54 protein-coding genes and 2 pseudogenes (1 of these 56 only partly in view) are annotated in these 56,219 nt (G+C 71.2%); 16 read left to right on the forward strand and 40 right to left on the reverse strand.

Annotated features, from left to right (window positions below; all coding sequences use genetic code 11):
• Positions 1-322, forward strand: the 3' portion of a protein-coding gene (bldD, locus tag ACGFYQ_RS14170; RefSeq protein ID WP_393743503.1) for a transcriptional regulator BldD. The gene continues 179 nt to the left of window position 1, outside the view; 322 of the gene's 501 nt are visible here — the last part of the coding sequence; its start codon lies beyond the left edge, outside the window; its stop codon occupies positions 320-322.
• Positions 323-511: 189 nt separating this feature from the next.
• On the opposite strand, the gene nusB is transcribed toward bldD, so the two are convergent.
• The 15 genes from nusB to ACGFYQ_RS14245 form a co-directional block, all read right to left on the reverse strand.
• Complete coding sequence (nusB, locus tag ACGFYQ_RS14175) at positions 512-940, reverse strand: transcription antitermination factor NusB (protein WP_393743505.1); 429 nt, start codon at positions 938-940, stop codon at positions 512-514.
• A gap of 3 nt (positions 941-943) precedes the next feature.
• Positions 944-1,510, reverse strand: a complete 567-nt coding sequence (efp, locus tag ACGFYQ_RS14180) for an elongation factor P (protein WP_393743507.1) — start codon at positions 1,508-1,510, stop codon at positions 944-946.
• A 59-nt stretch (positions 1,511-1,569) separates the two neighbouring features.
• Positions 1,570-2,676: a M24 family metallopeptidase gene (locus ACGFYQ_RS14185; protein ID WP_393743509.1), complete on the reverse strand. Its 1,107-nt coding sequence runs from the start codon at positions 2,674-2,676 to the stop codon at positions 1,570-1,572.
• Between the two features lie 171 nt (positions 2,677-2,847).
• Positions 2,848-3,615, reverse strand: coding sequence for an AAA family ATPase (locus ACGFYQ_RS14190; protein ID WP_393743511.1), 768 nt, complete (start codon positions 3,613-3,615; stop codon positions 2,848-2,850).
• Between the two features lie 98 nt (positions 3,616-3,713).
• Positions 3,714-4,154, reverse strand: a complete 441-nt coding sequence (gene aroQ, locus ACGFYQ_RS14195) for a type II 3-dehydroquinate dehydratase (RefSeq protein WP_393743513.1) — start codon at positions 4,152-4,154, stop codon at positions 3,714-3,716.
• Positions 4,151-5,242, reverse strand: coding sequence for a 3-dehydroquinate synthase (gene aroB, locus ACGFYQ_RS14200; protein WP_393743515.1), 1,092 nt, complete (start codon positions 5,240-5,242; stop codon positions 4,151-4,153). Before aroB ends, aroQ begins: the two co-directional genes overlap by 4 nt.
• The gene (locus ACGFYQ_RS14205; protein WP_393743517.1) at positions 5,239-5,721 is read right to left on the reverse strand and encodes a shikimate kinase; all 483 of its coding nucleotides are present in this window, start codon (positions 5,719-5,721) and stop codon (positions 5,239-5,241) included. The genes aroB and ACGFYQ_RS14205 overlap by 4 nt, the downstream gene beginning before the upstream one ends.
• A gap of 41 nt (positions 5,722-5,762) precedes the next feature.
• Entirely contained in the window at positions 5,763-6,947 is a 1,185-nt protein-coding gene (gene aroC, locus ACGFYQ_RS14210; protein WP_393743519.1) for a chorismate synthase, read from the reverse strand.
• Between the two features lie 160 nt (positions 6,948-7,107).
• Complete coding sequence (locus tag ACGFYQ_RS14215; RefSeq protein WP_393743521.1) at positions 7,108-7,299, reverse strand: hypothetical protein; 192 nt, start codon at positions 7,297-7,299, stop codon at positions 7,108-7,110.
• Between the two features lie 35 nt (positions 7,300-7,334).
• Positions 7,335-8,159: a shikimate dehydrogenase gene (locus ACGFYQ_RS14220; RefSeq protein WP_393743523.1), complete on the reverse strand. Its 825-nt coding sequence runs from the start codon at positions 8,157-8,159 to the stop codon at positions 7,335-7,337.
• Between the two features lie 6 nt (positions 8,160-8,165).
• Positions 8,166-9,890 (reverse strand): endolytic transglycosylase MltG, encoded by a 1,725-nt coding sequence (gene mltG / locus ACGFYQ_RS14225; RefSeq protein ID WP_393743525.1) that lies wholly within the window; start codon positions 9,888-9,890, stop codon positions 8,166-8,168.
• Positions 9,891-9,968: 78 nt separating this feature from the next.
• Complete coding sequence (gene ruvX / locus ACGFYQ_RS14230; protein ID WP_362397068.1) at positions 9,969-10,439, reverse strand: Holliday junction resolvase RuvX; 471 nt, start codon at positions 10,437-10,439, stop codon at positions 9,969-9,971.
• Positions 10,440-10,441: 2 nt separating this feature from the next.
• Positions 10,442-13,111 carry an alanine--tRNA ligase gene (gene alaS / locus ACGFYQ_RS14235; protein ID WP_393743528.1) on the reverse strand — a complete coding sequence of 890 codons (2,670 nt, stop codon included), beginning with the start codon at positions 13,109-13,111 and terminating at the stop codon, positions 10,442-10,444.
• The gene (locus ACGFYQ_RS14240; RefSeq protein ID WP_393743530.1) at positions 13,111-13,464 is read right to left on the reverse strand and encodes a DUF6167 family protein; all 354 of its coding nucleotides are present in this window, start codon (positions 13,462-13,464) and stop codon (positions 13,111-13,113) included. The genes alaS and ACGFYQ_RS14240 overlap by 1 nt, the downstream gene beginning before the upstream one ends.
• 6 nt (positions 13,465-13,470) lie before the next feature.
• The gene (locus tag ACGFYQ_RS14245) at positions 13,471-13,899 is read right to left on the reverse strand and encodes a DUF948 domain-containing protein (protein ID WP_362397076.1); all 429 of its coding nucleotides are present in this window, start codon (positions 13,897-13,899) and stop codon (positions 13,471-13,473) included.
• 159 nt (positions 13,900-14,058) lie between these two features.
• Here ACGFYQ_RS14245 and ACGFYQ_RS14250 point away from each other — a divergent pair.
• Positions 14,059-15,542 (forward strand): annotated as a pseudogene (locus ACGFYQ_RS14250) (hypothetical protein).
• Positions 15,543-15,556: 14 nt separating this feature from the next.
• Here ACGFYQ_RS14250 and rpsD read toward each other — a convergent pair.
• Positions 15,557-16,168: a 30S ribosomal protein S4 gene (gene rpsD, locus ACGFYQ_RS14255; RefSeq protein ID WP_030294564.1), complete on the reverse strand. Its 612-nt coding sequence runs from the start codon at positions 16,166-16,168 to the stop codon at positions 15,557-15,559.
• Between the two features lie 277 nt (positions 16,169-16,445).
• On the opposite strand from rpsD, the gene ACGFYQ_RS14260 reads away from it, so the two are divergent.
• A complete protein-coding gene (locus tag ACGFYQ_RS14260) occupies positions 16,446-17,096 on the forward strand; it encodes a DUF2470 domain-containing protein (protein ID WP_393743533.1) in 651 nt (216 codons plus the stop codon).
• 41 nt (positions 17,097-17,137) lie between these two features.
• On the opposite strand, the gene ACGFYQ_RS14265 is transcribed toward ACGFYQ_RS14260, so the two are convergent.
• Both ACGFYQ_RS14265 and ACGFYQ_RS14270 read right to left on the reverse strand, forming a co-directional pair.
• Positions 17,138-18,487, reverse strand: a complete 1,350-nt coding sequence (locus tag ACGFYQ_RS14265; protein ID WP_393743535.1) for a replication-associated recombination protein A — start codon at positions 18,485-18,487, stop codon at positions 17,138-17,140.
• 43 nt (positions 18,488-18,530) lie between these two features.
• A complete protein-coding gene (locus ACGFYQ_RS14270; RefSeq protein ID WP_393743537.1) occupies positions 18,531-19,148 on the reverse strand; it encodes a vitamin K epoxide reductase family protein in 618 nt (205 codons plus the stop codon).
• 137 nt (positions 19,149-19,285) lie between these two features.
• On the opposite strand from ACGFYQ_RS14270, the gene ACGFYQ_RS14275 reads away from it, so the two are divergent.
• From ACGFYQ_RS14275 to ACGFYQ_RS14290, 4 genes are read left to right on the forward strand one after another with little or no spacing between them, the layout of a single operon-like run.
• Entirely contained in the window at positions 19,286-20,164 is an 879-nt protein-coding gene (locus ACGFYQ_RS14275; protein ID WP_393743539.1) for an ABC transporter ATP-binding protein, read from the forward strand.
• Complete coding sequence (locus ACGFYQ_RS14280) at positions 20,161-20,997, forward strand: ABC transporter permease (protein WP_393743541.1); 837 nt, start codon at positions 20,161-20,163, stop codon at positions 20,995-20,997. Before ACGFYQ_RS14275 ends, ACGFYQ_RS14280 begins: the two co-directional genes overlap by 4 nt.
• The gene (locus ACGFYQ_RS14285) at positions 20,994-22,193 is read left to right on the forward strand and encodes a sensor histidine kinase (RefSeq protein ID WP_393743543.1); all 1,200 of its coding nucleotides are present in this window, start codon (positions 20,994-20,996) and stop codon (positions 22,191-22,193) included. The genes ACGFYQ_RS14280 and ACGFYQ_RS14285 overlap by 4 nt, the downstream gene beginning before the upstream one ends.
• Positions 22,194-22,206: 13 nt before the next feature.
• The gene (locus tag ACGFYQ_RS14290; protein ID WP_393743545.1) at positions 22,207-22,833 is read left to right on the forward strand and encodes a response regulator; all 627 of its coding nucleotides are present in this window, start codon (positions 22,207-22,209) and stop codon (positions 22,831-22,833) included.
• A gap of 154 nt (positions 22,834-22,987) precedes the next feature.
• Here the strand turns inward: ACGFYQ_RS14290 and hisS are convergent, their stop codons facing one another.
• Positions 22,988-24,250: a histidine--tRNA ligase gene (gene hisS, locus ACGFYQ_RS14295; protein ID WP_393743547.1), complete on the reverse strand. Its 1,263-nt coding sequence runs from the start codon at positions 24,248-24,250 to the stop codon at positions 22,988-22,990.
• A gap of 10 nt (positions 24,251-24,260) precedes the next feature.
• A complete protein-coding gene (locus ACGFYQ_RS14300; protein WP_393743549.1) occupies positions 24,261-24,971 on the reverse strand; it encodes an MBL fold metallo-hydrolase in 711 nt (236 codons plus the stop codon).
• A gap of 153 nt (positions 24,972-25,124) precedes the next feature.
• Between ACGFYQ_RS14300 and ACGFYQ_RS14305 the strand changes: the two genes are divergently transcribed.
• Positions 25,125-25,907, forward strand: coding sequence for a peptidylprolyl isomerase (locus tag ACGFYQ_RS14305; protein WP_393743551.1), 783 nt, complete (start codon positions 25,125-25,127; stop codon positions 25,905-25,907).
• 195 nt (positions 25,908-26,102) lie between these two features.
• Positions 26,103-27,332 carry a DUF349 domain-containing protein gene (locus ACGFYQ_RS14310; RefSeq protein WP_393743553.1) on the forward strand — a complete coding sequence of 410 codons (1,230 nt, stop codon included), beginning with the start codon at positions 26,103-26,105 and terminating at the stop codon, positions 27,330-27,332.
• Positions 27,333-27,480: 148 nt separating this feature from the next.
• Here the strand turns inward: ACGFYQ_RS14310 and ACGFYQ_RS14315 are convergent, their stop codons facing one another.
• The 15 genes from ACGFYQ_RS14315 to pgsA form a co-directional block, all read right to left on the reverse strand.
• Positions 27,481-29,901, reverse strand: a complete 2,421-nt coding sequence (locus tag ACGFYQ_RS14315) for a RelA/SpoT family protein (RefSeq protein ID WP_393743555.1) — start codon at positions 29,899-29,901, stop codon at positions 27,481-27,483.
• 356 nt (positions 29,902-30,257) lie between these two features.
• Positions 30,258-30,812 carry an adenine phosphoribosyltransferase gene (locus ACGFYQ_RS14320; protein WP_393743557.1) on the reverse strand — a complete coding sequence of 185 codons (555 nt, stop codon included), beginning with the start codon at positions 30,810-30,812 and terminating at the stop codon, positions 30,258-30,260.
• Positions 30,809-31,864, reverse strand: coding sequence for a protein translocase subunit SecF (gene secF / locus ACGFYQ_RS14325; protein ID WP_393743559.1), 1,056 nt, complete (start codon positions 31,862-31,864; stop codon positions 30,809-30,811). Before secF ends, ACGFYQ_RS14320 begins: the two co-directional genes overlap by 4 nt.
• Before the next feature lie 3 nt (positions 31,865-31,867).
• Entirely contained in the window at positions 31,868-33,661 is a 1,794-nt protein-coding gene (gene secD, locus ACGFYQ_RS14330; protein WP_393743561.1) for a protein translocase subunit SecD, read from the reverse strand.
• 156 nt (positions 33,662-33,817) lie between these two features.
• Positions 33,818-34,294 (reverse strand): preprotein translocase subunit YajC, encoded by a 477-nt coding sequence (gene yajC / locus ACGFYQ_RS14335; protein WP_393743563.1) that lies wholly within the window; start codon positions 34,292-34,294, stop codon positions 33,818-33,820.
• A gap of 165 nt (positions 34,295-34,459) precedes the next feature.
• Positions 34,460-35,533, reverse strand: a complete 1,074-nt coding sequence (ruvB, locus tag ACGFYQ_RS14340) for a Holliday junction branch migration DNA helicase RuvB (protein WP_393743565.1) — start codon at positions 35,531-35,533, stop codon at positions 34,460-34,462.
• A gap of 226 nt (positions 35,534-35,759) precedes the next feature.
• Positions 35,760-36,392 (reverse strand): Holliday junction branch migration protein RuvA, encoded by a 633-nt coding sequence (gene ruvA, locus ACGFYQ_RS14345; protein ID WP_393743567.1) that lies wholly within the window; start codon positions 36,390-36,392, stop codon positions 35,760-35,762.
• Entirely contained in the window at positions 36,389-36,919 is a 531-nt protein-coding gene (gene ruvC / locus ACGFYQ_RS14350; protein ID WP_393743569.1) for a crossover junction endodeoxyribonuclease RuvC, read from the reverse strand. The genes ruvA and ruvC overlap by 4 nt, the downstream gene beginning before the upstream one ends.
• A gap of 133 nt (positions 36,920-37,052) precedes the next feature.
• Positions 37,053-37,805 (reverse strand): YebC/PmpR family DNA-binding transcriptional regulator, encoded by a 753-nt coding sequence (locus ACGFYQ_RS14355; RefSeq protein ID WP_393743571.1) that lies wholly within the window; start codon positions 37,803-37,805, stop codon positions 37,053-37,055.
• A gap of 57 nt (positions 37,806-37,862) precedes the next feature.
• Complete coding sequence (gene pdxT, locus ACGFYQ_RS14360) at positions 37,863-38,456, reverse strand: pyridoxal 5'-phosphate synthase glutaminase subunit PdxT (RefSeq protein ID WP_362397119.1); 594 nt, start codon at positions 38,454-38,456, stop codon at positions 37,863-37,865.
• A 7-nt stretch (positions 38,457-38,463) separates the two neighbouring features.
• Entirely contained in the window at positions 38,464-39,381 is a 918-nt protein-coding gene (gene pdxS / locus ACGFYQ_RS14365; protein WP_266937873.1) for a pyridoxal 5'-phosphate synthase lyase subunit PdxS, read from the reverse strand.
• A 146-nt stretch (positions 39,382-39,527) separates the two neighbouring features.
• Positions 39,528-40,070 (reverse strand): hypothetical protein, encoded by a 543-nt coding sequence (locus ACGFYQ_RS14370; protein ID WP_393743574.1) that lies wholly within the window; start codon positions 40,068-40,070, stop codon positions 39,528-39,530.
• A 22-nt stretch (positions 40,071-40,092) separates the two neighbouring features.
• Positions 40,093-41,262 (reverse strand): glycosyltransferase family 4 protein, encoded by a 1,170-nt coding sequence (locus tag ACGFYQ_RS14375; protein ID WP_393743576.1) that lies wholly within the window; start codon positions 41,260-41,262, stop codon positions 40,093-40,095.
• Entirely contained in the window at positions 41,262-42,164 is a 903-nt protein-coding gene (locus ACGFYQ_RS14380) for a phosphatidylinositol mannoside acyltransferase (protein WP_393743578.1), read from the reverse strand. The genes ACGFYQ_RS14375 and ACGFYQ_RS14380 overlap by 1 nt, the downstream gene beginning before the upstream one ends.
• Positions 42,164-42,835, reverse strand: coding sequence for a phosphatidylinositol phosphate synthase (gene pgsA, locus ACGFYQ_RS14385; RefSeq protein WP_393743580.1), 672 nt, complete (start codon positions 42,833-42,835; stop codon positions 42,164-42,166). Before pgsA ends, ACGFYQ_RS14380 begins: the two co-directional genes overlap by 1 nt.
• 239 nt (positions 42,836-43,074) lie before the next feature.
• Between pgsA and ACGFYQ_RS14390 the strand changes: the two genes are divergently transcribed.
• From ACGFYQ_RS14390 to ACGFYQ_RS14400, 3 genes are all read left to right on the forward strand, one after another.
• Entirely contained in the window at positions 43,075-45,270 is a 2,196-nt protein-coding gene (locus tag ACGFYQ_RS14390; RefSeq protein ID WP_393743582.1) for an elongation factor G-like protein EF-G2, read from the forward strand.
• Positions 45,271-45,410: 140 nt separating this feature from the next.
• Positions 45,411-47,078 carry a hypothetical protein gene (locus tag ACGFYQ_RS14395; RefSeq protein WP_393743584.1) on the forward strand — a complete coding sequence of 556 codons (1,668 nt, stop codon included), beginning with the start codon at positions 45,411-45,413 and terminating at the stop codon, positions 47,076-47,078.
• Between the two features lie 45 nt (positions 47,079-47,123).
• Complete coding sequence (locus tag ACGFYQ_RS14400) at positions 47,124-47,525, forward strand: DUF1992 domain-containing protein (RefSeq protein ID WP_393743586.1); 402 nt, start codon at positions 47,124-47,126, stop codon at positions 47,523-47,525.
• Positions 47,526-47,546: 21 nt separating this feature from the next.
• Here the strand turns inward: ACGFYQ_RS14400 and ACGFYQ_RS14405 are convergent, their stop codons facing one another.
• Together ACGFYQ_RS14405 and thrS are read right to left on the reverse strand one after the other, a co-directional pair.
• Positions 47,547-48,107, reverse strand: coding sequence for an HIT family protein (locus tag ACGFYQ_RS14405; protein ID WP_393743588.1), 561 nt, complete (start codon positions 48,105-48,107; stop codon positions 47,547-47,549).
• 80 nt (positions 48,108-48,187) lie between these two features.
• Positions 48,188-50,164: a threonine--tRNA ligase gene (gene thrS / locus ACGFYQ_RS14410; protein WP_393743590.1), complete on the reverse strand. Its 1,977-nt coding sequence runs from the start codon at positions 50,162-50,164 to the stop codon at positions 48,188-48,190.
• 239 nt (positions 50,165-50,403) lie between these two features.
• Here thrS and ACGFYQ_RS14415 point away from each other — a divergent pair, with 239 nt between their 5' ends.
• The 4 genes and pseudogenes from ACGFYQ_RS14415 to ACGFYQ_RS14430 form a co-directional block, all read left to right on the forward strand.
• Positions 50,404-50,904, forward strand: coding sequence for a GNAT family N-acetyltransferase (locus tag ACGFYQ_RS14415; RefSeq protein ID WP_393743592.1), 501 nt, complete (start codon positions 50,404-50,406; stop codon positions 50,902-50,904).
• A gap of 106 nt (positions 50,905-51,010) precedes the next feature.
• Positions 51,011-51,664: a hypothetical protein gene (locus ACGFYQ_RS14420; protein WP_393743594.1), complete on the forward strand. Its 654-nt coding sequence runs from the start codon at positions 51,011-51,013 to the stop codon at positions 51,662-51,664.
• Between the two features lie 89 nt (positions 51,665-51,753).
• A complete protein-coding gene (locus ACGFYQ_RS14425) occupies positions 51,754-52,104 on the forward strand; it encodes a hypothetical protein (RefSeq protein ID WP_393743596.1) in 351 nt (116 codons plus the stop codon).
• Positions 52,105-52,142: 38 nt separating this feature from the next.
• Positions 52,143-52,706, forward strand: a pseudogene (locus ACGFYQ_RS14430) (caspase family protein); the annotation flags it as partial.
• 543 nt (positions 52,707-53,249) lie between these two features.
• On the opposite strand, the gene ACGFYQ_RS14435 reads toward ACGFYQ_RS14430, so the two are convergent.
• The 3 genes from ACGFYQ_RS14435 to ACGFYQ_RS14445 all read right to left on the reverse strand — a co-directional run bounded on the left by ACGFYQ_RS14435 (position 53,250) and on the right by ACGFYQ_RS14445 (position 56,099).
• Positions 53,250-53,993: a class I SAM-dependent methyltransferase gene (locus ACGFYQ_RS14435; protein WP_393743598.1), complete on the reverse strand. Its 744-nt coding sequence runs from the start codon at positions 53,991-53,993 to the stop codon at positions 53,250-53,252.
• Between the two features lie 283 nt (positions 53,994-54,276).
• Positions 54,277-55,497 (reverse strand): hypothetical protein, encoded by a 1,221-nt coding sequence (locus ACGFYQ_RS14440; RefSeq protein WP_393743600.1) that lies wholly within the window; start codon positions 55,495-55,497, stop codon positions 54,277-54,279.
• Positions 55,497-56,099: a DUF4365 domain-containing protein gene (locus ACGFYQ_RS14445; protein ID WP_393743602.1), complete on the reverse strand. Its 603-nt coding sequence runs from the start codon at positions 56,097-56,099 to the stop codon at positions 55,497-55,499. Before ACGFYQ_RS14445 ends, ACGFYQ_RS14440 begins: the two co-directional genes overlap by 1 nt.
• Positions 56,100-56,219: the final 120 nt, after the last annotated feature.

A 56,219-nucleotide genomic window follows, 5' to 3' on the forward strand; every position in this document is an offset into this window, starting at 1 on the left:
CTTCTACGGGGTTCCGGTGCAGGAGCTGCTGCCGGGGACGACGCCCGGCGGAGCGGCCGAGCCGCCGCCGAAGCTGCGCCTCGACCTGGAGCGCCTGGCGGGCGTGCCCGCCGAGAAGGCCGGCCCGCTCCAGCGCTACGCGGCGACGATCCAGAGCCAGCGTGGCGACTACAACGGCAAGGTGCTGTCGATCCGCCAGGACGACCTGCGCACCCTGGCCGTCATCTACGACCAGTCCCCCTCGGTCCTGACCGAGCAGCTGATCAGCTGGGGCGTGCTGGACGCGGATGCCCGTCGCGCCGTGGCGCACGAGGAGATGTAGTCCCCGGTCCCAGGACCAGCAGAAACGTTACCGGTGGGTGCCGGGAGTCCGAGAGGACTCCCGGCACCCACCTTTTTGCGTCCGGCCACGGCGGCCACAGAGGCCACAGAGGCCTCAGCGGCCGCGCAAAAGCGGAGGGGCCGCAGCGCGTGCGCTGCGGCCCCTCCGCTCGATCCGAACCGCCGGACGCTAGTCGCGGCGGAGGTTCGGCTTCAGCTCCTTGAAGCGGGCCAGCAGCCCGTTGACGAACGAGGGGGACTCGTCCGTCGAGAACTCCTTGGCCAGCTGGACGGCCTCGTCGATGGCCACGGCGTCCGGGGTGTCGTCCACCCAGATCAGCTCGTAGGCACCGAGCCGCAGGATGTTCCGGTCCACGACCGGCATGCGGTCGAGCTCCCAGTCCACGGCGTAGGTGACGATCAGGTCGTCGATGCGGTTCACCTTGTCGGCGTAACCCTCGACGAGATCCATCGTGAAGGCGCTGACCGGCGGCTGCCGGTCGTCCGACCGCGCGTGGCGAATCCAGTCCGCGAGGACCTCGCGCACGGGCACGCCGCGCTGGTCGGCCTCGAAGAGGATCTGGAAGGCGCGCTTTCGCGCATTGCTCCGAGCAGCCACGGGTTAGTTGCTCTTCCGGCCGAGGTAGTCGCTGGTGCGGGTGTCGACCTTGACCGTCTCGCCGGTGGTGACGAAGAGCGGGACCTGGATCTCGTAGCCGGTCTCCAGCGTGGCGGGCTTGGTGCCACCGGTGGAGCGGTCGCCCTGGACGCCCGGGTCGGTGTGCTCGATCTTCAGCTCGACCGCGGCGGGGAGCTCGACGTAGAGCACCTCGCCCTCGTGCTGGGCGACGGAGGCGGTGAAGCCCTCGATCAGGAAGTTCGCGGCGGCGCCGACGGCCTTCTTGTCGACCATCAGCTGCTCGAAGGTGGTCATGTCCATGAAGACGAAGTACTCGCCGTCCATGTACGAGAACTGCATGTCGCGCCGGTCGATCGTGGCCGTCTCGACCTTCGTGCCGGCGTTGAAGGTCTTGTCGACGACCTTTCCGGAGAGCACGTGCTTGAGCTTGGTGCGCACGAAGGCCGGGCCCTTGCCGGGCTTGACGTGCTGGAACTCGACGACGGACCAGAGCTGGTCACCGTCGAGCTTGAGCACCATGCCGTTCTTGAGGTCGTTCGTGGAAGCCACGGTTGCGGAATCTCCTGCACTGGAAGACCACGGGTGCGCGCACAGCCCGGCACAGCGGGCTAGAGCGCGAGCAGCTCCTTGGTCGTAATGGTGAGTAGCTCGGGACCGCCGTCCGCCTCGGGGCGCACGACGAGCGTGTCATCGATCCGGACACCTCCCCGGCCCGGGAGGTGAACCCCCGGTTCGACGGTGACCGGCACGCAAGCGTCCAGTTTACCCATTGCCGTAGGTGCAAGCTGCGGGTCCTCGTCGATTTCGAGACCCACGCCGTGTCCGGTCGACGGAGCGAGTGCTTCCCCATGGCCCGCGGAGTCCAGTACCGACCGCGCGGCATGATCCACATCACGGTACGCGGCCCCCGGCAGCAGGGCCTCGCGCCCGGCCCGCTGCGCGGCGAAGACCAGGTCGTACAGCTCGATCTGCCAGTCCGCCGGGGTCGTGCCGATCACGAACGTACGGCCGATCTCGCACCGGTAGCCGCGGTAGTTGGCGCCGAGGCAGACGGTGAGGAAGTCCCCCTCCTCCACCCGGCGGTCGGACGGCCGGTGCCGGGAGCGGCCGGAGTGCGGGCCGGTCCCGACGGAGGTCGGGAAGGCGGGCCCGTCCGCCCCGTGGTCGACGAGGCGCCGCTCCAGCTCCAGGGCGAGGTGGCGTTCGGTCCGCCCGACGAGGATGGACTCCAGCAGTTCACCGAGGGCCTGGTCGGCGATCTCGGCGGCGATCCGCAGGCAGGCGATCTCCTCCTCGTCCTTGACGAGGCGCTGCTGCTCCACGGCGGTGCCCAGGTCGGCGAGCCTCAGCCGGGGCGCGACGGAGTGCAGGGCCCGGTGCCGGGCGACCGTGAGGTGGTGCTCCTCCACCGCGAGCGAGTCGGCGCGTACGGCGGCGGCCATGTCGCCGGCCGCGACGGCCGGGTCCCCGCCGGTACCCGACAGCACGGAGACCCGGAGCCGTTCGTCGAGCCGGCCCTCGTCGGCCTCACCGGTGGGCGGGCGGCCGCAGAACAGCACGTCCTCGGTGGGTCCGACGAGCAGTACGGCGCCCAGCGGGGAGGCCCCGGAGAGGTAGCGGACGTTCGCCGGACATGTGATCAGTGCGGCGGCGTTGCCCGCGGCGGCGCAGCGGTCGCGAAGCGTGCCCCGGCGGGCGGCGTACACGTCTGACATGTCTTCGAGCGTACGAGCGCCTCGCGCATCCGGCCTGACGAGCGCGTCCGGACGTGCGGCCGGGGCTCCGCCCGGACCCGCGCCTCAAACGCCGGCGAGGCTGAAATTGCCCTGCGGGCAGTCCAGCCCGCACGGCCAGGCCGCGCCCGCCAGACGGCATCAGCCGAGTCGCTAGGTCAGCGCGCGCGCCAGGGTTTCGTCCAGGGCGCGCGCCGTGCCCTCGACGTCGAGGTGGGAGTTGTCGATGATCGGGAGGCCGGAGCCGTACCAGCCCGCCATCCGGCCATGGATCCGCGCGACCTCCTCGTCGGAGAGCCGGCGGTTGCCGGAGCGGGCCGCGTTGCGCTCCAGGACGATCTCCAGGCCGGGCAGCAGCACCACGGGCAGCAGCGCGGGGCCCACGTGGCGCTTCCAGCCGCCCAGGCCGACCACCGGCCGGTCCGGGAAGACGGCGTCGTCCAGGATGCAGGAGATCCCGTTCGCCAGGTAGTTGCGGGCGGCGAACCCGCACGTGCGGCGGGCCAGGCGGTACTGGGCCTCGGAGTGCTCGTTCCAGCCCGCCTGCGGGTCCGCGAAGCCCGAGCACACCCACTCCCGGACGTCGTCCAGGCTGACGTGCGCGGTCGGTACGGGCCGGGTGCTCGCCCAGTGCCGGGCCACGGTGGTCTTCCCCGCGCCGGCCGGGCCGATCAGCAGCACCGCGAGCGTGGCCCCGCCGGTACCCGCCACCGCGGGCGGCAGCGGGATGTGCCCGGTGGCCTCCGGGACGGGCGCCACCGGGGGCGGCGGTACCGAAGGTGGCGCTGCCGGGGGCCGGGAGTGGGCGGGGGGCGAACCCGGCCAGCCCTGCGCCGGGGGTATCGGCGGTTGCGGGGGCGCCGCCGGGTGCGGTCCCGGCTGCCCCCAGCCCGCGCCCCCGCCTCCCACTCCTTGCTGCATCCGCTGCCACTCCGTCTCGTTCCGGCGACTGATGCGAGAACGTTATATGACCCCGGGGGCCGAACCGTCCACCAGCCCGGCCCCGGGCTGCCGAAGCGTCAGGCGGTGATCTCGTCCGCGAGCGCGCGCAGCGCCAGCCGGTACGACCCGATGCCGAAGCCCGCCACCGTCCCGGTCGCCACGGACGCGATGACCGAGGTGTGCCGGAACTCCTCGCGCGCGTACGGGTTCGAGATGTGCACCTCGATCAGCGGCGCGGTGCGCTGCGCGGCCGCGTCCCGCATGGCGTACGAGTAGTGCGTGAAGGCCCCCGGGTTGATGACCACGGGGATCTTCCCGTCGGCCGCCTCGTGCAGCCAGCGCACCATCTGCCCCTCGTCGTTGGTCTCGCGGACCTCGACGTCGAAGCCGAGCTCCTCCCCCAGCGAGCGGCAGCTCTCCACCAGCCCCGCGTACGAGGTGGCCCCGTACACGTCGGGCTCGCGCGAACCGAGCCGACCCAGGTTCGGGCCGTTCAGCACGAGGACTCGGCGGCTCACGCGGCGACCTCTCCGTACGCGGCCACCAGCACGGCCGGGTCGGGGCCTTCCAGGACGGTCGGCTTCGCCAGCCCGTCGAGGACGATGAAGCGCAGCAGGTCGCCGCGGGACTTCTTGTCGACCTTCATGGTCTCCAGCAGCTTGGGCCACTGGTCGCCGCGGTAGGTCAGCGGCAGGCCCACCGAGGCGAGGACCGCCCTGTGCCGGTCGGCCGTCGCGTCGTCGAGGCGGCCCGCGAGCCGGCCGAGCTCGGCGGCGAAGACCATGCCGACGGACACGGCGGCACCGTGCCGCCACTTGTAGCGCTCGTTCTTCTCGATGGCGTGCGCGAGGGTGTGGCCGTAGTTGAGGATCTCGCGGAGTCCCGACTCCTTGAGGTCGCTGGAGACCACGTCGGCCTTGACCTGGATGGAACGCACGATGAGCTCGGCCGTGTGCGGGCCGGCCGGCGTACGGGCCGCCTGCGGGTCCTCCTCGATCAGTTCGAGGATCTTCGGGTCGGAGATGAATCCGGCCTTGATGATCTCGGCGAGGCCGCTGACGTAGTCGTTGACGGGCAGCGAGTCCAGGGCGGCCAGGTCGCACAGCACACCGGCCGGCGGGTGGAAGGCGCCGACGAGGTTCTTGCCCTCGGCGGTGTTGATGCCGGTCTTGCCGCCGACGGCCGCGTCGACCATCGCGAGGACGGTGGTCGGTACGGCGACCCAGCGCACCCCGCGCAGCCAGGAGGCCGCGACGAAGCCCGCGAGGTCGGTGGTGGCGCCGCCGCCGACACCGACGATCACGTCGGTGCGGGTGAAGCCGGACTGGCCGAGGGCCTTCCAGCAGTACGCCGCCACCTCGACGGTCTTGGCCTCCTCGGCGTTCGGCACCTGGATGGCGACCGCCTCGTAGCCCTGCTCCGCCAGGTCGTCGCGCAGTGCCTCACCGGTCGAGGCCAGCGCCTCGGGGTGGATCACGGCGACCCGCTTGGCCTTCGTACCGATCAGCGTGCCCAGCTCGCCGAGCAGCTGCCGGCCGACCAGCACGTCGTACGCGTCGTGTCCGGCGCTCGCGCCGACGTGGATCCGCGTCACCTGGTCTGTCATACGTCCTTCAACTCCAGAGCGTCGAGGACCGCCTGGGCGACCTCTTCGGGGGTGCGGTCGTCGGTGGCCACCACGACGCGCGCGACTTCGGTGTACAGAGGGCGCCGGGCGTCCATCAGTTCGCGCCACTGGCGGCGCGGGTTGACGGCGAGCAGCGGGCGCGCGGCGCCGAGGCCCACGCGCCGTACGGCTTCCTCGACGTCCATCGACAGGTAGGCGACGGGCAGGCCGGTCAGCAGCTTGCGGGTGCCCTCGTCGAGGACGGCGCCGCCGCCCAGGGCGAGGACTCCGGTGTGCTCGGCGACGGCGGCCGCGACCGCCCGGCGCTCCAGCTCACGGAAGTACGGCTCGCCCTCGTCGACGAACAGGTCGGAGATCTCCCGGCCCTGGGCCGCGACGATGTCCGCGTCGGTGTCCCGGTAGGGGACGCCGAGCCGCTCGGCGAGGAGCGCGCCCACCGTGGACTTGCCGGACCCCATGGGTCCGACAAGTACGACGACCGGTCCGCTCGGTCCGGCCGTCACCGGATCTGCAGGTGGTCGAGGTACGACCGGACGTTGCGCCGGGTCTCGGGGACGGAGTCCCCGCCGAACTTCTCGACCACGGCGTCGGCCAGCACGAGGGCGACCATGGCCTCGGCCACGATGCCCGCGGCCGGCACGGCGCAGACGTCGGAGCGCTGGTGGTGGGCCACCGTCGCCTCACCGGTCGCCACGTCCACGGTCGCCAGCGCACGGGGCACGGTGGCGATGGGCTTCATGGCGGCCCGTACGCGCAGCAGCTCGCCGGTGGTCAGACCGCCCTCGGTGCCGCCGGAGCGGCCGGAGGTGCGCTTGAGGCCCTCGGGGGTGGAGACGATCTCGTCGTGCGCCTTCGAGCCGGGCACGCGGGCGAGTTCGAAGCCGTCGCCGACCTCGACGCCCTTGATGGCCTGGATGCCCATGAGGGCGGCGGCGAGGCGGGCGTCGAGACGGCGGTCCCAGTGGACGTGCGAGCCGAGGCCGACGGGGACCCCGTAGGCGAGGACCTCGACGACGCCGCCGAGGGTGTCGCCGTCCTTGTGGGCCTGGTCGATCTCGGCGACCATCGCCTTGCTCGCGTCGGCGTCGAGGCAGCGCACCGGGTCGGCGTCGAGCTTGTCGACGTCGGCGGGGGTCGGGTAGACGCCGTACGGGGCCTTGGCCGCGGCCAGCTCCACCACGTGCGAGACGATCTCGATGCCCGCGACCTCCTTGATGAAGGAGCGGGCGATCGCGCCGAGGGCGACGCGGGCGGCGGTCTCACGGGCGCTGGCGCGCTCCAGGATCGGCCGGGCCTCGTCGAAGCCGTACTTCTGCATGCCCGCCAGGTCGGCGTGGCCGGGCCGCGGACGCGTCAGCGGCGCGTTGCGGCCGGTGTCCTTGAGCAGCGACGGGTCGACCGGGTCGGCCGACATGACCGTCTCCCACTTGGGCCACTCGCTGTTGCCGACCATGACCGCCACCGGGGAACCGAGCGACAGCCCGTGCCGGACGCCGCCCAGGAAGGTGATCTCGTCCTGCTCGAACTTCATCCGGGCACCGCGGCCATAGCCGAGCCGGCGCCGGGCCAGGTGGTCGGCCACCAGCTCGGTGGTGACGGGGACGCCGGCGGGAAGGCCCTCCAGCGTCGCTACCAGCGCCGGTCCGTGCGACTCCCCGGCGGTCAGCCAACGCAACCTGCTCAACGATGCTCCTCATGCTCGCGCCTGCTAAAGCCATGGCGCGATCTGGGGGCCCCTCCCAGCGGTAGCTGGGGGAGTGCGCGGCCCGGACCCGCCGTACCCGATCCTCCCATGTCCGGCGGGGTTTACCGGGCCCAGGTCCAGCTATCGGACGCCTTGTCCGTCAGGTGACCCGTCCGCGGCGCTCCCGGCGCCAGGTGATCGCCGTCCACACGCCGATGGAACCCATGATTCCGATGATGGTCACCTTGGCCCAGAGGGGCAGACCGCCGAACAGCACTCTGGCCATGGTGAAGAGCGCGAAGGGGATGTCCCACTTCGACGCGAGTATCTGGTCGGTGCCTGTCTGGTCCATGCCGCCCCCCATGATCAAATACGCAGGAGGGAAGCCTAACGGGCGGCCAGCGCCCGTTCTCCCGCCGCCCTCATGGCGGCGAGCGGCGCCTGGGTGCGGCCGGTCATCTGCTCGACCTGGAGCACGGCCTGGTGCACGAGGAGGTCCAGTCCGCCGACGACCTTGCCGCCGCGCCGGTCCCACGCCGCCGCGAGGGCGGTCGGCCACGGGTCGTAGAGGACGTCGAAGAGGGTGCCCGCCGTGTCCGGTACGGACGCGGCCAGGGCGTCCGTCGTACCGGCCGGGGTCGTCGCGATCACCAGCGGCGCGGACAGCGCCTCGGCCGCCTCGGACCAGTTGGCCGTGCGGACGGCGACGCCGAGCCGCTCGCCCCACTCCCGCATCTCGTCGGCGCGGGCGTGCGAGCGGACGTACGCCGTGACCTCGCCCGTGCAGATCCGCGACAGCGCGGCAAGCGCCGAGGAGGCGGTGGCGCCGGCGCCGAGGATGGCGGCGGACGGCACCTTCTCGATGCCGCGCTCGTGGAGCGCGGCGACGATGCCCGGGATGTCGGTGTTGTCACCGAGGCGCCGGCCGTCCTCGGTGAAGACGACCGTGTTGACCGCCTCGACCGAGGCGGCCGTGTCGCTGATCCCGTCGAGCAGCGGGATGACCGCCCGCTTGAGCGGCATGGTCAGCGACAGTCCGGCCCACTCGGGGCCGAGGCCGGCGACGAACTCCGGGAGCGCGGCCTCGTCGATCTCGAACCGGTCGTACGACCAGTCGTCGAGGCCGAGCTCCTGGTAGGCGGCACGGTGCAGCACCGGCGAGAGGGAGTGCTCGATGGGCGAACCCAGCACCGCGGCCCGTATCCGTGACATGTCCTGCTACCCGCCGTTCTTCTGCTTCTGCCGTGCCTGGAACTCGTCGACGAGCTTCAGGTGCTCCTCGTAGGTCTGGGTGAAGGTCGTCTTGTCGCCGTCCACCGACACGAAGAACATCCAGCCGCCGTGGTCGGGGTTGAGCGTAGCGCTCAGGGCGTCCGCGCCCGGGTTCCCGATCGGGCCGGGAGGCAGTCCCTTGACGAAGTGCGTGTTGTAGGGGTGGTCGAGCGCCCTCGCCTCCTTGATGGAGAAGTTGATGTCGCTCTTGCCCTTGATGTAGTTGTACGTCGAGTCGAATTCGAGCTTCTGGTTCGTGACGTCGTTGGTCTTCTTGAGGCGGTTGTAGACGACCTCGGACATCTTCCGGAAGTCGTCGTGGTTCTTGCCCTCGGCGTTGACGAGGCTGGCGACCGTGACCACCTGGAGCGGGTTCTCCAGACCCAGCTCCTTGGCCTTGCCCTCGACGCCCAGCTCCGAGTACCTGTCGGACGCGTTCTTGACCATCTGCTTGAGCAGGGACTCGGGGGTGCTGTCCTTGCTGAGGTCGTACCGCGCCGGGTACAGGAAGCCCTCGAGCGGGTCCATGAGCTTCGGGCTGTTGCCCGCCCAGGCCGGCAGTCCGAGGTTCTTGGCGTCGCGCAGGGCGATGTCCTTGGTGGTGCCGTCCGGCTTGCCCAGCTTCTTGTCGATCGCCTCGTACACCTTGGAGTTGCGCATTCCTTCGGTGATGGTGATGACGTTCAGCTTGCTGGGGTCGATCATCAGCGCGACGGCGGCCGCACCCGACATCTTCTTCTTCATCGAGTAGACGCCCGGCTGGATGGACTTGCCCTTGGGGTTGATGCCGGCCGCGGTGGTGAACGCCTCCACGCTCGCCACGACGCCGTGCTTCTTGAGGATGTTGCCCATCTGGGCCAGGGAGGAGCCCTTGGGGATCTCGACGTCGATCGTCTCGCCGCTGCCCTCGCCCACGTAGTCCTCGGCCGTGGCGAACCTGTCCTTGAGGTAGGTGTAGCCGTAGTAGCCGCCACCGCCGAGCACGCCCACGATCACCAGCGTGGCGATCAGACAGGCGGCGCCGCTGCGCTTCTTGGGCTTGCCGCCCTTCGAGCGGCCGCCACGGCGGCCGCCGCCGGGCTCGTCGCCGTCGTCGTCGCCGTCACGGCCTCCGCCGCCGGCGAAGAGGCCGCTCTCGGGCTCCTCCTCCTCCTGCTGCTCCGCCGGGTCCGGATCCGGCCGGCGCCGGCCCGGGGGCTGCGGCGGCGGGAAGGCTTCCGGCGTGGCGTACAGGTCAGGGGCCTCGCCGGGGTAGCCGGCTGCGGGCTGCTGGGCGTACGGGTCCACGCCCGCGTACGCATCGACCTGCGCGGCGGCCAGGTACTGGCCCTGGCCGGTGTCCCAGCCCTGGGAGTCGTACACCGGCTGCTGGGGGGCCTGGGGAGCGTAGGCCTGCTGCTGCTCCTGGTACTGCGGGTACTGCCCCTGCTGCGGGTACTGCTGCTGCGGCTGCGGCTGCTGCATGTACTGCTGCTGGCTCTGTGCGTGCTGCGGGTACTGCTCGGGGTACGGCTGCTGGTACTGCGGCTCCTGCTGGTACCGCTGCTGCGGATCGCCGCCGTACGGCGCCTGGCCCTGCTGGGTCTGGGGCCCGGTCCACCCCTGGTCCCCGTACAGGGGATCCTCAGGGTGCCACGGTTCGGAGCCACGGCCCCGGCCATACTCAGTCATCGGTCCCCTAGAGCCACGAGACGAAGGCGACGGCTGTTCGAATGCCGTCTCATCGCGCGGAACGTTACCGTATCGCGATCAGACAACCACTTCGACGCACTCACCGGGCGGATTACCCGATACCCGTTCGGTCTCAAGAGCGTTCTGAAGGATCACCACTGCGGCTGCCTGGTCGATCACCGACCGGCCCTTCTTCGCGTTCCTTCCCGAGGCCCGCAGACCCTGCGCCGCGGTGACCGTCGTCATCCGCTCGTCCACCAGACGGACCGTCACCGGCTTGATGCCCTTGGCCAGTTCGTTCGCGAAGGCGCGTACCTTGGCCGCGGCCGGCCCCTCCCGCCCGCTGAGCGAGCGGGGCAGGCCGACCACGACTTCGAGGGGCTCGTACTCCTCGACGAGCTGCCGCAGCCGCCGGTGGGCGAAGGGGACGTCCCGGCCCGGAACGGTTTCCACCGGTGTGGCCAGGACCCCGTCGGGGTCGCACGAGGCGACCCCGATCCGGGCGTCCCCGACGTCGATCGCGAGGCGGCGGCCGCGGCGCAGAGTCATCGTCAGGCCGTCTCTACGACGAGACGCTCGACGGCGCTGATCGCCTCCGGGATGGCGGCCGGGTTCTGGCCACCGCCCTGGGCGACGTCCGGCTTGCCGCCACCGCCGCCACCGAGGGTCTTGGCGGCCGTACGGACCAGGTCGCCGGCCTTGAGACCGCGCTGGCGGGCGGCCTCGTTGGTGGCGATGACGGTCAGCGGGCGGCCGCCCGCGGTGGTGAACAGGGCCACGACGGCCGGCCGGTCGCCCTGGATGCGGCCGCGGACGTCGAGGACCAGCTTGCGCAGGTCGTCGGCGCCGGTGCCGTCCGGCACCGTGCCCACGACGAGGGCGACGCCGCGGATGTCCTGGGCGTTCTCGGCGAGCCCGGCGGCGGCCTGGAGGACCTTCTCCGCGCGGAACTTCTCGATCTCCTTCTCGGCGTCCTTCAGCTTGCCGAGCATGGAGGCGATCTTCTCCGGCAGCTCCTCCGGACGGCCCTTGACCAGCTCCTGGAGCTGGGCGACGACCGTGTGCTCCTTGGCGAGGAAGTTGTACGCGTCCACGCCGACGAGGGCCTCGACGCGGCGCACGCCGGAGCCGATGGAGGACTCGCCGAGCAGCTTCACCAGACCCAGCTGGGCGGTGTTGCCGACGTGCGTGCCGCCGCACAGCTCCTTGGAGAAGTCGCCGATGGTGACGACGCGCACGCGCTCGCCGTACTTCTCGCCGAACTCGGCGATGGCGCCCTGCTTCTTCGCCTCGTCGATGCTCATGATCTCGGCGGTGACGTCGAGCTCGCGGGAGAGCACGTCGTTGATCTTCTGCTCGACGTCGGTGAGGACCGTGCCGGGGACGGCGTTCGGCGAGCCGAAGTCGAAGCGGAAGCGGCCGGGCGAGTTCTCGGAACCGGCCTGGGCGGCCGTCGGGCCGAGGGCGTCGCGCAGCGCCTGGTGGGTCAGGTGCGTGGCCGAGTGGGCGCGGGCGATGGCCCGGCGGCGGCTGACGTCGATGGCGGCGTACGCGGAGGCGCCCACCGTCACCTCGCCGACCTGGACGGAGCCCTTGTGCACGGAGACACCGGGGACCGGCTGCTGCACGTCGCGGACGACGATGACGGCGCCGGAGTCGAGCTTGATGCGGCCCTGGTCGGCGAGCTGGCCGCCGCCCTCGGCGTAGAACGGGGTGCGGTCGAGGACGACCTCGACCTCGTCGCCCTCGGAGGCGGCGGGCGCGGAGACGCCGTTGACCAGGAGGCCGACGATGGTGGACTCGCCCTGGTTGGTGGCGTAGCCGGTGAACTCGGTGGCGCCGGCCCGGTCGGCGATCTCACGGTACGAGGAGACGTCGGCGTGGCCGGTCTTCTTGGCCTTGGCGTCGGCCTTGGCCCGGTCGCGCTGCTCCTGCATCAGGCGGCGGAAGCCCTGCTCGTCCACAGAGAGGCCCTGTTCGGCGGCCATCTCCAGGGTCAGGTCGATCGGGAAGCCCCAGGTGTCGTGGAGCAGGAACGCCTTGTCGCCGGAGAGGACCGAGCCGCCGGCGGCCTTGGTCTCGGTCACGGCGGTGTCGAGGATGTTCGTGCCGCCCTTGACGGCCTTGAGGAAGGCGGCCTCTTCGGCGAGCGCGACGGTCTCGATGCGCTTGCGGTCGGTGATCAGCTCGGGGTACTGCTGCCCCATCGTGTTGATCACGACGTCGACCAGGTCCTGGACGACCGGGCCGGTGGCGCCCATGAGGCGCATGTTGCGGATGGCGCGGCGCATGATGCGGCGCAGCACGTAGCCGCGGCCCTCGTTGCCGGGGGTGACGCCGTCGCCGATGAGCATGACGGAGGTGCGGATGTGGTCGGCGACCACGCGCATGGACACGTCTGTGTCCTTCGCGGCGCCGTACTGGACACCGGTCAGCTCGGTGGCCTTGTCCATGACCACGCGCAGGGTGTCGGTCTCGTACATGTTCTGCACGCCCTGCAGGATCATGGCGAGACGCTCGAGACCGAGACCGGTGTCGATGTTCTTCGACGGCAGGTCGCCGAGGATCGGGAAGTCTTCCTTCCCGTCGCCGGCGCCGCGCTCGTACTGCATGAAGACCAGGTTCCAGATCTCCACGTAGCGCTCGTCGTTGACGGCCGGGCCGCCCTCGACGCCGAACTCCGGGCCGCGGTCGTAGTTGATCTCCGAGCACGGGCCGCAGGGGCCGGGGACGCCCATGGACCAGAAGTTGTCCTTCTTGCCCAGGCGCTGGATGCGCTCGGCGGGGACGCCGATCTTCTCGCGCCAGATCTGCTCGGCCTCGTCGTCGTCGAGGTAGACGGTGATCCAGAGCTTCTCGGGCTCAAGGCCGTAGCCGCCGTCCGCCACGGAGCTGGTCAGCAGCTCCCAGGCGTACTTGATGGCGCCTTCCTTGAAGTAGTCGCCGAAGGAGAAGTTGCCGCACATCTGGAAGAACGTGCCGTGGCGGGTGGTCTTGCCGACCTCTTCGATGTCCGGCGTACGGACGCACTTCTGCACGCTGGTGGCGCGGGGGGCCGGGGGCTTGGTCTCGCCGAGGAAGTACGGCTTGAAGGGGACCATGCCCGCGTTGACCAGCAGCAGAGTCGGGTCGTCCGCGATGAGCGACGCCGAAGGGACAACGGCGTGACCGCGCTCCTCGAAGAAGCTCAGCCAGCGGCGGCGGATTTCAGCCGACTCCATCAGTGGTCCTCATTCCGGTTGTACGTAACCGCCGAGCGGTTCGATCGGTGGGTGGTCTTGTCGTTGTCGATGGCCCTCAGCCGCCGCGGCCCCGGGAGGGCGGTGACGTTGTCGGGCCGATCGGGATCCTGGGTCAGCCCCAGTGCATCGTTCAGCTCGTCCTCGCGCTGCGTCATTCCCGCTTTGACGTCGAGGGCGAAGTCCTTGAGGCGGTGGCCCGCCTCCAGCGCCTTGTCGGCGGCCTGGGCGGCAAGGCTCTCCGGCGTCAGCTTCTTCAGCTGGCGGTTGACCTTGGTGGTGGCCCACACGCCGGCGGCGGCGCCTGCGGTGAACCAGAAGGCTCGGCGGAACATCGGCTGTCAGCCCTTCTGCTTCCGGCGCCGGGCCGCCGGCACCGTACGGCCGACGATCACGGTACGCCGGGTGGTCTTCTGCGGCGCCTCGTCCGTCCGGCCGAGCGCCTTGCGGACGCCGTAGCCGAAGGCCGCGACCTTGACCAGCGGTCCGCCGAAGGTGGAGGCCACGGTGGAGGACAGCGCGGAGGCGTTGGAGGTGACCTCCTGGACGTCGCTCGCGATCGCGTCGACCCGGTCGAGCTGGGTGCGCGCGGAACGGACGGTGGTGGAGGCGTCGGCCAGCAGCGGAACGGCCTGGTCGGTCACGTCGGCCACCAGCTTGGTGGTCGCCTTGAGCACCTGCGCCAGCCTCACCAGCACCACGGCGAGGAAGGAGACCAGGATGGCCCAGAAGACGGCCACGAGGATCCCGGCCACCTCTCCACCGGACACGTCACACCGCTCTCTGTCTGTACTGGGAGTCTGCACTTGAACTGCTGAAGGATTCGCCTCCGACCCTATCGCGCCGGAGATCCCCGGCCGTACCGGAATTCCGGGACCGACGGGTTCGCTTTGTACGCAGCGCTTCCGGACCAGTACTCTCCGTGTCCCATGCGCCAGAGACCGCTTCCCCACACCGCCTGCGGCAATCTTCCCTCGGAGCCGGGCGGGTTCGCCGGGCGGGGTGCCGAACTGGCCGGGCTGGGGCGGCTCCTGGACTCCTCGCGGCTGGTCACGGTGACCGCCGTGGGCGGGGTGGGCAAGTCGCGGCTGGTGCTCGCGGCGGCCGGGGAGGCGGCGGAGCGGGCGCAGGAACGCTACTGCGATGGCGTGTGGCTGGTCGAACTGGCGAACGTACGGGATCCGGCACTGCTGGAGCTGGCCCTCTCCGAGGCGCTCGGGGCTGACCGACCACACCACCCGGCCGCTCCGGACCGTCCTGGCCGAGCACCTGGCCGAGCGGCGGCTGCTGCTGGTCCTGGACGGGTTCGAGTAGCTGGTCGACGAGGCCGCCGGGCTGGTACGGGAACTGCTGCGCCGCTCCCCCGGCCTGCGGGTGCTCGCGGCGGGCCGGCGCCCGCTGGACCTGGAGGGGGAGCTGGTCTTCCCACTGGCCCCGCCCGCCCCGGAGGAGGCCCTGGCCCTGCTGGCGGCCCGGGCCACCGCCGCCGATCCTCTGGGCGGGCTGCGGCCGGCTCGCAGAGGGCCGGCACTGGCTGGACCGGTCCCTGGAAGCCGCGGAGCAGCCGCTGGAGTACGAGAGCTCCCGACTGAAGGCGCTGTGGGTGGTGGGCTACGTCGCGGCGCTTCAGGGGGACCCGGTGGCCTCGATGAGCGCCCTGTACGAGTGCCGGGACGCGGCGGCGCGCAGCGGGAACGCGGTGGCGGCCGCGTACGCGGTGCACCGGCTGGGCTGTCTGGCGCTGGTCTCGGACGACATGGCGCGGGCCCGTGAGCTGCTGGGCTCGGCGCTGGAGCGGTACCGGGAGGCCCGGGAGCTGAACAGCAACGTGCTGATGTGCCAGGTGGAGCTGGCGATGGCGATGGCCTTCCAGGGAGAGGCGGCGGGCGCGCTCGCGCTCTGCGAGGAGGTCCGGGAGATCTGCGAGGAGCGCGGGGAGCGCTGGACGAAGGCGTACGCGCTGTACGTCCTCGCGTACACGGCCCTGGACTCCGGGGACGCGGCGGAGGCGCGCCGGCTGCTGACGGAGTGCGTGACGGTCAACCACGTCTTCCACGATCTGGTCGGACTGGTGCTCGCGCTGGAGCTGCTCGCGCTGGTCGCGGTCGCCGAGGGCGACCCGGCCGAGGCGGCGGTGCTCCAGGGCGCGGCGGAGCCGATGTGGGGCGGGGTGGGGCTGCAGCTGTTCGGCTCGGGGTACTTCAACGCGCCGCGGCTGATGTGCCAGGAGCGGGCGGGCGGGCTGCTGGGCGCCGAGCGGTACGCGGCGTACGCGGCCGAGGGGCGGGAGCTGAGCCGGGAGGCGGTGGTGGTGCGCGCGCAGCGCGGTCCCGCGGAGCGGAGCGCGGATGCTCCGGAACGCGGAAAACCCGCCGCCCCCCGGAGGGGACGACGGGCTTCCACCAGCCTGTGAGGCCTACACCTGCATCAGCGGGCGTAGTACTCGACGACGAGCTGCTCGTCGCAGATGACCGGGATTTCCTTGCGGTTCGGGTCGCGGTCCAGGCGGAAGGCCAGAGCCTTCAGGTTGACCTGCAGGTAGCGCGGGGTCTCGCCCTCGCCTGCGTAGCCACCCTCACGGGCAACCTGGAACGGAACCTTCTCGCGGCTGCGCTCGCGCACCGTGATGACGTCGTCCGGGCGGACACGGAACGACGGCTTGTCGACCTTGCCACCGTTGACCTCGATGTGGCCGTGAACGACCATCTGGCGGGCCTGGTAGATGGTGCGGGCGATGCCCGAACGCAGAACCAGGGCGTCGAGGCGACGCTCGAGCTCGACGACAAGCGCCTCGCCCGTCTTGCCTTCGGCCTTCTTGGCGCGGTCGTACGCGCGGGCCATCTGACGCTCAGAGATGTCGTACTGAGCGCGCAGACGCTGCTTCTCCAGCAGACGAACCTTGTAGTCCGAGTTCTGCTTGCGGCCACGGCCGTGCTCGCCCGGCGGGTAGGGGCGGGCCTCGAAGTACTTGACGGCCTTCGGGGTCAGCGCAATGCCGAGGGCACGCGACTTCTTGACCTTGGGTCGCTTCTGGTTCACGTGGAACCTACCTCCATGTAAGTTAGGTGAGGCTTACCTTAGCGAGGAGGACGTAATGTCTCGACCACATGGGATCCCCCTGCCCAGTGCGCGTCGAAGTTCAGATCCAAACGAAACAGGATCTGCTTTCGACGACGATAAGCAAGGTCAGCCGCGTCCCAGGGAAGGCGTTCGGCAGCTCACCGGAGCCGAACGCGTACGAACCCTCGTAGAGTCCAACGCCTCAGTATCCCTCACGATCCCGGGTGCTTACGACCAGGACGAGCTCGGGACAGGGGTGCCGGCCGCACGGACCGTCACCCCGGACGGGGACGTGATTCTCCTTGTTTCCGGGGAATCCGCGGCTGCCAGGGCAGCCGCTCACGCCCAGGACGACGACCTCACCGCCGTGATCGAGATCACGGATGTGGCGCCGGTGTCCGTGGCCCATCGTATCCGAGGCCGCGCGTGGCTCGCCGGGTGGCTGACGCCGGTGCGCGGCGACGACCGCGCGGCCTGCGCGGCGCTGCTCGCGGAGCGCCATCCGGTGGGTGAGCTGCTGGGGCTGGCCGAGTCCCGCTGGAGGCTGCTCCGTCTGGAGGTCGGCGAGATCTCGGTCGACGACCTCTGGGGCGCCGAGCACGTGGATCCGGAGGACATGGCCGCGGCGGAGCCGGACCCGATGGTCGCCCACGAGGCGGAGCTCCTGCAGCACCTGCACTCCGCCCACGGCGACCGGATCGGCGAACTGTGCGGGCTGCTGGGCCCGCGGGAAGCCGGGGACCTGACGGCCGTGCCGCTCGCGCTGGACCGCCTGGGCCTGCGCGTCCGCTTCACGGGCGGCGCGGCCGGCTCCTTCGACGCCCGCTTCGACTTCCCGGAGCCGGTGGCGGACATCTGCGGCCTGCGCCGGGCGATGCGCACCTTGTTCTCGGCGGCGGGCCACTAGGAGGTGTCTCGCCGCACGGGGCGAGCGACGGCGCCCCGTCCTCACTCCCCGCGCAGCCGCTCCCGGACCTTCTCCACCACATCCGCGTACCGCGCCTCCGCCCCGTACCGCGTCGGCTCGTAATACCGCTTCCCGTGCACGGAATCAGGCGCGTACTGCTGGGCCGCGATACCCCCCGGCACATCGTGCGGGTACACATACCCCTGCGCGTGCCCCAGCTTGGCCGCGCCCTTGTAGTGCCCGTCCCGCAGGTGCGGCGGGACCGAGCCCGCCAGCCCGCCCCGTACGTCGGCCAGCGCCGCCCCGATCGCGGTCGTGGCGGTGTTCGACTTCGGGGCAAGCGCCAGCGCGATCGTGGCGTGCGAGAGGGTCAGCGCGGCCTCCGGGAAGCCGATCATCGCCACCGCCTGGGCCGCGGCCACCGCGAGCGGCAGGGCCGTCGGGTCCGCCAGGCCGATGTCCTCGCTCGCCGAGATCATCAGGCGGCGCGCGATGAACCGGGGGTCCTCCCCCGCGTCGATCATGCGGGCCAGATAGTGCAGCGCCGCGTCCACGTCCGAGCCGCGGATGGACTTGATCAGCGCGCTCGCCACGTCGTAGTGCTGGTCGCCGTCCCGGTCGTACCGGACGGCGGCCCGGTCGACCGCCTCCTCCACCGTCTGGAGGCTGATCTCGTCCTCGCCCTTGGCGATGGCCGACCCGGCCCCCGCCTCCAGCGCCGTCAGCGCCCGCCGGGCGTCGCCCCCGGCGATCCGCAGCAGGTGCGCCTCGGCGTCCGCGGGCAGGGTCACCGCCCCGCCGAGCCCCCGGTCCTCCTGCAGCGCCCGCCGCATCAGCGCGCTCAGGTCCTGGTCCGTCAGCGGCTCCAGCGTCAGCAGCAGCGAGCGCGAGAGCAGCGGGGAGATGATCGAGAAGTACGGGTTCTCCGTGGTCGCGGCGATCAGCGTCACCCAGCGGTTCTCGACGGCCGGGAGCAGCGAGTCCTGCTGCGCCTTGCTGAAGCGGTGGATCTCGTCGAGGAAGAGGACGGTGTCCTTGCCGTAGCCGCCGGCGGCTCGCTTCGCGCCCTCGATGACCGCCCGTACCTCTTTGACGCCCGCCGTGATGGCGGACAGCTCCACGAACCGCTTCTGCGTGGCCTGGCTCACCACATACGCGAGGGTGGTCTTCCCGATGCCCGGCGGGCCCCAGAGGATCACCGAGGAGGCACCGGCCGGACCGCCCGCGCCCTCCCCGACCAGCCGCCGCAGCGGTGATCCGGGCTTCAGCAGGTGCTGCTGGCCGACGACCTCGTCCAGGGTGCGCGGGCGCATCCGGACGGCGAGCGGAGAGCTCGCGGGATCCTTCTCCTGGCGGTCTTCGGCAGCTGCGGTGAACAGGTCTGGTTCCACACCGAAAGCCTATGCGAGGCCACTGACACTCCTTTGACACTCCTTACGAGGTCCAGAAGTCCCACCAGCGCGTCAGGATCAGCATCCCGATGATCCCGATGTGCAGCACCGGCAGCACCCAGGTGAACTCGTCGAAGAAGCCCTTCAGCCAGCCCGGTGCGGGCAGCAGCCCCTGGCGCACGTTGTGCGAGGTGACGTACCAGAACATCAGGATCGTGGCGACCCAGGCCAGGCAGCACCACAGGCAGAGCGCGTTGATGTTGTACAGCGACTGGTACATCAGCCAGGCGCAGAAGACGACCCCGAAGAGGGTGCCCGCGTTCAGCGTCAGCCAGTACCAGCGGCTGAACCGGGCCCCGGCGAGCATGCTCATGCCGACGCAGATCACGATGCCGTAGGCGACCAGTCCCAGCATGGGGTTCGGGAAGCCGAAGGCGGCCGCCTGGTCGCTCTTCATGATGCTGCCGCAGGAGACGATCGGGTTCAGGCTGCAGCCCGGGGTGAAGTTCGGGTCCTCCAGCAGCTTGAACTTGTCGATCGTGATCACCCAGGAGGCGAGCAGACCCGCGGCCCCCGTGATCACCAGCAGCCAGGCCAGCGCCCGGCTGCCCCCGACGGTGGTCCTCGGGGCGGTGTCCGCGTCCGTAGGTCGTGTCGTCATACCGCCCACTCCACATCTGCAAGGTCGACAAGCACCGATCATTCTGCCGTACGAGGCTGTGTGTCCACCGTTCGACGGACATAAGGACGTACGCACGGGGGGACCGGCGCAGCGGGTTCCGGCAGAGCATTCGAGTCATGACACGGAACGCGGTGGAAGTGCGGGGGCTTCGCAAGCAGTACGGCGAGGTCACCGCGGTCGACGGACTGGACCTGACGATCCGCCGGGGGGAGGTCTTCGGCCTCCTCGGGCCCAACGGAGCGGGCAAGAGCACGACGGTGGAGATACTCCAGGGCCACCGGGAGCGGGACGGCGGTGAGGTCCGCGTCCTGGGCGCGGACCCGGCGACCGCCGGGCGGACCTGGCGGTCGCGCGTCGGCATCGTCTGGCAGGACGAGTCGGCGCCCGCCGAACTGACGGTACGGGAGACGGTCGAGCACTTCGCCCGCTACTACCCGGCCCCGCGCGACCCGGCGGAGGTGATCGCCCTGGTCGGCCTGGAACAGAAGCGTGACCAGCGGGTGAAGGGCCTCTCCGGCGGCCAGCGCCGCCGGCTCGACGTGGCCCTCGGGGTCATCGGCGATCCGGAGCTGCTGCTGCTCGACGAGCCGACCACCGGTTTCGACCCGGCGGCCCGCCGCCAGTTCTGGGACCTGATCCGGCTGCTGGCCGACGGGGGCACCACCATCGTGCTCACCACGCACTACCTGGAGGAGGCCGAGGCCCTCGCCGACCGCCTCGCGGTCGTCGCACGCGGCAAGGTGGTCGCCGAGGGCGAACCGGCCGGTCTGCGCGCCCGCTTCGGCACCGGCGCCACCGTCGAGTGGACCGACCCCGACGGCACTCCGCGCGAGATCCGGACCGAGACCCCCACCCGTACCGCCCGGGAGCTGATGGCCCACTTCGACGGGGAGATCCCGGGCCTGAAGATCACCCGCCCCACCCTGGAGGACGTGTACCTGCGCCTCACGGGCCAGCTCACCCCGCAGGAACCGCAGCCGGAGGAAGCACGATGACCACCAACGCCACCGTCACACGGGCAGCCGGGGCCCTGCCCGGAGCCTGGGCCCTGGGACTGAGCCGCGGCGCGCTGGAGATCAGGCAGTTCGTCCGCCAGCGCGACGCCCTGATCTTCACGTTCGCCTTCCCCGTCGTCTTCCTCGCCCTCTTCGCCTCGATCTTCGGGGACGCCGTCGAGGGCACCGGGATCACCGCCTCCCAGCTCTACGCGGCGGGCATGGTCGCCGCGGGCATCATGTCCACCAGCTTCCAGTCGCTCGGCATCTCCATCGCCGTCGAACGCGACGAGAAGGTGCTGCGCCGCCTGCGCGGCACCCCGATGCCCCCGGCCGCGTACTTCCTCGGCAAGGTCTGGATGGTGCTCGTCACCGGGCTCGCCGAGACCGCGGTCCTGCTGCTCGTCGGCTCCACCCTCTTCGGCCTGGACCTGCCGTCCTCCGCGTCCAAGTGGCTCACCTTCGCGTGGATCTTCGCCCTCGGCCTGACGGGCTGCGCCCTGCTCGGCATCGCCATCAGCAGCCTGCCCAAGTCCAGCAAGAGCGCCAGTTCCGTGGTCGTCCTGCCCTTCCTGATCCTCCAGTTCATCTCCGGCGTGTTCATCCCCGTCCACCAGATCCCCGACTGGCTGCTGAACATCGGCGCGCTGTTCCCGCTCAAGTGGATGTGCCAGGGTCTGCGCGGGGTGTTCCTGCCCGAGTCCGCCGCCGTCCTCGAGCAGGCCGGCGGCTGGGAGTACGGGAAGACGGCCCTCGTGCTGGGAGCCTGGGTCGTCGGAGGATTGGTGCTGTGTCTGCTGACCTTCAAGTGGAAGAGCCGGCGCGACGGTTGAGCGGCTTCACGAAGTCGGCCGGAGCGCGCGAGTCCCACGTCTGGGACCGTGCGTTCCTGCCGTGGGACCTGTACTTCGGGGTCGTGTGGCTGGCGACCGTGGCCCTCGTGCTCGGCGCCGAGTTCCCCTCACGGCCCTACCGGATCCCGGCCGTCGTCCTGCTCGCCCTGCTGATCCCCTGGTACGCGTGGGCCGGACGGCCGCTGCTCCTGCTGGAGCCGAACGCCGAACCCCGCCGCTCCGCCCGCTACCTGGGCGTGGCCCTCGTGCTCTTCCTGGCGGCCGCGTCACTGGTCGGCGAGACCCGGCTGATCACCTTCGCGCTCGCCCCGCACTTCTTCATGCTGGTGCCCCTCCGCCGGGCGGTGGCCGCGATGGCGGTGGTGGCCGCGGTTCCCGTGGCCGGGTGGGCGCTGCTGTGGCGGCCCGAGGGGCACGAGATCTTCCTCAGCGCCGTGGGCGCCGTCACCACCTTCGCCTTTTCCGCTTTTCTCGGCGGCTGGACCATCCGCGTCATCGAGCAGAGCGTGCACCGGGCCGCGCTGATCGCCGAACTCGACGCCAGCCGGGAGGAGGTGGCCCGCCTCTCCGCCGAGCGCGGCGCCCTCGCCGAAAGGGAACGCATGTCCCGCGAGATCCACGACACCCTCGCCCAGGGCTTCACCAGCCTGCTGATGCTGGTGCAGGCCGTGCAGTCCGAGCTGGACACGGATCCGGCCGAGGCCCACCGCCACCTGGAGCTGATGGCGGTGACCGCCCGGCAGAACCTGGCCGAGGCCCGGGCCCTGGTCTCCGGCGGGGCGCCCGCCGACCTGGACGCCGGTTCGCTGCCGGACGCGGTACGCCGTCTCGCGGCGCGGCACGACCCGCCGGCGGCCGTCACCGTGACGGGGAACGTCCGGCCGCTGCCGCCCGCGCTGGAGGTGGTGGCCCTGCGCACGTGCCAGGAGTCCCTGGCGAACGCGGCCAAGCACGCGGGCCCGGATGCCGTCGCCGCGCTGTCCCTCACCTACGGTGAGGCGGAGTTGACGGTCTCGGTCCGGGACTCCGGCCGGGGCTTCGATCCGGCGGCCCCTTCCCCCGGCTACGGCCTGCGGGGGCTGCGCGCCCGGGCGGCGGAGGCCGGCGGCACCGCGTCGATCGACAGCGCGGTGCCCGGGGGCACCACCGTCACCGTCACCCTCCCGATCCGCTGAGGAGCCGTACGACATGATCCGCATCCTGCTGGCCGACGACCACCCGGTGGTACGGGAGGGCCTGCGCGGCATGCTCAGCGCCGAGCCGGACCTGGAGGTCGTCGGGGAGGCCGCCAACGGACCGCAGGCCGAAGCGCTGGCCGCGCGGCTGGTCCCGGAACTGGACCTGATCCTGATGGACCTTCGGATGCCGGGCGGCGACGGCGTGGAGTCCATCGCGCGCATCACCGCGGCCGGGCTGCCGGTCCGGGTGGTGGTCCTGACCACGTACGAGAACGACCGGGACATCCTGCGCGCGGTGGAGGCGGGCGCGGCGGGGTACCTGCTGAAGGACATGGCGCGGGCGGAGCTCGCGGAGGCGGTCCGCGCGGCCGTCCGCGGCGAGACCGTCCTGGCCCCGTCGGTCGCGGGCCGCCTGGTCGACCAGCTCCGCACCCGCCCGGAGCGGCCCCGGCTCTCGGAGCGGGAGGTGTCGGTCCTGCGGCTGGTCGCGGAGGGCTCGACGAACGCGGAGATCGGCCGCCGGCTGTTTGTGGCGGAGTCCACGGTCAAGACCCACCTGCTGCGGATCTTCGGCAAGCTGGAGGTCACGGACCGCACGGCCGCGGTGACGACGGCCATGCGACACGGCCTCCTGTAGCCGCCTCCGCCGCCCACGGGCTCCGCCCCGGGGTCTTTTCAGCCCCGTCGGCGTTTGAGGCGCGGGTCCGGGCTGAGCCCGGTTTCGGGAAGGGGCGGGGTGGGGGAAGCCCCGCGCAGCGGTTCCCCCCACCCCGCCCCACCGGCGGTGACCGTCAGGCCAGGCGGGCCTGGACGGTGGCGACCAGATCGGCGAGGGCCACCGGCCCCTGTTCCCCGGACTCCATGTCCTTCAGCTGGACCAGGCCCTCGGCCAGGTCACGCTCACCCGCGACGACGGCGAACCGCGCACCCGACCGGTTCGCGTCCTTCATCGCACCCTTGAGGCCCTTGCCCCCGTACGCGAAGTCGGCCGCGACCCCGGCCCGCCGCAGCTCGGTCACCTTCCCGAACAGCACCCGCCGCGCCTCGTCGCCGAGCGCGACCGCGAAGACCGAGGTCGACGCGGGAATGTCCAGCTCCACGCCCTCGGCCTCGAGCGCGAGCACCGTACGGTCCACACCCAGCGCCCAGCCCACCGACGGCAGTGCCGGGCCGCCGATCATCTCGGACAGGCCGTCGTAGCGGCCGCCGCCGCCCACCGCGGACTGCGAGCCCAGACCGTCGTGCACGAACTCGAAGGTGGTCCGCGTGTAGTAGTCCAGGCCGCGCACCAGCTTCTCGTCGTCCTCGAAGGCGACCCCGGCCGCCGTGATCAGCGACCGCACCTCCTCGTGGTACGCCTTGCAGCCGTCGCACAGGTAGTCCCGCAGCATCGGCGCGCCGACCAGCTGCTTCTGCACGTCGGTCCGCTTGTCGTCGAGCACGCGCAGCGGGTTGATCTCGGCCCGGCGCACGGTCTCCTCGTCGAGGTCGAGACCGCTCAGGAAGGTCTGGAGCGCCTCCCGGTACACCGGGCGGCACTCCTTGTCGCCCAGCGAGTTCAGCAGGATCCGGAAGTTGCGCAGGCCCAGCGAGCGGTACGCCTGGTCGGCCAGGATGATCAGCTCGGCGTCCAGCGCCGGGTCCTCGGCACCGATCGCCTCGGCGCCGACCTGCGAGAAGTGGCGGTAGCGGCCCTTCTGCGGCTTCTCGTAGCGGTAGTACGAGCCCGAGTACCAGAGCTTGACCGGCAGGTTGCCCTTCTTGTGCAGGCTCGCCTCCAGCGCCGCGCGCAGCACGGAGGCCGTGCCCTCGGGCCGCAGGGCCAGCTGGTCGCCGCCCTTGGTCTCGAAGGCGTACATCTCCTTGGAGACGATGTCGGTCGACTCCCCGACACCGCGGGCGAAGAGGCCCACGTCCTCGAAGCCGGGGGTCTCGATGTAGCCGTAGCCGGAGTTGCGCAGCGGGGCGGAGATCGCCTCTCGCACCGCCAGGTACTTCACGGAGACCGGCGGGATCAGGTCGTACGTGCCCTTGGGGGCCTGAAAAGTAGCCACGAAACTCTCGTCACATTCCTCGTCGTGGAGCGGCGATGCCGTCTCCCAGGCCGGCGGCGACCTCCCGCAGGTACGGGTTGGTCGCGCGCTCGCGGCCGATGGTGGTCTGGGGACCGTGGCCGGACAGCACCACGGTCGAGTCGTCGAGCGGCAGGCACACGCGCGCCAGCGACTCGAGGATCTCGGCGTGGGAGCCGCCGGGCAGGTCGGTGCGTCCGATGGAGCCGGCGAAGAGCAGGTCACCCGAGAAGAAGACCGGCGGAACGTCGGCCAGCTCGGGCATCCGGAAGGTCACCGACCCCTTGGTATGCCCCGGCGCGTGCGCCACGGAGAAGTCCATTCCGGCCAGTTTCAGGCCGGCGCCGTCGGTCAGCTCACGGACGTCGTCCGGCTCGCCCACGGTCAGCTCGCCCATGAGCGGCATCCCGATGGAGCGGCCGAGGGCCTTCTCCGGGTCGCTCATCATGTAGCGGTCCTCGGGGTGGATCCAGGCCGGTACGTCGTGTGCTCCGCACACCGGGACCACCGAGGCCACATGATCGATGTGGCCATGGGTCAGCACGACCGCGACGGGCTTGAGCCGATGCTTCTTCAGCGTCTCCTCGACACCCGGCGCGGCTTGGTGGCCCGGGTCGATGATGACGCACTCCTCACCGGCGGCGGGGGCGACCACGTAACAGTTGGTCCCCCAGGCCCCGGCGGGGAACCCGGCAATCAGCACGTTCGTCCTCAATCGTCGTCCGGCGGGAGGCTGCAGTTCGGAATGCTGCTGCTCAGAGCCTACCGGCGCCCCTCATTACACAGCGAACCCATATACGGTACGGCCTAACCCAGCCCGGACAGCAGTACCAGAGACGCACAAGGAGACGACCCGGTGGTCACGAGCGATCAGCGACGGCGACAGCTCGCCAGGGAGAAGTACGAGCGTCAGCAGAAGCGCCGGGCCGAGGCCCGGCGCAAGGCGCGCCAGCGCATGGCGATCATCGGCGCGGCGGTGGCCGTGGTCGTCGCGGCCCTGGTCGGCCTGATCGTCGGCGGCGTGTTCGACAAGGACACGAAGGACCAGGCGGCCGACCCGGCCGCGAGCCCGTCGGCCTCGCCGACGCCCAAGAAGTCCCCGTCGCCCGAGATGGCCATCGACCAGAAGGCGAAGTACACCTTCGCCCTGAAGACCAGCGCGGGCGACATCAGCTTCGCGATGGACGCGGCGAAGACCCCGCAGACCGTGAACTCCTTCAAGTCGCTCGCCGACAAGGGCTTCTTCGACAACACGAAGTGCCACCGGCTGACGAGCGGCGGGATCTTCGTGCTCCAGTGCGGCGACCCCGAGGGCACCGGCATGGGCGGCCCCGGCTACACCATCCCGGACGAGAACCTGGACTCGCTCGGCAAGGCGAACGAGCAGGGTCAGGTGATCTACCCGGCCGGCACGGTCGCGATGGCCAACACTGGCCAGCCCGGCTCGGGCGGCAGCCAGTTCTTCCTGGTCTACAAGGACAGCCCGCTGGCGCCGTCGTACACCCCGTTCGGCAAGATCGACGCCGCCGGGCTGAAGGTCCTGGAGGACATCGCCAAGGCCGGTACGGCCGACGGCGGCCAGGACGGGGCCCCGAAGAACGAAGTGAAGATCGAGAAGGGCACCGTCACCCAGAACTGACCGGAAGCAGGCTGCCCCCCGGGCCCCGGCCCGCGTCCCGCGCGTACGTCGATATTCCGTCGTGCGGGATGCGGACAGCCGGCCCGGCGGTCGCCTATGTTGGCGTTGTGCAGGGCGGGCGCTGCCCGCCCCAGGAAACTGTGGACGATGCCCAGGGGGTGAACCCCTCGCAAGGCATCAGGTGGAGGAGGCGCTGTGAGCAGCGACCCGTGGGGCCGAGTCGACGAGACGGGCACCGTGTACGTGCGTACTGCCGATGGCGAGAAGGTCGTCGGCTCGTGGCAGGCGGGCACCCCTGAGGAGGCCCTGGCCTATTTCGAGCGCAAGTACGAGGGCCTGGTGGTCGAGATCGGCCTCCTCGAAAAGCGGGTGCGGACCACCGATCTGTCCGCCAAGGACGCGCAGACGGCGATCGACCACCTGCGCACGCAGGTCGACGAGCACCATGCCGTGGGCGACCTCGACGCACTGCGCGTACGGCTGGACAAGCTGGTCGCGACCGTGGAGTCGCGGCGCGAGGAGCGCAAGGCGCAGAAGGCCAAGCAGACGGACGAGGCCCGCACGGCCAAGGACGCGCTGGTCGTCGAGGCCGAGGAGCTGGCGCAGAGCGACCAGTGGCGCAGCGCGGGCGAGCGGCTGCGCGCCCTGGTGGACATCTGGAAGGGTCTGCCGCGACTGGACCGCAAGTCGGACGACGAGCTGTGGCACCGCTTCTCGCACGCCCGCTCCGCCTTCTCCAAGCGCCGCAAGGCGCACTTCGCGTCGCTGGACGCGCAGCGCGAGGATGCCCGCAAGGTCAAGGAGAAGCTGGTCGCGGAGGCCGAGTCGCTGTCGAAGTCGACCGACTGGGGTCCGACGGCCGCCCGCTACCGCGAGCTGATGGCGGACTGGAAGGCGGCGGGCCGGGCGCAGCGCGAGTCCGAGGACGACCTGTGGAACCGTTTCCGCGGTGCGCAGGACGTGTTCTTCGCGGCGCGCAGCGAGGTGTTCGCGGAGCGCGACGCCGAGCAGGTGGAGAACCTGAAGCTGAAGGAGGAGCTGGCCGACGAGGCCGAGAAGCTCCTCCCGATCACGGACCTGAAGGCGGCCCGTGCCGCGTTCCGCTCCCTCAACGAGCGCTGGGAGGCCATCGGCCACGTGCCGCGGGACGCCCGGCCGAAGGTCGAGGGCCGGATGCACACGGTGGAGCGGGCCATCCAGGAGGCCGAGGAGGGCGAGTGGCGTCGTACGAACCCGGAGGCGCGGGCGCGTGCGGCCGGTCTGACGGGCCAGCTCCAGGCGGCCGTCGACAAGCTGCGTGAGCAGATCGACGCGGCGCGCGCCGCGGGCAACAACGCGAAGGCCGACAAGCTGTCCCGGGAGCTGGAGGGCCGCCAGGCCCTGCTCGACCAGGCGCTGAAGGGCCTGGAGGAGTTCGGCGGCTGAGCACCCCCCTTTGCGCCTAAACCGGCGCCGCTCTCGCGGAGGTGGTTGCTCGCCGTGGGAGTTGCTCAATTGATGGCTGAGGTGGCCGTCACCAAGAAGAGGGCCCCGGTAAGCGTCATGCGTACCGGGGCCCTCTCACGTGCCGGGGTCAGGGCCTCCTGGCCGAGGTCACGCGGTAGACGTCGTAGACGCCCTCGACGCCCCGGACGGCCTTCAGGACGTGTCCCAGGTGCTTGGGGTCGCCCATCTCGAAGGTGAACCGCGAGGTGGCCACGCGGTCGCGGGATGTCTGCACGGCGGCCGAGAGGATGTTCACGTGCTGGTCCGACAGGACCCGCGTGACGTCCGACAGCAGCCGGGACCGGTCCAGTGCCTCGACCTGGATGGCGACCAGGAAGACCGAGGACTGGGTGGGCGCCCACTCGACCTCCAGCATCCGCTCGGGCTGCTGGGAGAGGGAGTCGACGTTGACGCAGTCCGCGCGGTGAACCGATACGCCACTGCCGCGCGTGACGAACCCGATGATCGGGTCGCCCGGCACCGGGGTGCAGCAGCGGGCCAGCTTGACCCACACGTCGTCGACGCCCTTGACGACGACACCCGGGTCGGCACTGCCGCGCCGCTTGCGGCCGCGCGCCGGCGGGATGCTCTCCTCGATGTCCTCGTTGGCCGCTTCCTCGCCGCCGAGGGCCGCCACCAGCTTCTGTACGACGCCCTGCGCGGCCACGTGGCCCTCGCCGATCGCCGCGTACAGGGAGGAGATGTCGGGATAGCGCATCTCGTGCGCGAGGGTGACGAGCGAGTCGCCGGTCAGGATGCGCTGGATCGGCAGGTTCTGCTTGCGCATGGCCCGCGCGATGGCGTCCTTGCCGTGCTCGATGGCCTCGTCGCGGCGCTCCTTGGAGAACCAGGCGCGGATCTTGTTGCGGGCCCGCGGTGACTTGACGAAGCCCAGCCAGTCGCGGGAGGGGCCGGCGCCCTCGGCCTTGGAGGTGAAGACCTCGACCAGGTCGCCGTTGTCGAGCGTGGACTCCAGCGGCACGAGGCGTCCGTTGACGCGTGCCCCTATGGTCCGGTGGCCGACCTCGGTGTGGACGGCGTACGCGAAGTCCACGGGGGTGGCCCCGGCGGGCAGCGCTATGACGTCGCCCTTGGGCGTGAAGACGAAGACCTCGTTGCGGGAGAGGTCGAAGCGCAGCGAGTCGAGGAACTCGCCCGGGTCCTCGGTCTCCTTCTGCCAGTCCAGCAGCTGGCGCAGCCAGGCCATGTCGTTGACGGTGTCCTGGCCGGCACTGCCCTTGGCGGCCTGCGGGACGTCGGTGCGGACCTTGGAGGTGCCGGCGACGGTCTGCTGCTTGTACTTCCAGTGCGCGGCGATGCCGTACTCGGCGCGGCGGTGCATGTCGAAGGTGCGGATCTGGAGTTCGACCGGCTTGCCGCTGGGCCCGATGACCGTCGTGTGGAGCGACTGGTACATGTTGAACTTGGGCATCGCGATGTAGTCCTTGAACCGGCCGGGGACCGGGTTCCAGCGCGCGTGCACGGTGCCGAGGGCGGCGTAGCAGTCCCGTACGGTGTCCACCAGCACCCGGATGCCGACCAGGTCGTAGATCTCCGCGAAGTCGCGGCCACGGACGATCATCTTCTGGTAGACGCTGTAGTAGTGCTTCGGACGGCCCGTCACGGTGGCCTTGATCCGGGCGGCTCTGAGGTCGACCATCACCTCGTCGGTGACGACGGCGAGGTACTCGTCGCGCTTGGGCGCCCGCTCGGCGACCAGGCGGACGATCTCGTCGTACATCTTCGGGTAGAGGATCGCGAAGGCGAGGTCCTCGAGCTCCCACTTGATGGTGTTCATGCCCAGCCGGTGTGCCAGCGGGGCGTAGATCTCAAGGGTCTCGCGGGCCTTCTTCTCCTGCTTCTCCCGCTTGAGGTAGCGCATGGTGCGCATGTTGTGCAGGCGGTCGGCGAGCTTGATGACCAGGACGCGCGGGTCCTTGGCCATGGCGACGACCATCTTGCGGACGGTCTCGGCCTGCGCGGCCTCGCCGAACTTGACCCGGTCGAGCTTGGTGACGCCGTCGACGAGGAGGGCCACGGCGTCGCCGAAGTCGCGGCGCAGGTCCTCCAGCCCGTACTCGGTGTCCTCGACGGTGTCGTGGAGCAGACCGGCCATCAGGGTGGCCGGGTCCATGCCGAGCTCGGCGAGGATGGTGGTCACCGCGAGCGGGTGGGTGATGTACGGGTCGCCGCTCTTGCGCTTCTGGCCGCGGTGCCAGCGCTCGGCGACCTGGTAGGCCTGTTCGAGCTGGCGCAGCGTCGACGTCTCGATCTTCGGGTCGTTGCTGCGGACTATGCGGAGCAGGGGTTCCAGTACCGGGTTGTACGCCGTGGAGCGCTGGACGCCGAGGCGGGCGAGCCGGGCGCGCACCCGGTTGGAGGACCCGGCCGACTTCGCCGGCGCGGGCTTGACCGGCGGGGCCGGCGGGGGCGTGGCGGCGGGCGCCGCGGCCTGCTCGGCCTGCGGGTCTGGCTGCGCGGCGGAGAGTGGCTGGACCTCGTCTGGCAAGAGCGCTCCTCAGCGGATCCGGTGCCCGTGTCCGGTCCGGATAACCCATCGTAGCGAGGGTTCCGCCCCCTCGTTCCCCGAGCCTCCTTCCGGTGCGGCTCCGCTCCCGGGGCTCCGCCGCAGACCCGGCGCCTCAAACGCCGGCGGGGCTGGAAATTGCCCTGCGGGCCATCCCGCCCGCGCCAGGCAGGCGGCATCAGCCGAAATCCAGCCCCGCCGGCGTTTGAGGCGCCGGGGGTCCCCCCGGACGGAGTCTGGGGGAGGGTCCGGGGGCCGGCCCCCGGCAGCGGCACCGCACACGCGAGCGGCGGGTACCCGGGGTGTCCCGGATACCCGCCGCTCGGCAAGCGAAAAGGTCAGACCACGATCAGCGCGTCCAGCGGAGCCTCGCCCAGCGCCCCGGCCAGCTTGGCCCGACCGGGGAGGAACGACAGCTCCATCAGGACCGCCACGCCGGCGACCTCAGCCCCGGCCCGCCGGATCAGCGAGAGCGAGGCTTCGGCGGTGCCACCGGTGGCGAGCACGTCGTCGATGACCATGACCCGGTCACCGGCCGCCAGATCCTCCGCGTGGACCTCGATCTCCGCGGTCCCGTACTCCAGCTCGTACGACTGCGCGAGCGTCGCGCCCGGCAGCTTCCCGGCCTTGCGCACCGGCACGAAGCCGATCCCGGCCTGTACGGCCACCGGAGCCGCCAGGATGAACCCGCGCGCCTCCAGCCCGACGATCTTCGTCGCGCCGTACCGCTCGGCCAGCCGCACCAGCGTCTCCGTCAGCGCGGCGAACGCCTTCGGGTCCGCCAGCAGCGGGGTGATGTCCTTGAACATCACGCCCGGCTTCGGGTAGTCCGGTACGTCCTTGATCCGGCTGAGCAGCAGCTCGCGTACGTCCTCGGACAGGAACCCGGTCACCGGCGCCGCCCCGCCCGGCCCTGCGCCACGACCTGCGGCTCGTCCTCGGACTCGTAGCCCTCGTCCACGGACTCGCCCTTCGCCGCCGCGGCCGCCCGCTTCGCGTGCACCCGCTTCTGCAGGGCCTTCATCGCCGGCTCGCGCTCCTTGAGGTCCACGACCAGCGGGGTCGCGATGAAGATCGAGGAGTACGCACCGGCCGCGAGGCCGACGAACAGCGACAGCGAGATGTCGTTCAGCATGCCGGCGCCCAGGAAGCCGCCGCCGATGAACAGCAGGGCCGCGACCGGGAGCAGCGCCACGACCGTGGTGTTGATCGAGCGGACCAGGGTGCCGTTGATGCTGCGGTTGGCGATCTCGCTGTACGTGAAGCGGGTCTGCTTGGTGATGTCCTTCGAGCCCTCCTTCAGACCGTCGAAGACGACGACGGTGTCGTAGAGGGAGTAACCGAGGATCGTCAGCAGACCGATGACCGTACCCGGGGTGACCTCGAAGCCGACCAGCGCGTACACGCCGACGGTGATCGTGAGGTCGTGGATCAGCGCGACGAGCGCCGCGACCGCCATCCGCCACTCGAAGGCGATGGCGAGGTAGATCACCACGAGGACCATGAAGATGCCGAGGCCGGTCCAGGCCTTGTTCGCGATCTGCTCACCCCAGCTGGGGCCGACCAGGTCCGCGTTGATGTCCGCCTCGGTGACCTTGAGGTCGGTGGCGAGCTGCTTCTTCACGTCGGTCGCGGAGTCGGTGTCCAGACCGGAGATCTGGATCCGCAGGCCGCCGGTGCCGAGCTCCTGGACGATCGCGTCGTGGCCCGAGGCCTTCTCCGCGTCCTCCGTCGCCTTGGCGACCGAGACGGCCGTCTTCGGGGTGGTGAAGACGGCACCGCCCTTGAACTCGATGCCCATGTTGAGGCCCTGTACGGCCAGGGCCACGATCGCCGTGATGGTGATCAGGATGGAAACGCCGTACCAGAGAAAGCGCTTGCCGACGAAGTCGTATCCGACCTCACCGCGGTACAGCCTGGCGCCGAGATCTCCCAGCTTCGACATCTCTCACGCCTCCTTTGCGTCGACGGGGGCGGGTGCGGAACCGGTACGGCGGGACCGGCGCAGCGGAGGCTTGACGCCGAGCCGCTTCGGGTCCAGCCCGGACCACGGGTGACCGCTGGCGAAGAACTTCGTACGCGCCAGCAGCGTCATGATCGGCTTGGTGAAGAGGAACACCACGACCACGTCGAGCAGGGTGGTCAGACCCAGCGTGAAGGCGAAGCCCTGCACCTTGCCGACGGTGACGATGAAGAGCACCGCGGCCGCCAGGAACGACACGAAGTCGGAGACCAGGATCGTGCGGCGGGCTCGCGGCCAGGCGCGCTCGACGGCCGGACGCAGGGTGCGGCCCTCGCGGATCTCGTCCCGGATGCGTTCGAAGTACACGATGAACGAGTCCGCCGTGATGCCGATCGCCACGATCGCACCGCAGACGGCGGGCAGGTTCAGCGCGAAGCCGATGCCCTTGCCGAGCAGCGCCATGATCGTGTACGTGAGGATCGCGGAGACCAGGAGGCTGACGATGGCGACGAACGCCAGGCCCCGGTAGTACACCAGCAGGTAGATCACCACGAGCAGCAGGCCGATGGCACCGGCGATCAGGCCGGCCTTCAGCTGCTCACCGCCGAGCGCGGCGGTGACGGTGGTGACGCTGTCCTCGCTGAAGGAGAGCGGCAGGGCGCCGTACGAGAGCATGTTGCCCAGGTCCTGCGCCGACTGCTGGGTGAAGCCGCCGGAGATCTCCGCGTTGCCGCCGGTCAGCGCCTGGCTCACGGACGGGTCGGAGATGACCTGGCCGTCGAGCACGATCGCGAACTGGTTCTGCGGCATCTGCTTGGTGGCGAGCTCACCGGTGATCTTGGCGAACTTGTCGGCACCCTTGTCGGTGAACTGCATCGTGACGATCCAGGCACCGCGCTGGGGGTCGATGATCCCCTTGGCTTCCTTCACGTCCTGGCCGTCGACCTGGGCCGGGCCGAGGATCCACTTGCCCCAGGCGGTACCGCGCTGGCCGCAGGCGATCATCGGGTCCGTGGGCTTGACGCCCTTGCCGGCGGCCGCGCGCTGCTCCTCGTTGGTGCAGTCCAGCTTCGCGAAGTCGTCCTGCAGGCTCTTGGCGGCCTGCTCTTCGGCCGACGGCGGCGTGGTGGCCGACGGGGAGCCCGAGGGGGTCGGGGCCTTGTCGTCTGCCTTCTTCGACTCGCTCGCCGAGGGCGAGGGAGAGGGGGCGTTCGGGGCCTTGAGGGCCTCACTGAGCGCACGGCCCTGGGAAGTGGCGCTGGACGACGGGGTGGCCGACGGGGAGGACTTGCCGTCCCCGGCCTTGGGAGCGCCGGATCCGCTCGCGGAGGGGCTCGGGCTCTGGGTGCCCTCGGGCGCGGCCGGGGAGCCGTCGGCGTAGGCGAGGACCGGGCGGAAGTACAGCTGGGCGGTGGTACCGACCTGCTCGCGCGCCTGCTGCTCGTTCGTCCCCTTGGGGATGTTCACGATGATGTGGTCGCGGCCCTGCGTCTGGACCTCGGACTCCGAGACACCGAGACCGTTGACGCGGCGCTCGATGATGCCGACCGCCGTGTTCATGTTGGTCTCGTTGATCGCGTCCGGTTTGCCGGGCTCGCTCTTCGCCTTGAGCGTGATGCTCGTACCGCCGGCGAGGTCGATGCCGAGCCGGGGAGTCGTCTGCTTCGAGAGGAACATCCCCGCAGTGAGCGCCACCATCGCGATCAGGATGATCGCCAGGGCGCGCCCCGGCCTCCCCTGAGCCCCCGTGGGCCGCCGGCCCTTCTTCGGTGCTGCCACCTTGTCGTTTCTCCCTGTCCAACCGCCCCGCGCCGGGTCAGCGCGCGGACGGCCACGAAATGTGTGGTGGGGACCCCTGCCCCCCGCAGAAGTGGGTCACTGACCGGGACCGCGACGGCCGCCGATCAGGCGCCCTCGCGGTCCCCGGCCCGCGCGCTACTTCGCGCCGGCCTCGCCGTCGGCCTTGCCGTCCTTGGGCTCGTCCTCGTCCGTGGACTCGTCCTTCTTGCCCAGGTCGAGCTTGGGAGCCTCGGCCTCGTCCTCGTCCTTCGTGAGGTCCGCCTTCGGGGCCTCGGTCAGGGAGGAAGCGTCGTCGGGGACGACCGGCGCGTCGTGCGGCGCCTCATCGCTGACGCCGTGGACGATGCGGTTGTACTCCGCGTCCTCGAGAACGGCGCCGATGGCGTTCTTCGCGAAGATCGCGTGGACGCCGGGGGCCACCTCAAGGGTGACGGTGTCGTCGCCGATCTCCTTCACCGTGGCGTACATGCCGCCGATGGTGCGGACTCCGGTGCCGGGCGTCATGTGGTCGCGCATCTGCGCGGCCGCCTGCTGCTTCTTCTTCGCGGAACGGGTCATCAGGATCATCGCCCCGATGAGCACGATGAACGGGAGGAATGTCACGAGATTCACGGGACGGAGATCCTTCGCACGACCGCACGCGGACGGCGGCCTAATCTACGGGGGTGGGCATACCGACCCGAAGGGTCGGCATCGGCGGAGTCTAGGCGAGTCCGCACCGATGGAACAACGCCCAGCATGGCACCGCAGTTCCTGAGGGCGCGAACCTCCGCGCCGTCAGGCCCCGAACAAGCCCTGTTGTCCGCTTGATCCGCTCCTGTGCTGCTGCGGCGGTACGAGTCCCAGGTGAGCCCAGGCAGCAGGGGTCGCCACGCGCCCCCTGGGGGTGCGCGCGAGCAGCCCCTCGCGGACGAGGAAGGGCTCCGCGACCTCCTCCACGGTCTCCCGCTCCTCGCCGACGGCGACGGCGAGGGTGGACAGGCCGACGGGCCCGCCGCCGAAGAGCTTGAGCAGCGCCTCCAGGACGGCCCGGTCCAGCCGGTCGAGCCCGCGCGCGTCCACCTCGTAGACCTGGAGGGCGGTACCGGCCACCTCACGGTTGATCACGCCGTCCGCCCTGACCTGCGCGTAGTCGCGGACGCGGCGCAGCAGGCGGTTGGCGATGCGCGGGGTGCCGCGGGAGCGGCCGGCGATCTCGGCGGCGCCGTCGGTGTCGATCTCGACGTCGAGGAGGCGGGCGGAGCGGTGGATGACGCGCTCCAGCTCCTCGGGGGCGTAGAACTCCATGTGCCCGGTGAAGCCGAAGCGGTCGCGGAGGGGCGGGGGGAGCAGACCGGCCCGTGTCGTCGCCCCGACGAGGGTGAAGGGCGGCAGCTCCAGCGGGATGGCGGTCGCGCCCGGCCCCTTGCCCACGATCACATCGACACGGAAGTCCTCCATGGCCATGTACAGCATCTCCTCGGCGGGCCGGGACATGCGGTGGATCTCGTCGAGGAAGAGGACCTCGCCCTCCTGGAGGGAGGAGAGGATGGCCGCGAGGTCGCCGGCGTGCTGGATGGCCGGGCCCGAGGTGATGCGGATGGGCGCACCCATCTCGGCCGCGATGATCATGGACAGGGTGGTCTTGCCGAGGCCGGGGGCGCCGGAGAGCAGGACGTGGTCGGCAGTGGCGCCGCGCTGGCGGGCCGCCTTGAGGACGAGGTCCAGCTGCTGGCGGACCTTCTCCTGACCGACGAACTCGCCGAGGTCCTTGGGGCGCAGGGCCGCCTCGACGGCGGTGTCCTCGCCGTCGGCGGCTGCGGCGACGATGCGGGCCTCGTCCTCGGCGGTGCTGTCGTCGTCCCAGTTCACGGTGTCAGTCTGCCTTCTCGGTTCGTACGGTGGTCTGCCGGGTGCGGGGCCGGCCCCTGCGGGGCTCTCCCCCACCCCGGCCTTTCGCCGTTTCCCGGGCTCCGCCCGGACCCGCGCCTCAAACGCCGGCGAGGCTGAAAACTCCAGCTCGGCCGGCACAACCCAGCCTCGCCGGCGTTTGAGGCGCGGGGTCTGGGGCGGAGCCCCAGCAGCGGCGCGGCACTGGTCAGCGGGCACGGTTCAGGGACTGGAGCGCCGCGCGGAGGAGCTGCGGAACCGGGGCGGAACCGCCGGCGGCAATGGCGGCCTCGGCCTGCGGCGCCACTGCGGAGACGGCCTCGTCCGCCTCCCGGGACGCATAGCCGAGCCCGATCAGCGCGGCCGAGAGCTGCTCCGACCACGGGGCCGGCCCCGACGCCACGGCCCGCTGGGCTCCCACCAGGCCACTGGTCCCCAGCGGAGTCCCCAGCTTGTCCTTCAGCTCCAGCAGGAGCTTCTGCGCGCCCTTCTTGCCGATGCCCGGCACGGCCATCAGCGCCTTCTCGTCCCCCGTGGACACGGCCGTACGCAGCGCGTCCGGGCTGTGCACCCCGAGCATCGCCTGCGCCAGCCTCGGCCCGACCCCGCTCGCCGTCTGCAGCAGTTCGAAGACCTGCCGCTCGTCGTCGTCGGCGAAGCCGTACAGCGTGAGCGAGTCCTCCCGTACGACCAGGGAGGTGGCCAGCCGGGCCTGTTCGCCGATCCGCAGGCCCGAGACGGTGTTCGGCGTGCACTGCACGGCCATGCCCACTCCCCCGACCTCGATCACGGCCAGGGTGGGGGCGAGTGCGGCGACCGGGCCGCTGACGAAGGCGATCATCGGGTACGGCCTTTCGAGGCGTGCAGGGCGACCGCCTGCTGGAGGCGGTTCTGGGCGGGGGCCCGCCAGATGTGGCAGATGGCCAGGGCGAGCGCGTCGGCGGCGTCGGCCGGCTTCGGCGGTGCGTCCAGCCGGAGCAGCCGGGTCACCATGGACCCGACCTGGGCCTTGTCGGCCCGGCCGCTGCCGGTGACGGCGGCCTTGACCTCACTCGGCGTGTGCAGGGCGACGGGTATCCCGCGGCGGGCGGCGCACAGCATGGCGACGGCGCTCGCCTGGGCGGTGCCCATCACGGTGCTGACGTTGTGCTGGCTGAACACCCGTTCCACCGCGACGACTTCGGGCCGGTGGGTGTCGAGCCATTCCTCGATGCCCTGCTCGATGGCGACGAGCCGGTGGCCCAACTCGGCCTCCGCGGGCGTCCGTACGACTCCCACACCGAGCATGGTCAGGGGACGCCCGGCGACACCCTCGACGACGCCGACACCGCACCGCGTCAGCCCCGGGTCCACACCGAGAACTCGCACCCTGCCCCCTGCCGTTCGACTGTATGTCCGTGCAGGCTATCCGGCCCCACTGACATCGGCGCAAAGCGACGGCGGGCCGCCGGGGTGTGTCCCCGTCGGCCCGCCGTTCGAAGGGTGAGCGGTTGGCGCCGGGTCAGGCGTCGACCTTCTCCATGACCTCGTCCGAGACGTCGAAGTTGGCGAAGACGTTCTGCACGTCGTCGCTGTCCTCCAGCGCGTCGATCAGCTTGAAGATCTTGCGCGCGCCCTCTTCGTCCAGCTCGACCTGCATCGAGGGGACGAAGCTGGCCTCGGCCGAGTCGTAGTCGATGCCGGCGTCCTGGAGCGCGGTACGGACCGCGACCAGGTCGGTGGCCTCGCTGATGATCTCGAACGTGTCGCCGTTGTCGTTGACCTCTTCGGCACCGGCCTCGAGCACCGCGCCGAGCACGTCGTCCTCGGACAGTTCGCCCTTGGCCAGGATGATGACGCCCTTGCGGTTGAACAGGTACGAGACCGAGCCCGGGTCGGCCATCGAGCCGCCGTTGCGGGTCATGGCGACCCGTACGTCGGACGCGGCGCGGTTGCGGTTGTCGGTGAGGCACTCGATGAGCACCGCGACACCGTTCGGACCGTAGCCCTCGTACATGATCGTCTCGTAGTCGGCGCCGCCGGCCTCAAGGCCACCGCCGCGCTTGACCGCGGAGTCGATGTTCTTGTTCGGGACCGAGCTCTTCTTGGCCTTCTGAACGGCGTCGAAGAGCGTCGGGTTGCCGTCGATGTCGGCGCCGCCCATACGGGCCGCGACCTCGATGTTCTTGATCAGCTTCGCGAAGAGCTTGCCGCGCTTGGCATCGATCACGGCCTTCTTGTGCTTCGTCGTAGCCCATTTAGAGTGGCCGGACATCCGCCTGTCTCCTTCGCGTAACCAACAGTGTTCGTCTCCGATCCTACCGGGACCTGATTACAGCCCCGCGCGCACCATGTCGACGAAGTACGCGTGGACTCGGTCGTCGCCGGTCAGTTCGGGGTGGAACGAGGTGGCGAGGACGTTGCCCTGGCGCACGGCGACCGTGTGGCCGTCGTACGTGGCCAGCACCTCGGCGGCGCCGCCGACGGACTCGACCCACGGCGCGCGGATGAAGACGCCCTCGACCGGGCCGTCCGCGATGCCCGCGAAGTCGATCTTCGCCTCGAAGGATTCGTTCTGACGGCCGAAGGCGTTACGGCGGACGATCATGTCGATGCCGCCCAGGGTCTCCTGGTCCTCACGGCCGTCCAGCAGCTTGTCGGCCAGCATGATCATGCCGGCGCAGGTGCCGTAGACGGGCATGCCGGCGCGCACGCGCTCGCGCAGCGGCTCCAGCATGCCGAAGAGCACGGCGAGCTTCGACATGGTCGTGGACTCGCCGCCGGGGATCACCAGGGCGTCGACCTCGGCGAGCTCCTCGGGACGCCGGACCGGCCTGGCCACGGCGTCCGCCGCGGCCAGGGCGATCAGGTGCTCCCGTACGTCGCCCTGGAGGGCCAGGACACCGATCACGGGGGTGTTCGTCATGTCGGGACTACCAGCCGCGGTTGGCGTAGCGCTCGGCCTCGGGGAGGGTGTCGCAGTTGATGCCGACCATGGCCTCGCCCAGGTTGCGGGAGGCGTCCGCGATGATCTTCGGGTCGTCGTAGAAGGTGGTGGCCTTCACGATGGCGGCGGCGCGCTTGGCCGGGTCGCCGGACTTGAAGATGCCGGAGCCGACGAAGACACCCTCGGCGCCGAGCTGGCGCATCAGGGCGGCGTCGGCCGGGGTGGCCACGCCACCGGCGGAGAACAGGACGACGGGGAGCTTGCCGAGCTCGGCAACCTCCTTGACGAGCTCGTACGGGGCGCGCAGCTCCTTGGCGGCGGCGTACAGCTCGTTGTTGTCGTAGCCGCGCAGGCGGGCGATCTCGTTCTTGATCTGGCGCAGGTGGCGGACGGCCTCGACGACGTTGCCGGTGCCGGCCTCGCCCTTGGAGCGGATCATGGCCGCGCCCTCGGCGATGCGGCGCAGGGCCTCGCCCAGGTTGGTGGCGCCACAGACGAAGGGGGTGGTGAACGCCCACTTGTCGGAGTGGTTGACCTCGTCGGCCGGGGTCAGGACCTCGGACTCGTCGATGTAGTCGACGCCGAGGGACTGCAGGACCTGGGCCTCGACGAAGTGCCCGATGCGGGACTTGGCCATGACGGGGATCGAGACGGCCTCGATGATCTCTTCGATCATGTTCGGGTCGGACATGCGGGCGACCCCGCCGTCCTTGCGGATGTCGGCCGGGACCCGCTCCAGGGCCATGACGGCGACGGCGCCGGCGTCCTCGGCGATCTTCGCCTGCTCGGCGTTGACCACGTCCATGATCACGCCGCCCTTGAGCTGCTCGGCCATGCCGCGCTTGACGCGCGAGGTGCCGATGGCCGACTCGGCGGACTGGGGGGAGGTGGGAAGCGTGCTCACGGATTGACCTCACTCGAAAGGAACTCGAACGGAAGACGGGGCCTACTGGACTACTCGGCCGAGGAAACCCCACCGACCAGTCCACTACAAGGGCCAATGTGGAGCCTGTGGCCTCTTCACTTGTCCCCTGCGGCCCTACCGGGTGTCTATACAGGCCGCTCCGCGAGATCCGCCGGAGGCTCGTCGTCCATTTCGAAGGCGAGCGGGAAGGGGGCGTGCCCGGCCAGCCGGAACCAGCGGACCTTGCGGTGCCTGCGCAGGGCGCGGGCGGCCCGTACGGCGTCGTTGTGGAACCGCCGTGCCATGGGTACCCGGCGGACGGCCGCCGCCAGGTCCTCGGTGGCCTCCGCCCCGCCGGGAGCAGCCTTCAGCACCTCGACCTGGTCCGCGTCGGCGAAGACCGCCCGCAGGGCCTGGCTGAGCTCGCTCTCGGCAACCTCCCGGTGCTCCTCCTCGGCCTGCCGGGCGGCGTGCGCGGCCTCGTACAGCACCAAGGAGGAGGCGGGGTCGAGCACCCCGGAGGTGGCCACCTCCAGCACCACGGAGGCCCGCCGCACGAGCTGCGCGTCGAGCGCGGCCCGCGCGGCGTCCATCCGCGAGTGCAGCCGGTCCAGCCGGCCGGCGGTCCAGCTGAGGTAGACCCCGATGACACCGAGAGCCAGGGCAATCCAGACGAGTGTTTCGATCACGGGCCGCGACTTTACCGGCCTGTCAGGAGGACGAGTCCCGCGAGAACCCCAGGCGGGTGCGGAGCGGGACGCGTTCGTCCGTGGCGACCGCCGCCGCGCCGTCCGTCACCGTCTCGTAGACCGCCAGGATGTCCGCGCCGACCGTGGACCAGTCGAAGCGCCGCACGTGCGCCGCTCCGCGCGCGCTGAGCTCCGCCCGGCGGACCGGATCCCGCAGCAGGGCGATCGCCCCGGCCGCGAGCGCGTCCGGGTTCTCGTTCGTGAAGAGGTCGCCGGCGCCGCCCTGGTCCAGCACCTGCGCGAAGGCGTCCAGGTCCGACGCCAGGACCGCCGCGCCCGCCGACAGGGCCTCGACGAGGATGATGCCGAAGCTCTCGCCGCCCGTGTTCGGGGCGACGTACACGTCGACGCTGCGCAGCAGCCGCGCCTTGTCCTCGTCGGAGACCATGCCGAGGAACTCCACCCGGGAGCGCAGCTCCGCGGGCAGCGTGGCCACCGCCTCCTCCTCGTCACCGCGGCCGGCGACGAGGAGCCGTACGTCCGGGCAGGCCTCCACGATCTTCGGGAAGGCCGCCATCAGCACCGGCAGGCCCTTGCGCGGCTCGTCGATGCGGCCGATGAACCCGAGGGTCTGCCCGCCCCACTCGGCCTTCGGTTCGGCCTTGGCGAAGAAGTCCACGTCGACGCCGTTCGGGATCACCACCGCGTCCCCGCCCAGGTGCTCCACGAGCGTGCGCCGCGCGTACTCGCTCACCGCGATCCGCGCGCTGATCTTCTCCAGCGCCGGCTGGAGGATCGGGTACGCCGCGATCATCGCCCGCGACCGCGGGTTCGAGGTGTGGAAGGTCGCCACGATCGGCCCCTGGGCCGCCCAGCAGGACAGCAGCCCCAGCGAGGGCGAGGCCGGCTCGTGGATGTGGATCACGTCGAAGGTGCCGTCGTGCAGCCAGCGCCGCACCCGGGCCGCCGACAGGAATCCGAAGTTCAGCCGGGCCACCGAACCGTTGTACGGCACCGGCACCGCCCGTCCCGCCGAGATCACGTACGGCGGGAGCGGGGTCTCGTCGTCCGCCGGGGCCAGGACCGACACCTCGTGGCCGAGGCGGATCAGGTGCTCCGCCAGGTCCCGGATGTGGAACTGGACGCCGCCGGGCACGTCCCACGAGTACGGGCACACGATGCCGATCTTCACTACGGGCGCTCCTCCAGGTCGTCCAGCCACAACCGCTGCAGCATGTGCCAGTCCTCCGGGTGCTCGCCGATGCCCCACGCGAAGGCGTCCGCCACGGCCTGCGTCATGGCGGCGGTCTTCTCGACCCGGGTCCCGGTCTTCGGCACCTCCACCTCGGGGTGGATCCGGCCGTACATCTTCGGCGAGTCCCCGTAGTGCAGGGTCGCCGGGAGCAGCACCGCCCCGGTCTGCTGCGCCAGCAACGCCGGCCCGGCCGGCATCCGCGCCGTGGCGCCGAAGAAGTCCACTTCGACCCCGGAGGCCGACAGGTCCCGGTCCGCGACCAGGCAGATCAGGCCGCCGGAGCGGAGCCGGCGGGCGAGGGTGCCGAAGGCGGCGCCGCCGTTGTGCGGCAGGACCTCCATGCCCAGGCTCTCGCGGTAGGCCACGAAGCGGTCGTAGAGGGTCTCGGGCTTGAGCCGCTCGGCGACCGTGGTGAACGGGACGCCGATGTGGCCGATGGCCCAGGCCCCGGCGAGGTCCCAGTTGGCCAGGTGCGGCAGGGCGACGATGACCCCGCGTCCGGAGGCGAGGGCCTCGCGCAGCAGGTGCTCGTCCTTGAACTCGACGTCCGTGCTGAACCGCTTCGGGTCCATGGTGGGCAGCCGGAAGGACTCCATCCAGTACCGCATGTACGAGCGCATGCCGGCCTGGGACAGCTCGCGCAGCCGTTCCGGGCCCGCCCCGGGCACCACGCGCGCCAGATTCGACTCCAGCCGCAGCACGCTCTTGCCGCGCCGCTTCCACGCGAAGTCCGCTATCCGGCGGCCGAGGGCCACCGCGGCCGGCTCGGGCAGCTTCTTGACCCCGGCCCAGCCGAGCCCGTACAGCCCGTCGACCAGCTTGTCCCGCGCCGTGCCCATCAGGCCGCACCGCCCTCGGCCGAAGCGGCGGAACCGGCGGCGTCGGCCTCGGCCGACTCACGACGTACGGTGACCACCCGCTGGATCAGCGTGACGAGCGAGCCCGCCGCCACGACCCACAGCGCGATCGGGAGCAGCACGCCGATCCAGGACGGCACGCCGAAGGTCTGCAGCCCGGACAGACCGGCCGCGACCAGCGAGATCACCAGCCGCTCGGCCCGCTCGATGAGCCCGTTGACGGCCACCGGCAGCCCGATCGACTCGCCGCGGGCCTTGGTGTACGAGACCACCTGGCCGCTGGCCAGGCAGAAGATGGAGACCGCGCACAGCGCGTTGTCGTTGCCGGAGCCCGCGTACCAGAGCGCGAGTCCGCCGAAGATCGCCGCGTCCGCCACCCGGTCGAGGGTGGAGTCGAGGAACGCGCCCCACCGGCTGGAGACGCCGGCCTGGCGGGCCATGTTCCCGTCCACCAGGTCGGAGAAGACGAAGAGGGTGATGGTGATCGTGCCCCAGAAGAACTCTCCCCGGGGGAAGAAGACCAGCGCTCCCGCCACCACTCCGGCCGTGCCGATCAGGGTGACCGCGTCCGGGCTCACCCCCCGCCGGAGCAGAAAAGCGGCGAATGGCGTGAGAACACGCGTGAAGAATGCACGCGCGTACTTGTTCAGCATGGCCTTCCCGGAGGGTCGCTGGGCCGCACGGCCACCACGGCCACCGGCTGGCCCATCGTAGCCAGCACGCCGCCCCCCGGACGCCGCGCACCCTCCGGTTCGCGCCACGTAAGACGTACTTCACGTCACGGACCTCCTCCGGTACCCCCCTGGTACGACGTATGGACGCCGTGTGACACCAGTGCAAAGCTCGAAGAGCCCCGTTTCTTCCTCCGTCACCACCGGGAGGCACGAGCACCATGGGAGCCACATCACACCAAGCCGGAGCCGCCGGCAGGGCACTGACGGCCGACCGCCCCTCTTCCGTACGGAACGTCGTGCTGGTCGGCCACAGCGGATCCGGCAAGACCACGCTGGTCGAAGCCCTCGCCCTGACCGCCGGAGCGGTCAACCGGGCCGGCCGGGTCGAGGACGGCGCCACCGTCTCCGACTACGACGAGATCGAGCACCGGCGACAGCGCTCCGTCCAGCTGTCCCTCGTCCCCGTCGAATGGGGCGGAATCAAGATCAATGTCCTGGACACCCCCGGATACGCCGACTTCGTCGGAGAACTCAGGGCCGGTCTGCGCGCCGCGGACGCGGCCCTCTTCGTCGTCTCCGCCTCGGACGGGATCGACGGAGCCACCCGGATGGTCTGGGACGAGTGCGAGGCCGTCGGGATGCCCCGCGCCATCGTCGTCACGCACCTGGAGGCGGCCCGCGCCGACTACACCCAGATGGCCGACGTCTGCGGCCAGATCTTCGGCGCCGACGACCCCGACGCCGTCATCCCGCTCTACCTCCCCCTGCACGGCCCCGCCGGCCCCGACGGGCACGCCCCGGTCACCGGCCTGCTCGGCCTGCTCTCCCAGCGCGTGTACGACTACTCCTCCGGCGAACGCACCGAACGCGACCCGGACCCCGCCGAGCTCGCCCTCATCTCCGGCGCCCGCTCCCGCCTCATCGAGGGGATCATCGCCGAGAGCGAGGACGAGAGCCTCATGGACCGCTACCTCGGCGGCGAGGACATCGACATCAAGACCCTGGTCGACGACCTGGAGCGGGCCGTCGCCCGCGGCACCTTCCACCCCGTCCTGATGGCCGCCCCGGCCGCCGAGGGCGCCAAACAGGGCCTCGGCACCGTGGAGCTCCTCGAACTGGTCACCGGCGGCTTCCCCACCCCCCTGGAGCGCGGCCCCGTCACCGTCACCACCCCCGACGGCGCCGTCCGCCCCGCCGTCACCTGCGATCCCGACGGCCCCCTCGTCGCCGAGGTCGTCAAGACCTCCTCCGACCCGTACGTCGGCCGCGTCTCCCTCGTCCGCGTCTTCTCCGGCACCCTGCGCCCCGAGCAGACCGTGCACGTCAGCGGGCACGGTCTCACCGACCGGGGTCACGAGGACCACGACGTCGACGAGCGGATCGGCACCCTCACCTCCCCCTTCGGCAAACAGCAGCGCACCCTCGACCGCTGCATCGCGGGCGACCTCGCCTGCGTGGCCAAACTCACCCGCGCCGAGACGGGCGACACCCTCTCCGCCAAGGACGACCCGCTCCTCATGGAGCCCTGGGCCATGCCCGACCCCCTGCTCCCCCTCGCCATCGAGGCCCACAGCAAGGCCGACGAGGACAAGCTCTCCCAGGGCCTGGCCCGCCTCGTCGCCGAGGACCCCACCATGCGGCTGGAGCAGAACCCGCACACCCACCAGGTCGTCCTGTGGTGCCTCGGCGAGGCCCACCAGGACGTCGCCCTGGAGCGGCTGCGCACCCGCTACGGCGTCCAGGTCGACGCCGTGCCGCACAAGGTGAGCCTGCGCGAGACCTTCGGCGCCAAGGCCGCGGGCCGCGGCCGGCACGTCAAACAGTCCGGCGGCCACGGCCAGTTCGCGATCTGCGAGATCGAGGTCGAGCCGCTCCCGCCCGGCAGCGGCATCGAGTTCGTCGACAAGGTCGTCGGCGGCGCCGTGCCCCGCCAGTTCATCCCGTCCGTCGAGAAGGGCGTACGCACGCAGGCCGCGCGCGGGGTCTCGGCCGGGTATCCCCTGGTCGACGTGCGCGTCACCCTCCTCGACGGCAAGGCGCACTCGGTGGACTCCTCCGACGCCGCCTTCCAGACCGCCGGCGCGCTGGCCCTGCGCGAGGCGGCCGCCGAGGCCCGCATCGAGCTCCTCGAACCGGTCGCGGAGCTCGCCGTCATCGTCCCCGACGAGTACGTCGGCCCGGTCATGAGCGACCTCGCCGGCCGCCGCGGCCGGGTCGTCGGCACCGAACAGGCGGGCGCCGGGCGTACCCGGGTCCGCGCCGAGATCCCCGAGATCGAGATCGGCCGCTACGCCGTCGAGCTGCGCTCCGTCTCGCACGGCACGGGCCGCTTCGCCCGGGCCTACGCCCGCCACGAGCCCATGCCGCCTCAGGTCGCGGTCAAGGTGCGCGAACAGGCCGAGAAGGGAACCTGACTGACATAGCGTCGGGAGGCGCCGCCCACCCAACCAGCTTGCGGTGGGCGGCATTTGCCTGTCCCATGACCATGGGGCGAGTTGCGTCGATAGGCTCATCGGCGCACAAAGAGCACGAACGCGCAGCGATGGGGGCAGCGGTGGCGGACGACGGATTCGACTTCAGGCCCGGAGCACAGATCCCGCTCCAGGGCAGCGGGGGGCAGACGGCGGCGACCAACGCCCTCGCCTCGGCCGCGTACCGCGACGGCGGGAAGGACACGAAGCTGGAGTCCATACTCAAAGCCACCAGCGAGAACCACCCCGCCACGGTCAAGCCCCCGAAGATCTCCCTCTTCGAGCCGAACCTCGGCGAGGCCTTCTGCCGCGCCGTCGAGGCCCGCACCCTCGCCTCCGGCCGCAAGCCGCTGATCCAGTCCTTCGGGACCGATCCGCAGACCGTCGTCGAGCACTGCCTGGCCGCGTCCCGCATCCGCAAGGAGCGCGACCGCAAGCTCCGCCTGATCATGCTGGTCTGCGGCGTGGTGTTCCTGCCCGGGCTGCTGCTGTGGCTGGGCCTGTTCCAGCTCCGCAAGAGCCTCGCCTCCGGGGAGGGCAAGCGTTCGTCCTGGATGGGCACCGCGGTCCTCGTCGGCGTGGCCGTCGTCGTGGCCGTGCTCATGTTCCGGCTTCCCTTCACCGGCTTCCTCGGCCTCTACCTGCGCGGCATGATCATCGCTCCGGCCGTCGGCTGGCTGCTCGCCCGCCGGATCTGCGAGGCCACCGCCGCCGACCTGCGCTCGCGCTGGGACGGGCTGCTGGCCGGTGACGGGATCGGCGCCAAGATCCCGGAGGCCGTGCCGGGCAACCCCGACGAGAAGGCCCGCGAGGACCTGCGCCACCAGCTCGCCAAGCTGACCGCGGAGGACCGCAGCAACCACGTCTTCTACGCGGGCCCCAAGGGCATCCTCGGCATGGGCACCCGCTGGGGCAGCTGGCAGATGGCCGAGGAGCTGGTTCCCAAGACCGAGGGGGCCGAGATCCACCCCTTCCGCAGCTGGGACGTCATCCGCGCGGTCGACAGCGAGCTCCGCAAGCTGGAACGCGGTCCCCTGCACACCGGCGGCTTCCCGACCGCCGCGATCCAGCACTGGATCGTCACCCCCGTCGGTGAGGGCGCCGCCGAGGTGGCCCGCCCCACCGGCGAGAACACCGACAACTTCCTGATCAAGCCGCACGAGATCACCCGGATCTGCAACGAGCAGCAGTTCAGCGCCGGCAACCGGCACTACCTGGGCATCCAGTACCCGCTCTGGGACGGCCAGCTCGTCATCACCATGCTGGTGACCGTCACCGTGCTCTACAAGACGCTGCGCGTGGACGTCACCGCGCACGCCCTGGGACCGGTGAACGGCCTGTTCACGACGAAGTCCGCGGCCCCGGTGGTGGAGGTGCCCAAGAGCATCCGCTTCTGGGAGACCGTGGAGCGCCCACTGCCGCTGGTGAACGCCAACGAGGTCGTACGCCTCGCCGTGCGGGCCCCGCTGACCTGGTACCCGCCGATCCTCGACTTCTTCGGCGGCAAGCTGGTCCTGCCCGAGCCGTTCGGTGTCCGGCACGTGTGGGCCGGCTCGATGTGGCGCCACCGCTTCATGGCGGACGACGCGCTGCGCACCGTGGCCCCGGTCCTGCGCGCGGTGCACGCCGCCACCTTCAGGGTGCTGGAGGAGAACGGCGTCGACACCGACCGCTTCACCAACCGCTCCTCGATCATGAGCGGCCTGATCCAGGAGCCGGCGCCGCGCAAGGCGGACGTGTACGACGCGTAGGTAGGCTGAAGTACCGCGGCAGCCCGCGAGGGCCGAGGAGGGACGATGACCGAGCGCAAACCGCCTGGTGTGGACATCGAGTCCTGGGTGGACCGGCAGATCAGAGAGGCCGCCGACCGTGGCGACTTCGAGAACCTGCCGGGCTGGGGCAAGCCGCTGGCCTCGCTCGACGCCCCGTACGACGAGATGTGGTGGATCAAGCAGAAGATGCACCGCGAGGGCTTCTCCGCCCTGCCTCCGGCGCTCGCGCTGCGCAAGGAGGCCGAGGACGCGATGGACGCGGTCCGTGCGGCCCGCTCCGAACGCCAGGTGCGGGCCCTCCTCACGGAGATCAACGAGAAGATCCGCGCGGCGCTGCGCATGCCGCCGCAGGGCCCGCCCCTGGGCCTCACCGAGTTCGACGTCGAGGACGTGGTCAGGACGTGGCGGGAGACCCGCCCGTCCTAGGCCCTGTCCTCCGGGCGGCGGTCAGTCGTTGGGCCAGGCGTCGGCGAGCATCTGGCGGGTGTCCGCGAGGAGTTGGGGCAGCACCTTGGTGTGGCCGACGACCGGCATGAAGTTCGTGTCCCCGCCCCAGCGGGGCACGATGTGCTGGTGCAGGTGCGCGGCGATGCCGGCCCCCGCGGCCGCGCCCTGGTTCATGCCGATGTTGAAACCGTGCGCCCCGGACGCCTTGCGCAGCGCGATCATGGCCCGCTTGGTGAGATCGGCCAGCTCGGCCGTCTCGGGGCCGTCGAGCTCGGTGTAGTCGGCGACGTGCCGGTACGGGACGACCATCAGGTGGCCGCCGTTGTACGGGTAGAGGTTCAGCACGGCGTAGACGTGCTTGCCGCGGGCCACGACGAGGCCGTCCTGGTCGGACATCTCCGGAATCCCGCAGAAGGGACAGCCGTCCCCGGCCTCCGGGCCGGTCGGCTTGTTCTCCCCCTGGATGTAGGCCATCCGGTGGGGCGTCCACAGACGCTGGAACGCGTCCTGCGTGCCCACACCGATCTGCTGCTCCGGCTCAATCGTCATGGCATGCAGCATATGACCTCGTCCGCGCGGACGAGGAAGGCCCCCGGAAAGTGATCGCTTTCCGGGGGCCCACCGTGATGCCGCGGCTCGGATCAGACCTGGACGCGGTCCGCGACGACCTTGGCCAGCTTGGCCAGCGCCTCGTCCTTCGCGATGCCGTTCTCCTGCGAACCGTCGCGGTAGCGGAAGGAGACCGTGCCCGCGGCCATGTCCTCGTCACCGACGATGATCATGAACGGAACCTTGAGCTTCTGGTGGTTCCTGATCTTCTTCTGCATGCGGTCGGAGGAGGCGTCCACCTCGACCCGCAGGCCCTGCTTCTTCGCCTCGGCGGCGAACTCCTGCAGGTACTCGACGTGCCCGTCGCCGATCGGGATGCCGACCGCCTGGACCGGGGCCAGCCACGGCGGCATGGCGCCCGCGTAGTGCTCCAGCAGCACGGCGAAGAACCGCTCGATCGAGCCGAACAGAGCGCGGTGGATCATGACCGGGCGCTGGCGCGAGCCGTCCGGGGCGGTGTACTCCAGGTTGAACCGCTCCGGCAGGTTGAAGTCCAGCTGGACGGTCGACATCTGCCAGGTACGGCCGATGGCGTCGCGCGCCTGCACGGAGATCTTCGGGCCGTAGAAGGCCGCGCCGCCCGGGTCGGGGGTCAGCGGGAGGCCCTGCTTCTCGGCGACCTGCTGGAGGACCGCGGTGGCCTCCTCCCAGACCTCGTCCGAGCCGACGAACTTCTCCGGGTCTTTGGTCGACAGCTCCAGGTAGAAGTCGGTCAGACCGTAGTCGCGCAGCAGGTTCAGCACGAAGGTGAGCGTGCGGTCGAGCTCCTCCGCCATCTGCTCACGGGTGCAGTAGATGTGCGCGTCGTCCTGGGTGAAGCCCCGCGCACGGGTCAGGCCGTGCACGACGCCGGACTTCTCGTACCGGTACACGGTGCCGAACTCGAACAGGCGCAGCGGCAGCTCGCGGTAGGAGCGGCCGCGCGCGTCGAAGATCAGGTTGTGCATCGGGCAGTTCATGGGCTTGAGGTAGTAGTCGGTACCACCGTCGAGCTGCATGGGGGGGTACATGCCCTCCGCGTACCAGTCCAGGTGGCCGCTCTTCTCGAAGAGGGCGCCCTTGGTGGCGTGCGGGGAGTAGACGAACTCGTAGCCCTCCTCCTCGTGCCGGCGGCGCGAGTAGTCCTCCATGGTCCGGCGGATGATGCCGCCGCGCGGGTGGAAGACGGCGAGGCCGGAGCCGATCTCGTCCGGGATGGAGAAGAGGTCCAGCTCGTTGCCGAGCTTGCGGTGGTCGCGCTTCTCGGCCTCGGCGAGGAAGTCGAGGTGCGCCTTCAGCTCCTCCTTCGACGGCCACGCGGTGCCGTAGATGCGCTGGAGCATCGGGTTCTTCTCGCTGCCGCGCCAGTAGGCGGCCGCGTTGCGCATGAGCTTGAAGGCCGGGATGTTGCGGGTGGTCGGCAGGTGGGGACCGCGGCAGAGGTCCTTCCAGCACAGCTCGCCGGTCTTCGCGTCGAGGTTGTCGTAGATGGTCAGCTCGCCGCCGCCCACCTCGACGTTCGCACCGTCGTCGGTGGACGCGGAGCCCTTGATGCCGATGAGCTCCAGCTTGTACGGCTCGTCCGCGAGCTCCTCGCGGGCCGCCTCGTCGGTGACCACGCGGCGGGCGAACTTCTGCCCGCGCTTCTGGATCTCCTGCATCTTCTTCTCGATGGCCTTGAGGTCATCGGGGGTGAAGGGCTTGGCGACGTCGAAGTCGTAGTAGAAGCCGTTCTGGACCGGCGGGCCGATGCCCAGCTTGGCCTCGGGGAAGAGCTCCTGCACGGCCTGCGCCATGACGTGCGCGGTCGAGTGGCGCAGGATGTTCAGGCCGTCCTCGGAGGAGATCTCCACCGGCTCGACGGTCTCGCCGTCCTTCACCTCGTAGGCGAGGTCCTTCAGCTCACCCGCGATGCGCGCGGCGACGATGGTGCGCTCGCCGGCGAAGAGCTCGGCCGCCGTAGTGCCCGTGGCCACCACGCGCTCGTCCCGCTCGGAATCGCGTTGGATGATCACACGGACGTCTGACACCGGTCTCTCCTGACTCAGGGGGTGCGCGAGCGAACACTGCGCGCCTGAATCGTACCGAGCCGAGTGGCCGCGCCGCTAAACGGTTGTCCCGCCGGGCCGATCCCGCGCTCCGGCGGGTCGGCGCCGGTGGGGAAACCCCCCGGCGCCCCGCCGGGCCCGCGGGTCGCACGGGCGTTCCCGCCCGAATCCCCGTAGCCTCCGTAGCCCTGTAGCCCCAGCCCCGGAAGGGACCCGCCCGTATGCCGCAGCCGCACCTGCGCCCGCTGGACCTCACCGACGACGCGACCGCGGCCGCCGTGCACCGGATCGGCCGGGCCGCCTACGCGGTGGAGGCGCGGATGATCGGCTTCGACGGGATCCCGGCGCTGCGCGAGAGCCTCTCGGAGATGCGGCGGCGGAAGCTGACCTGGATCGGGGCCGTGTCCCCGGACGGGGAGATCGCCGGGTTCCTGGCCTGGGAGGAGCGGGCGGCGGACGGCCCGGTCTGCCTCGACCGGCTCTGCGTGGACCCGGCCTGGTTCCGCCGGGGCATCGCCTCGCTGCTGCTGCGCCACGCGCTGGCGGAGGTCTTCTCCGGCCGGTCGGTGGAGGTCACCACAGGCGCGGACAACGCCCCCGCGGTGACCCTGTACGAGCGCCTGGGCTTCACCCGGGGCGCGGACTTCTCCCCCGTCCCGGGTCTGCGGATGGCCTCGTTCACACACGCCCGCGGCCCGGGTCCGGCCGGCGGGGCCGCGTAGGGAGCGCCCGGCGGGCGGGACCTGGCGCCCCCGTGGGGAACCGGTCGGTGCCCGGGCGCGTCCCAGGGGCCCCGAAGCACCGGGGAACCAGGGGGATCGAGGGATCATGCGCCGTACCGCCGTCACGCTCGCCCGCCTTGCCGCTGCCGCGCTGCTCACCGGCTGCGGGGCCGCCACCGGCCCGGCGGCCCCGCCGCCGCTGCCCGCCGAGGCGGCCGCGCCCTGCCCCGTACTCGACCGCGGTGCGCCCGGCGCCCCGCCCACCACCATCGACGGGACGCCCGCGAACACCCCCGAGGCCGCCCGGCTCTCGCAGGCCGTCGGCGAACAGGGCCGCGGCGCCTTCGCGGACGTCTACGCCACCCAGATCACCGACCGGCCGCCCGGCCGGGTGGCGGTGTGCGTCACCGACCTCGACCGCGGCCGCCTGCTGCTGGAGGCCGCCCGGAAGGCCGGGCCCTCCGTAGACCCGGGCCGCGCGGACCTCTATCTGAGCCGCTACACGCGGCGCGCGCTCGACGCCGCCGTGGACCGGCTCGCCGCGGACCAGGGCCGGCCCGCCTTCCCGCTCTACAGCTTCTCCCCCGCCGGGGACGCCTCCGGCATCGTCGTGACCAGCACCGCCGAGGGGGCCGCCTCGAAGGAGCTCAAGGCCCGGCTGGAGCAGATCACCGGGGGTGTCCCGGTCACCGTCGAGAAGGGCGAGCCGATGACCGACGCCGTCGGGAACCCGGACCCTACCGGGACTCCGCACCCGTAGGCGCCCGTCTGCGGCGAAGTACCCGCGGCACCGGCGGGACCTGACTAGCATGTGCGGCCTGCGAGTTGTGACGACCCGAGGGGTGCTCCATGATCGTGCAGGTGGGCCTGGTCGGCGATGAGGCGGCCGACGAGCTGCGCCGCCTGGAACAGTGGCTGCGTCAGGACCAGGAGCTCAGGCGGGTCACCATCACCGCCCAGGCCGCGCCGGTCGAGGACGGTGACATGGGCCCGGTGACGGAGGCCCTCCAGCTGCTGCTCGAACCGCAGGGCGTCCTGACCGCCGTCGCGGCCTCGCTGGGCACCTGGGCCGGCGTCCGGCGCCGACAGGTGCGCATCCACGTGCGCAGCGGGGAGAAGGAGGTGGAGATCGACGCCTCCCGGCTCGAGGACCCGGACGAGGTGGCCGTCCGGATCGTGCGTGAGCTGGACGGTCGGTGAGCGGGCCCTCCTTCCCGTCCTTCGGGTCCGCGCGCGCGGTGCTGATCGGCGCCGCGTCCTACACCTCGCGGGCTCTCACGCCGATCCCCCACTCCGCGCGCAACATCCGCGACCTCAAGGCCGCCCTCACCGACGGGGCACTGGGCCGCTTCGCGACGGACGACGTACGGCTCGTGGACGATCCGGACAAGGCCCAGGACATCATGGAGCCGGTCGGGGCGGCCGCCGAGCAGGCGGGGGACGTCCTGCTGGTCTACTACAGCGGCCACGGCCTGATCGCGGCCACCGGCGATCTCCACCTCGGCCTGACCGGGAGCGAACCCGGTCAGGACTGGACCAGCCTGCGGTTCTCGTACCTGTCGCGCGTCGTCAAGCAGTCCCGCGCGGACGTCAAGATCGTGATCCTGGACTCCTGCTTCAGCGGCCTGGCGCACTCCGACCTGATGGGCGGTGAGTCCCAGCTGATCAGGGACCAGCTGGCCGCCGTCAGGGGCGTGTACTCCATGACCTCCGCTCCGGAGGACAGGCGCTCCAAGGCGCCTACGGGGGCCAGGTACAGCGCCTTCACCGGTTGCCTGCTGGCCGCCATGCGGGAGGGCGTCCCGGGCGCCGGCCCGGTGCTGGGGGCGAGCGACCTCTACCACGAGGTACGCCGGCGCATGTGGGACACGGGTCTCCCGCTCCCGGAGGAGTGCGGCAAGACGGGCGCGGGCACCGTCCCCCTCGTACGCAACCGAGCCTTTCCACCGCCGCCCCCGAAGCCGGATCCAGTCCCGGATCCAGTCCCGGGGCCGATTCTGGTCCCGGTCCCCCGGGACCGCGCCCTGCCGGCCGCCGCGGGCGTCCCGGTTCCCCGGGCCGCCACTCCTTCCGGAGAGGCTGCCTTCGCCACCGTCCAGAGCGCCGGCTACCGCATCGGAGACGTCAACGCCCGCTTGGCGAAGGTCATCGCCACGGTGGCCAACCCCGACCGGTGGTCGCAGGCCGCCCCGCCCTATTTCCGGACCGAGTCCGGCCGGAAGTACCACGGGTACGACGTCGCTGAGGTGAACGCCTACATCGAGCGGCACCGCCACGAACCCACCACGACCCGGCCCCGGGGCGGGCGCATCGGAGGTCGGGTCGCCGGGATGTCCGGTGGGTCGTCAGGCGCGGCAGCGCAGCATTTCCAGCGGGGGGTTGGCGTAGAGGTCCGCCCAGTGGTCCGCGCCGAACTCGCGTACGCCGGCCTCGGACACCTCCACCGGGACCCAGGTCAGCTCACTGAATCCGGCCGCCTTCAGGCAGTCCTCGTAGACCTCGCGGCGCGGCCGGTTGGCGACGAACGAGACGGGCGGGTCGAGCAGCGCCGTGGTCCGGACCTGCGGTCCGGTCTCGACCTCCCCTCCGGTGAGCTCGCTGCGGAAGCCGTACTTGTCCGGAGACGGCCCGTCGAAGCGGAAGTCGGGCGACTGGTTGAGCAGGAACAGCTCGGCGCCGGGCTTCAGGCTCCGGTGGATGTTGCGGCACATCAGCTCAGTGGTGGCGATGTCCGGTGCGTAGTTGAGCAGCTGGACCGCCAGGCCCACATCGAAGGGCTGCTCGAAGGTCCGCAGCGCGGACACGTCGCCGACCTCGTAGCGCACGCCCAGCGGGTCGTGCTCCTCCAGCTTCTGCGCCACGGTGACCATCTCGCCGGAGATGTCGATTCCGAGCACGTCCGTGGCGCCGCGCCGCTTGAACTCCCGGCTGTAGAAGCCGGTGCCGGAGGCCAGGTCGAGGACCGACTTGCCGCTCACGTCCCCGACCAGGGCCAGAAAACCGGGCACCACCGCGTACTGCTCCAGAGGCAGGGCCTTGAACCCCTCGTACGCCTCACCGATCTCGTCGTACTGCTGCTGCGCACTCATCGCGTCGTCCTCCCCGTGTGTTTCAGCATGTCATCGGCCCCGGCCGCCCGCGATCGGGACGGGCCGCTGCCTCTGACTGGCAGTCTCTCCCAACCTGGCGGGCCGTCAGGCTTGGCGGAAACCACAAAAATATGGACACCGTCCCGGCCTCCCGCACAGGCGGGCCTGCGAGTTCGAGCGGATGCTCCGACATCCACTGCCGGCCCCCCTGGCCTTCGTGATCACGCCAGGCCAGGCCGGTCGGCGGGCCACGGGTGAGACCGGACGTGGTCAAAGAAGCGCCCTAGTCGTCCGAGGGCAGCACGTCCTCCGGGTCGAAGGGGTCGTCCAGCGACTTCATCAGCCGGTCCCGCTCGACCTCGTCCAGCGGCACCGGCGTCACGTCCGTGACGTCGGTGAGACGGCGGAAGCCGCCGCGCCGCTGCAACCGCCCGCTGACCCGGATCGGCAGGCCCACCAGGTGCGCGTGCCCGGCCACCCGGTACGCCTCCTCGTCGAGCGCGGCGCGGACGTACGGGATCTCCGCCCCGGCGAGGACCCGTACCCGGACCGTGCCCCCGCCCCCCGCCGCGGAACGCCGCATCCGCACCACCGCCCCCGCGATCCGGACGGGCACCGCCGGCTCGTCCCGGGTGTAGCGCGCCGCCGCCTGGCGGAGCACCGGCAGGTCGCCGGGCGAGAACTCCACCGGCTCCGGCCGGGCCGCGCACCCCGCCGGGACCCCCGCCGCCGGCGCCCAGGCCAGGGCGATCCGCGCCCCCTCCGAGCCCCGGACCAGCGCGATCAGCGCGTCGGCCAGCTCCCGGCTGACCCCGGCCTGCACCGCGGCGTCGAAGGCCTCCATACCGCCCGTGGCCCGCTGGTAGTCCACCGCCTCGCGGGCGGCGTGCAGCGCGTGGTGCAGCTGCGTCACGGTGCCCCGGCCCCCGTCCACGGGGACGTACGCGGTCAGCCGCCGCCCGCCGGGGGCGGGCCCCACCAGGATCCCGTCCAGTGCCCGTTCGGCCTGCGCCCGGTGCCGGGCCCCGTAGTACCCGGCCCTCGCGCGCGCGGCCAGGGCCCCGGCCAGCAGGAGCTGCCGGGCGGCCGAGCGGAGCCGTTCCTGGACCGTCCAGTCGGCCTCGCCCTGGATTCCGTACGCCCCTTCGGGGAACTCCCGCTCCCAGCGGATCTCGTCGCTCGGCACGCTCAGCCCGTACAGCACCTCCCGCGCCGACGGCACGGCGCTGCGGGAGAGCGCGGTCAGCGCCTCCTCCAGCAGGTCGGCGCAGTCGGGGAAGGCGCGGCTCTCGGGGACGAGCAGGCTCGTCCCCCCGCTGACCGTCGAGTGGTTGGCGGGCGGGGTCCAGCGCCCGTACCGTCCGACGGCCCCGCCGCGCCGCAGCCAGCCGTGCCGGTGCAGCAGCGCGCCCAGCACCGCCGGGTCGACGTGGGCGGGGTCGGGCGCTCCGGGGGCGAACTCCGGGGACGACAGTGGTTCGAGGTGCGGTGAGTGCCAGTTCATCAGGGTGTCCCTCCCGACCCGACCCGGGTCATGATCTCGCAGAGCGCGCGGTCGTCGAAGATCCGCGTGGTCGGGATCCGTACGGTCGTCCGGCGCCGGCCGGTCACCGGGTGTCCGGCGAGATTGGTCCAGTAGCAGCAGTGCCGTAGGTCGAGCCGGTCGTGCCCGGCGGTGAGCCACTGGTCGCGCTCCCGCGGGACGAGCATCACGACGAGGATCTTGTGAACGGCGACCGGGGTGCGGGCCAGTTTCACCAGGTGCTCGTTGTCGAGGGTGAAGCCGAAGGTGGGCCCGGCCGGCCGCGGCGGTATCTGGTAGGTCGCCTTCAACTGCACCTTGATGGTGACCTCGTCGTCGACGACGTGCTCGGGGGCTCCGTGGCTGACGTGCCAGTCGATGCCGTTGTCCGGAAAGGGCTGGGAGAGCGAGCAGCCGGCCGCGGCGGCGACGGCGTGCAGGTATCCCACCTGAAGGGTCTCCATACAGGCGGTGGTGGCGAGTGTGCCGCGCAGCGGTCCGGTCCGCGCGTCGCCCGGTGTGCCGGTGCGCGGATCGATCTGCCCCGCCAGCACCCCGCCCGGTTCGGGCTGCGCGAGCGCCATGGCCGGCTCCCCATGCCTTCCGGGCTCTGCCGTGGGTGGTGGGTGGGGTGACGACCGGTCATGTGTACGGCCCCCCATGGGTGTTGTTGCCGCACCCGGGTCCCCGCAAACGGCGTACGC

The organism is Streptomyces sp. NPDC048258 (genome assembly GCF_043201995.1).
In the GTDB taxonomy this organism is placed as follows: Bacteria; Actinomycetota; Actinomycetes; order Streptomycetales; family Streptomycetaceae; genus Streptomyces.

What these genes read in the sequence shown, in the direction of transcription:
- ACGFYQ_RS14185 (WP_393743509.1), bottom strand. Translation starts at nt 2,676, where the DNA reads ATGTCAGACGTGTACGCCGCCCGCCGGGGCACGCTTCGCGACCGCTGC.
- ACGFYQ_RS14190 (WP_393743511.1), bottom strand. Translation starts at nt 3,615, where the DNA reads ATGCAGCAAGGAGTGGGAGGCGGGGGCGCGGGCTGGGGGCAGCCGGGA.
- aroB (WP_393743515.1), bottom strand. Translation starts at nt 5,242, where the DNA reads ATGACAGACCAGGTGACGCGGATCCACGTCGGCGCGAGCGCCGGACAC.
- ACGFYQ_RS14205 (WP_393743517.1), bottom strand. Translation starts at nt 5,721, where the DNA reads ATGGGGTCCGGCAAGTCCACGGTGGGCGCGCTCCTCGCCGAGCGGCTC.
- ACGFYQ_RS14215 (WP_393743521.1), bottom strand. Translation starts at nt 7,299, where the DNA reads ATGGACCAGACAGGCACCGACCAGATACTCGCGTCGAAGTGGGACATC.
- ACGFYQ_RS14220 (WP_393743523.1), bottom strand. Translation starts at nt 8,159, where the DNA reads ATGTCACGGATACGGGCCGCGGTGCTGGGTTCGCCCATCGAGCACTCC.
- mltG (WP_393743525.1), bottom strand. Translation starts at nt 9,890, where the DNA reads ATGACTGAGTATGGCCGGGGCCGTGGCTCCGAACCGTGGCACCCTGAG.
- ruvX (WP_362397068.1), bottom strand. Translation starts at nt 10,439, where the DNA reads ATGACTCTGCGCCGCGGCCGCCGCCTCGCGATCGACGTCGGGGACGCC.
- alaS (WP_393743528.1), bottom strand. Translation starts at nt 13,111, where the DNA reads ATGGAGTCGGCTGAAATCCGCCGCCGCTGGCTGAGCTTCTTCGAGGAG.
- ACGFYQ_RS14240 (WP_393743530.1), bottom strand. Translation starts at nt 13,464, where the DNA reads ATGTTCCGCCGAGCCTTCTGGTTCACCGCAGGCGCCGCCGCCGGCGTG.
- ACGFYQ_RS14270 (WP_393743537.1), bottom strand. Translation starts at nt 19,148, where the DNA reads ATGACGACACGACCTACGGACGCGGACACCGCCCCGAGGACCACCGTC.
- ACGFYQ_RS14275 (WP_393743539.1), top strand. Translation starts at nt 19,286, where the DNA reads ATGACACGGAACGCGGTGGAAGTGCGGGGGCTTCGCAAGCAGTACGGC.
- ACGFYQ_RS14280 (WP_393743541.1), top strand. Translation starts at nt 20,161, where the DNA reads ATGACCACCAACGCCACCGTCACACGGGCAGCCGGGGCCCTGCCCGGA.
- ACGFYQ_RS14290 (WP_393743545.1), top strand. Translation starts at nt 22,207, where the DNA reads ATGATCCGCATCCTGCTGGCCGACGACCACCCGGTGGTACGGGAGGGC.
- secF (WP_393743559.1), bottom strand. Translation starts at nt 31,864, where the DNA reads ATGTCGAAGCTGGGAGATCTCGGCGCCAGGCTGTACCGCGGTGAGGTC.
- ruvA (WP_393743567.1), bottom strand. Translation starts at nt 36,392, where the DNA reads ATGATCGCCTTCGTCAGCGGCCCGGTCGCCGCACTCGCCCCCACCCTG.
- ACGFYQ_RS14355 (WP_393743571.1), bottom strand. Translation starts at nt 37,805, where the DNA reads ATGTCCGGCCACTCTAAATGGGCTACGACGAAGCACAAGAAGGCCGTG.
- pdxT (WP_362397119.1), bottom strand. Translation starts at nt 38,456, where the DNA reads ATGACGAACACCCCCGTGATCGGTGTCCTGGCCCTCCAGGGCGACGTA.
- ACGFYQ_RS14380 (WP_393743578.1), bottom strand. Translation starts at nt 42,164, where the DNA reads ATGGGCACGGCGCGGGACAAGCTGGTCGACGGGCTGTACGGGCTCGGC.
- pgsA (WP_393743580.1), bottom strand. Translation starts at nt 42,835, where the DNA reads ATGCTGAACAAGTACGCGCGTGCATTCTTCACGCGTGTTCTCACGCCA.
- ACGFYQ_RS14390 (WP_393743582.1), top strand. Translation starts at nt 43,075, where the DNA reads ATGGGAGCCACATCACACCAAGCCGGAGCCGCCGGCAGGGCACTGACG.
- ACGFYQ_RS14400 (WP_393743586.1), top strand. Translation starts at nt 47,124, where the DNA reads ATGACCGAGCGCAAACCGCCTGGTGTGGACATCGAGTCCTGGGTGGAC.
- ACGFYQ_RS14405 (WP_393743588.1), bottom strand. Translation starts at nt 48,107, where the DNA reads ATGCTGCATGCCATGACGATTGAGCCGGAGCAGCAGATCGGTGTGGGC.
- ACGFYQ_RS14415 (WP_393743592.1), top strand. Translation starts at nt 50,404, where the DNA reads ATGCCGCAGCCGCACCTGCGCCCGCTGGACCTCACCGACGACGCGACC.
- ACGFYQ_RS14420 (WP_393743594.1), top strand. Translation starts at nt 51,011, where the DNA reads ATGCGCCGTACCGCCGTCACGCTCGCCCGCCTTGCCGCTGCCGCGCTG.
- ACGFYQ_RS14425 (WP_393743596.1), top strand. Translation starts at nt 51,754, where the DNA reads ATGATCGTGCAGGTGGGCCTGGTCGGCGATGAGGCGGCCGACGAGCTG.
- ACGFYQ_RS14435 (WP_393743598.1), bottom strand. Translation starts at nt 53,993, where the DNA reads ATGAGTGCGCAGCAGCAGTACGACGAGATCGGTGAGGCGTACGAGGGG.
- ACGFYQ_RS14440 (WP_393743600.1), bottom strand. Translation starts at nt 55,497, where the DNA reads ATGAACTGGCACTCACCGCACCTCGAACCACTGTCGTCCCCGGAGTTC.
- ACGFYQ_RS14445 (WP_393743602.1), bottom strand. Translation starts at nt 56,099, where the DNA reads ATGGCGCTCGCGCAGCCCGAACCGGGCGGGGTGCTGGCGGGGCAGATC.